A 50,126-nucleotide genomic window follows, 5' to 3' on the forward strand; every position below is an offset into this window, starting at 1 on the left:
CCGACGCAAGGTCTTGGTCAGTCTTGGCCTAATGCAAGGGATGTCAGTCTAAACCCGCACTATCACGCCTATCGCTTCTTGTCGCACGGGATTACCTATATCCAAATCAACGACAGCGTGGGCAACACAATCGGCGCGGTGGCCGACGCAGGCGGCCAATTCATCGTGCTTCCCATCGGTCATGAAGAGTCTGTAGCCACGCCTCAAGAGGCAGCAACGACCAGCAATGTGGCGGCGCCAGCGGGCGCATCCTCGGTCGTCTACAACGACGGCAGCAGCACAGTGACAGCCACACCCATGACCGATGGGACAACGACACTGATCGTATCGATGGATTCGATCTGCACCGACCCAGCAGCCTGCGGCTCGCATAGCCCTTGACGATAGGCTGCTTCCTGAATATGAAAGCCCGGTTTTATCCGGGCTTTTTTTCTAAAGATCCCACATCAACCAGCTGATCTGTCGCCCACCCGGAATCTCGCGTATGCGTGCATAGCCTTCAAAAGCTGCCGCTCTGTCTCGAATGGCCTTGATGCCCATGCCCGTAGTCGTTCGCACGAGGCGAGGTAATAAGTCGTCCCATCGCACATGAGGCAATCGAACAAGGTTGCTCCGGCATACGATGCTGACGACGACCCAGCGTCGACCATCTGCGTCACCGCAACGAACGCGGACGCAGACATCGCTGACATCCCGCTTGCGGCATCCCTCTGCCACCGCTTCACACATCGTTCGATAGATGGCCAGATGCACCGTCGAGGAAAGAGAGCTGACCGGCCCCTTGAATTCGCACCAGTAACGAACGCCTGCATGATCCAACAAGCGTGCCACCGTGCCTTCACGCAATGCAGCGGCCAGTCCGCGTTCACGCCAGACAACGGGATGCAAACTGTCGGAGATACCAAACAGTTGATCCTGTGCGGCCAACGCTACGCGCTGATACCCACCATCGTCGATCGCCGGCTGTAAATGGCGCAGCCGTCCTAGCATCATGGTAAAGCCACCGCGCACTGTTTCCCGCGCCTGCTCCAACGCCTGGGCCGCCATGCGTAGCTGCAGTTCACCAAGATGCACGTTGCGCTGTGCGATCGCCAGTGCAGTGCGCACCTCCTGGCGTTCCCGTTCGGCCTTGCGATCGAGCGCCTCCACGCGCGCTCCCACCAAAAGCATGGTCGAGATGGCAAAGGCGAGAATGACCTCAGCCTGGATAGTCGCGTGGTCGTATTTCTCGGGCATCAGCCAAACCAACGCGAGGCTTGCTACCGTCCCACCTAATGCAGCACCTTGCCAACCGTGACGGAGCGCCAACCAGACTACCGGCATGAACATGAGCACCTGCGCGAGATTGCGCAGATGGGGCTGCGCCAAGCCCACCCAAACTAGAACCGCCAAAATCGGCCCCGTGAAACAAGCGCTCTCCAAAGTGGAGCGACTTTCAGACACTCTCACGACCAGCGTTCGCCAACCGTATTGCCGCACGGCCTCCCTGATGGCCAAAACGGAGGGCGCGACCGTCAAAATGCCCAAAAGATAGCCAAGCACCCACTGCGCGGTGAGATGGTCGTAGTGCATGGGCTGCACGCCCGGCGAATACACCACGGTGGCAAATTGGATTTGATTTAGAACCGTCAACGCAATAGAGACTATGAGCGTGCAGGCCAGCAACATGCCCACGTTCAACTCGCCCAAGTGATTGAACAGATATTTCCGCTGACGAAAGACGTAGACGATCGGCCCACTCAACAAGATGCCCGGAATCAGCTCCAATGCCGACCAGATGACACCGAACGATGTGGCGCACTCGATGGCGATCGGCGCTTGAGTCAGCACTTCCGCAACCGCCATGGCTGGCCAATATCGGTACGGCATCAGCATCAAGATCCCCACACGCAGGCCACAGGCCAAAAGAAAGTGCGGTATGAAAAGATGCTGAAACAGCCATATCGCCGCACCATACGCTGCGACGACCACCAAGTGCTTCCACCAATCCCTTCTCACCCCTAAACGGCTTTCCGCCATCTTCCCCACTCCCCAGTGGTTGTGACGCGTGGAAGTAAATATTCAACGAGCCTTACACGGCAGACCTGACGCGTGGATATAAACGCTACGACGATCCGTGGTTTGTTGTGAAACCCAGGTGAAGCCCTCTCTTGCACCTTGGTCATTGGAAATTCTAGCGCGACTGAACCCGTCAGTGATTTTGTGAAGACCCAAGTGTGACGTGGGTTGTGAAGGCAGGCCTCACACGCAAAGACCCGTCGCTATGGACGGGTCTTTGCATAAGCGCACTTGGTTCGATGGCCGCCGAGTGCGAATGTGGAGAGGTAAATCTAGTTAAGCCTCAACGTTCGCAGTAGCAAGGCGACTCCTGTACGCCGGTTCGGTTTCCACGTAAAGGCCCGACCATGGCTCCAGCACATATCCTTCTACAGGCTCTGCGGAGACGCGGCGGATCTCGGGGTCTTGATCGGCGTTCGCGGGCGTCAGGTCAAGAATCATCGGGTTCATAAGAAACACTCCTCGATTTTCGTCGCGGAAGTCCAGGCTAACGTCAGCGTTGTTCGCATCCGGTTAAAGGGTTTGCACGCATCTGCAAACGGGAAATTTATGAAATCCGCTGTGATAGCCCGCATCTTGGAAAAGATGCTGGTACGCGCAATACACGTCGTCACAAGTCACTTATGAAAAGGACGATAAAGGGCATGCGCGAACAGGGAAACTGAACGCCATGCCCTTGTGGTTCTCTGCAATGAGAATCCATTTGAAGATTTTGTGACAGCGCGTTCCTTGCAAACACCTGCATGACAATGCCGTGTAAATACGCCCTGACGCGGTGCTTACAAATTTAGATGTCTAAATCCAAGTACGGATTGCATCTGGGCTATTCGACATTGCATGGCGTTTTGCGCGTATGAAGTTCTTCGGTGCCCCTGTTGCCCAACACCTTCTACAAATGCTCCGCTTGCACATACTCCAACGGCACCGGCTTCACCTTCGCCGCCCAGATCACGCCCGCTACCAGCAACGCCACGCCAAGCATGGTCTGCCCATTCGGCAACTTTCCGCGCAACACAAAGGCATAGCTCAACGCCGCCAGCGTTTCGAACACGATCAGTTGCCCGGCAATCGCGGTGGGTAGACGCTGGCTGGCTTCGTTCCAGCACGTTGTACCCAGCCAGGAGGCGAGCAAGCCGATCGCCGCCATCAACGCGATGAAAATCCAGGGACGTGGTCCGAACGGCATGGCGAAATGACTGCCGCTGACGCCCATGAACAACCACAGCAACGCATACCCGATCAGTGCCAGCGGCAAAGTGGCAACGCCCTGTGCAGTGGCCCACGTACGAGGGTTGCGTCCGGGATGATGACGCAACCAGTCAGCATTGCGCAGTGGGTACCAGGTCCAGCACGCCATGGCACAAAACGCGAGCAAGGCGCCGATGGCATAACGTGCGAGATCCGCATGCGCCTGCGCGCGCAATGCAACCCATTCGGCATGGTTCACGCAGGCGATGCCGGCGACGATCATCAGCAATGATGGTGCCAGGCGAGCCCATGGCAAGCGGCCATCGCGGCGTGCATTGCGCAAGTTGGCGGCGATCGCAATGACCACTGGCAACGTGCCGATGATCATGGTCGGCAAGGGTGCGCCAGCACGCTGAATTGCACTGGCCAGACACACGTAATAGAGCAAGTTACCGACGGCGGCGAGCTTCAACGCCTCCAGCCAGTCGGCACGGCTGAGCCGGCGTAGCGCGTTGCGATCCAGCCAGGCCAGCGGTAGCGCAATCAGGCCAAAAGCGAGGTAGCGCCCGACCGATTGCAGCGCAGCCGGGTATTCCGGCACCAGCAGAGGGCCGACGAAAACCAGGCCCCACATCAGGCCGGCGACAAGTGCGTAAAGCGTTCCTATCCACATGGTTGGAGTATCGGCGCAATCCGTACTGGAGGTCTTGTACGAGATTGCTATCGCTCCAAGCGGCGTTGGTAGCGTGCGGGAGTGACACCGTAGCGGCGTGCGAAGGCACGGGTGAGATGCGCTTGATCGGTCAACCCCGTGGCAGCGGCCACTTGGGCCGGCGCTTCACCGGCAGCAAGCAAGCGTTTGGCAGCGGACAGGCGGAAGGCCATCAGCATTTGCTGCGGGGTAGCGTGATGGCGTGCTTGGAACTGGCGCAGAAAGTGGAACGGACTGAGTCCGGCCACTGCCGCGAGTTCATCCAGCGTGACGCGTTCGGCCAGGTGCGCTCGCAGGTAGTCGATCACCGGCGCGAAACGCGACGCAGCCTCGGGGCGTGCCGTACGACGCACACGTGCATGACGGCGAAATTCGCTGAGCAACTGTAACAACATACTGTCGAACGCCAGTGGCTCGCGTGCGTGCCACAAGGCATCGAGGAGCACGGTGATGCGCCGCGCACTCACCGTATCCGCCTGCACCGCATCGCCGAACCACCAACCGGGCTCGCCGGTGATTTCATCTACCGCGGCCTGCTCGATGTAGACCATGCGATAACGCCAGCCACCCTCGGTTTCCGCACGACCAGTGTGCAGCTCGTCCGGATTCATCAGCACCAGCGAATCCGGGGGAGCAAGGTGGTCCGCACCGCGGTAGCGAAAGCGCTCTACGCCAGATTCGATGGCCCCCAGCCCAAAGCCATCATGCACGTGCGGTTCGAAGGCGTGACGCACAATATGCGCGCGGTACAGCTCGACGCCAGCACGATGCGACGCGCAGCGGAATTCGGCGATGTCCGCGGGATGGTCGAATAGCTGGGGAACGCCTTGCATGGGCACATGATGGCACAGGAAACAGCGTCACCTTGACTGCTCAGGCAACCCTCTCGATCAGCTACCGCTTGCAGCCTCGTAACCGCTCCGCCTGTACATGACAGCGTTCTGTTTCAACTGCGCCACGCAATCCAATCCCCAGGCTTGAGTATTTCTATATCGACGTGCCGTTGGCGAGCGAAACTGCGCAACTCGTCCACGGCATGGATGTCCTCCGCGTAACCTTCCGCGCCAACCACACCGTAGTGGATGGGCACGACGAGGCGCGCGCCCACTACAACAGATGCCGCTATGGCCTGCTCCGCGGTCATCACGGCAGGCACGTCGGTCACTGGTTTGCGCCAGCTGAACTTCGCTCCATTGATCGGCAGGAAAGCAGCATCGAACGGACCGTACTGACGGCCGATATGCCACCACGCGCCATGCCATAGCGTATCGCCGCAATGAATGATCCGGCGCCCGCCTGCCGTGACGATCCACGACACTTGCGGGTCACCATAGCCATCGACGGCCGGTACAGCGGTGGCAGTGAAGTCGCCAAGCAGCATCGGCTCATACATCGCTGCCGCACGCATCTTCACGCCCGCCACATTGGGAATGCCGGTTTGCGATGCATAGACCAACGTGCCGCTGTCGCCCAGCGCCTGGCGTATCGCCTCCGGATCGCAATGGTCTGGATGCCGATGCGTGACCAGCACGAAGCGATCACCGGATGCGCCACCTACCGGAATCATCGGATCTTTGAGGGCGTCGCCCCAGACGTCCTTGCTGACCAGCGGATCGAGGAAAAGCGAGCCGCTGGGAAGCTGCAGCCGAACACCAGCCCAGGCGAGTTTTTGCGCCCTCAGCGACGGCGCAAGTGCTGGTGTTGGCGCTTGCGCTGCCAGCATGCCGGCTCTGGGCGCAAGCATCGCGCCGGCGGCTATCGCCAACGTGGAACGGAGGAAATCGCGTCGCGTTTTTGTCCGCGCGGAATGCGTAACGCTGGGACGATGCTCATGGAATGTGTTCACTGATATGTATCCTCAATCTGATCGGCGCGACTCTAGTCGCCGCGTGAGGCTTGACATAGAGCGTCGATGCACAGCGAAATGTGCGTCCTATGCACAGCTCGATATCTCTCCCGCCACTGGAAGCGCTGGCCGCGATGCTCGCGGCTGCGCGTCTGGGTTCGTTTTCGGCAGCTGCTGTCGATCTCGGCATCACGCACGGCTCGGTGAGCCGCCGCGTGTATGCGGTGGAGTCGTGGCTAGGCACGCCCGTATTTGTGCGCCATGGTCGCGGCGTGCGCCTGACACCAGCCGGCGAGCATTTTTCGCGGCAGGTCGAATCGGCACTCGCCAAGATCGCTGACGTGGCGGTCGATCTGCGCGCCGCGCGCGCAACACCATCCCGACTGCGCCTAAGTGTGTTGCCTTCTTTTGCACGCCTGTGGCTGATGCCGCGCCTCGCCGAACTGCAACGTGCGTGCCCCGGGCTCATGCTCCAGGTGCTGCCCGAGCATCGCATCGCCAACTTGGACGGCAGCGACGCCGATCTCGCCATCCGTTTCGGCGGCGGCCGCTGGCCCGGCACCGAGGCGCAGTTGTTGATGAAGGAGCGTTTATTCGCTGTAGCAGCGCCAAAACTTGCCAAAACGCTGCGTGACCAGCCTCTCGCCGCCATCCTGGGCGAAGCGCTACTGCACGATTCGGATACCCAGCATTGGCGCTCATGGTGCGAGCAAGCGGGTGTCGCCTATCGGCCGCGCGGTGGTGAGCGACGCTTTGACGACTACGATCTCGTGCTGGCCACGGCCGAAGCGGGCCTCGGTGTCGCGATCGCGCGTTGGCCACTGGCCAAGACTGCGCTGGATTCAGGGCGGCTCGTTCGCGTAGCCGGCCCCGAATTCACCGGAAAGAAAGCCCACTATGTGGTCACGCGCAATGGCGAAACACGCCTGGCAGTACATCAACTGATGAGTGTGCTGATGGCCATGGCTGCGACGTAAACCCACACTTCACGCACCGTCATTGAGAATTTTCTTGAAGTAGGTCAAAAAAGCGTATACGTACCGGATTTCGACCTAGAGCAGCCCGCTGGTGCGCGCGTAGTCGAACAACTGCTGATCGTTGCCGAGACCGAGCTTGGCCATGGCGCTGTGCTTCTGCCAGCTGATGGTCTTCACGCTGCGATGGGTGATGCGCGCAACTTCCGAAACGCTCAGGCCTTGCGCAAGCAGGCGTACCACTTCCGCTTCGCGCACGGACAATGATTGCCCCCGCTTGCCGCCTGCCGACGATGACTCGTTTGCATGGGTGCTGCTGTCCAGCATCTGCTCGCGAAGCTGCTGGCCGATATAAGTACGGCCGGCGCGAACGGTGCGCAAGGCGACGAAAAGCTCGTCGACCATGGAGGCCTTCTCCACCACCGCTTCCACGCCCTCCCGGTACATGGCGCGAAAGATCGCGAGGTTGCGCAGTGTGGTCAGAACCACGATGCGCAGCTTCGAAAAACGACGACGCAATTCGCGCAACAACATCACACCGTCTAGCGCGGCGGTGTCTTCCGGCATCTGGAAGTCGATGATGACTACATCGCACGGCGTATGTGCAAGCAGCTTGAGAAGTTCGCTGCCGCTGGAGGCTTCGCCGACCAGTTCATACCCTTCGCCGCTGTGCTGCAATACGGTGCGCAGGCCGATCCGCACCACTTCATGGCCATCCGCTATTACAACCCGCACGCTCTTTCCCGCCTACCCAGTTTTTCGTGTGAGTGGCCATCTCCCCTTCCGGACATGGCCGCATAAAAGCGGTAAGGAACTTTCGCCTGCATTCAATAAATCGGCGCACGCTGGAGTCTTCCCTGTACTGCGTGCTTGTTGCGCCGATCTCATTCGCACGCAACAGTGCTGCTATCTGATGATTTTTGCCAGCAGCGGCCGTGTTGTCATTTAGTATGACGATAGCCCAGGACAGGAATGACAAACAAGGGGCGAGCGCCGCGTGAAGTTCTTGTCGTCGGCAACAAGTGTTACCGAGCACGGCTTCTTCCATACACGCAACATCAGTGCGTGCGTTGGCGAACAAGCTCGATGCAGCAGTACGTTCGAATCATGCTGAACGTCTAACAGACTTGCCTAATGCTCTTTGCGGCGACATGAGAGATGCATAAAGAAACACGCCATTAACGCGCGAACAAAAAAGCCCGGCTTGCGCCGGGCTTTTCATGCAACGCGTTATCGCGCTTGATTAGTCTTCGCCACCATAGTAGCGCGTGGTGTAAACCACGGTGCGCGTCGTAACGACCGGCGGCGCGCTTTCATATACGACCGTCGGCTGACGATAGACCACTGTCGGCGCCGGCGCGTAGTAAGCCGGCGGCGGTGCTACTGCATTCTCGACCAGACCAGCCACGGCACCAGCGACTACCGCGCCTGCGATCCAGCGCCCACCGCTCCAATAACCACCGCGGTGATGCCAATCGTCATGGTCATGCCAGCCACGGTCATGGTGCCAGCCGCCGCGATCCCAATCGCCGCGTCCCCAACCATCGTGATCGTGTGCCGATGCGGCCAGCGGCGTGGCCACTACCGCTGCAACGGCCAAACCCATCAACATTCGACTGACTGCTACGCACTTGCTCATGACGCACCTCCGTTGGTGTCGGCCCAGATGCTCTGCTCGACGCGCTTAATACGCACTGAAGGTTTTCTTCTCTCTTATGCGACATGGTTCCAACCGCTGACTTGCGTCACACTGCATGATGCAGTGGTGATGGGCGCGTGACGTGCTGCTCTCTTTGCGAAACGGTTCGCTCTTGTTTCGCGCCATTTAGCAATGGCTAATGCATCATGTGGGTGGCGTTCAGCCGTGTCGCCATTCAATGACAGCCATGGAATACAGGGGTGAACGTAATGTTAGATTTAGTGACCGATTGGGGGATTCAAGTATGAGCAAGTTGGTAGTCAAGACGCTTTGCGCGGCGATTACGGTGGCAGCTGTCGCCGGACTGACGGGTTGCGGCCATTCGGCCAATGCCGATCCGGCGCTGGAAGCGCAACAGCAGCAGCAACAGCAGCAGCCCGCGGGTCCGGAGTATGCGCAGGTGGTCAGCGTGACGCCGGTGCACTCTTCGGTGAACAACCCCCATCAGGTCTGCCAGGACGTGGTGGTCAATCACACCACGCCGCCGTCGGACCAGCACAACATTGCGGGCACGGCGATTGGCGCGGTTGCGGGTGGCCTGCTGGGACACATGGTCGGCCATGGCAAGGGCAACACCCTGGCGACGGTGGCTGGCGCAGCGGCGGGTGGTTACGCGGGTAACCGCATCGAGAACGCCCACCACCAGAGCCAGGTGACATCCTCCACCGAGCACGAGTGCAAGACGGTGAACGACACGTCCGACCGCGTCATTGGTTACGACGTGCAGTACGTGTACAACGGTGTGACCCGCACCACGCGCATGGACCACGATCCGGGCAATCGCGTGCAGGTGCAGGAAGGCGTGACTTCGGTGTCAGACGCTCGCTGACATCAGGCGTTACATAAATGAAGAAAGGCGGCGATCGGCAGATCGCCGCCTTTTTTCTTGGCCGCCCCCTCCAGTTGTTGCCTTTGCCATCTGTCCATTTGGGCCAAGTCCAGGGCCCTCCGGATAATTGACGGCGCTGTATATGCCCAGAACATTCGCCAGACACTGCACCATCAGCTACCAAACGGCGAGCGACCATAAAAAAACCTCCCGCGAGCACGGGAGGTTCTGGAACTGCATCGCAGATCAGTGCTTCTGGTTGTAAATGCGCTTGCTGTTGTGGTTCTCGGATCGATTGAGGTTGCGCTGTTCCTGCTTGGTCAGATGACCATTGTGCTTGGCCTCATCCACCGACTCGCGACGAGCAATGTTGGCATCGTGCGCTTCATCGCGCGCAGCCTGCTTCTGCGTCATGGTGCCGTTCTTCAAACCATTGTTGATGCGATCCTGCTGGTTTTCCAGGCGATTATTCACCTCGTTGACACGCGGATGGTTGGGCACATCGGTTTGCGCGAGCACGGTACCGGACGCCATCGCTGCACCGATGACGAAACCGATCATGACGAACTTCGACTTTGCATTCATGGCAAATTCCCTTGAATCAGTTAGCGGACGTTCTTTGGAATTAACCGCCTTGCCGTTCTTTCAACGGAAGCAAGGCGACATATATGCGTCGAGTGGGGTCATCTGTTCTTCGGTCATGCCGATGGTGTCTCCAGCAGCGTCCTGCGCCATCGCGTGCCCCCTCACCTCCCGCAATCGCCATAAACGAGCGCCTGCAAGAGGCGTTGACGCACCTTCCATCCTCAATCAAAACGATTCAGCCGGCGCATAACTTCGAAGCATCAGCCTTTCGATCAGCTGACGGACGCGCACGTATTGGTGCAATGCGCCATCACTTCCTTGGCTATTGCTATCTATACGCAGCAGGAAAAATTGGTGCCCCCGATACGATTCGAACGTACGACCTTCCCCTTAGGAGGGGGACGCTCTATCCAACTGAGCTACGGGGGCGAAAAGGGCCTTGCGCATCGCGAAACGGTGGATGCGCAAGCGCGAAGTATAGGCGATGCGCCACCTTGGCAAGCAAGTCGGGCCAGCCAGCGCAGCTTTTACGATGACGCACCAAGCTTCGTGTGCACGGTAGCTAGCGTTAAGACGAAGTTCCGGCACGTGCCCTGGATAGCCCCGACCCTCTGAACACGCCTGTCAGGACGTGCCTGTTAGAATAGGCGTTTCCCCTCATCCAAGGCGCGCAGACGCCACGTTTCACGGAGCCACGCATGTCCCACGAAATCCTCAAGGCGCTTGGCCTTACCGGCGAGCAGTCGGGTACGTATCTCGGCAATGGCGAGTGGTCCAAGACCACCAGCGCCGGCACGCTGCAGCCCTTGAACCCGGCCACCAACGAGGTGATCGGCACGGTGTACGCCACCAGCGCTGCCGACTACGACATCATCGTCAAGCGCGCACAGGAAGCGTTCAAAGTTTGGCGCACCACTCCAGCCCCCCGCCGCGGTGAAGCCGTGCGTTTGTGTGGCGAAGCACTGCGCAAGCACAAGGATGCGCTGGGTTCTTTGGTCGCGTTGGAAATGGGCAAGATCAAGCCCGAAGGCGACGGCGAAGTGCAAGAGATGATCGACATCGCCGACTTCGCAGTGGGCCAGAGCCGCATGCTGTACGGCTACACCATGCATTCGGAACGCCCCGGCCATCGCATGTACGAGCAGTACCAGCCGCTCGGCCTGGTCGGCATCATCAGCGCATTCAACTTCCCCGTGGCTGTGTGGGCATGGAATGCGATGCTTGCGACGATCTGCGGCGACATCTGCATCTGGAAGCCGTCACCGAAAACGCCACTGTCGGCGATCGCAACGATGAAGATCTGCAACGAAGCGTTGAAGGCTGGCGGCTTCCCGGATCTGTTCTTCCTGTTCAACGACGCCGGCACGGAACTCTCGCAGGCGTTCGTCGACGATCATCGCATTCCGCTGATCAGCTTCACCGGTTCCACCAAGGTGGGTCGCATGGTCGGCGAGCGCGTCGCCAAGCGCATGGGCCGCTCGCTGCTGGAACTGGGTGGCAACAACGCGATCATCGTGGACGAAAGCGCGGACCTGAAGCTGGCGATTCCCGCCATTGTGTTCGGCGCCGTCGGCACTGCGGGCCAGCGCTGCACCACTACGCGTCGCCTGTTCGTGCATGAATCGATCATCGGCGACGTCACCGACAAGCTAATCGCCGCGTACAAGCAGGTGGAGGGCAAGATCGGCGATCCCACGCTGGCGACCACGCTGATGGGCCCGCTCAACAGCAAGGAAGCGGTAACGGCTTACCTCTCCGCAATCGAAAAGGCCAAGGCCAGCGGTGGTGCGGTGCGCACCGGCGGTGAGGCTTTGGCTGATCGCAAGGGCAACTTCGTGTTGCCGGCCATCGTTACAGGCCTGAAGAACAGCGATGAAGTGGTACAGACGGAAACCTTCGCGCCGATTCTCTACGTGATGCCCTTCAAGACGGTCGACGAAGCCATCGAACTGCAGAACAGCGTGCCGCAGGGTTTGTCCTCGTCCATCTTCACGCAGAATCTGAAGGCGGCCGAGCAGTATCTGTCGGCGGCCGGTTCGGATTGCGGCATTGCCAACGTGAACATCGGTACTTCCGGTGCGGAAATCGGTGGCGCGTTCGGTGGCGAGAAGGAAACCGGCGGTGGCCGCGAATCCGGCTCGGATGCGTGGAAGGTGTATATGCGTCGGCAGACCAACACGATCAATTATTCGGATGCGCTGCCGTTGGCACAGGGGATCAAGTTCGACCTGTAAAACGCGTCTCGCGTTGTCACGCCCTCCCCCTCCGGGGGGAGGGCTGGAGTGAAGGGCCAACCTCGCGTGACTGGCGGCAACTACCTCACCGTCATTCCGGCGAAGGCCGGAATCCAGTTTCAATACGTCGTGCGAAGCGCTCAAAATCAACAATGTGTCCTTCGGACGCATCTTTGAACTGGATTCCGGCCTTCGCCGGAATGACGGTGAGGCAAAGATAGACATAGCCTCAAGAGCGTGGATTTCCGCTATCAACCCCTAAAGAGGCATTCATGACCTCGCCAGCAACGCCCTCCCCCTTCAACTTCCACGGCTACCGCATCGTCATCACTGGCGGCAGCAAGGGCATCGGCCGCAGCATGGCGCTGGCCTTCGCAGCATCCGGTGCTGCCGTGTCCATTTGCGCACGCGGACAAACTGCGCTGGACGAAACAGCCGAAGCGATCGCCAGCTACGGCGCTTCCGTGCACAAGCAATCCTGCGACCTGGCCGATGCAGCAGCCATCAATGCCTACATCGAAGACGCCGCGAAAACACTCGGCGGTATCGACGTATTGATCAACAACGCCAGCGGCTACGGCTTCGAAGACAAAGAAGACGACTGGCTAGCAGGCTTCAACATCGACATGATGGCACCCGTGCGCACCTCGCACGCCGCGTTGCCGTATCTATCCACGTCCGCACACGCCAGCATCCTGCACGTCAGCTCCATCGCCGCACTGTATCCACGCCCGAATACGCCACCTTACGGCGCGATGAAAGCGGCACTTTGCCACTACACCACGTCCCAAGCTCTGGCACTCGCTCCGAAGCGCATTCGCGTCAATGCCATCGCGCCGGGCTCCATCGAATTCGAAGGTGGCCTGTGGGATCGCTGCAAACATGAAGACCCAGCACGCTACGCCGCCGTGTTGTCGCAAATTCCGTTTGGCCGCTACGGCACACCGGAAGATGTAGCTCACGCCGCTCTGTTCCTCGCCTCACCATGGGCCGGCTGGATTACGGGAGAAATCCTGTGCGTCGGTGGCGGCCAACAACTGAGCAAATAACAGCCATGAACGATTTGCGCAGCACCGAACGTTTCAGCGACCGCGTTGCGGATTATGTTCGCTATCGCCCAACCTATCCCACAGTCATGATCGACTGGCTGCGCACAGCGCATGGCGTCACACCCGACTGGCGCGTTGCCGACGTCGGCGCAGGCACGGGTATTTCCAGCAAGATGTTTCTCGATGCTGGCCACCACGTGATTGCGGTGGAACCCAATGCAGCGATGCGTGCCGCCGCGGTGGAATGGCTGGGAAACAATTCCAAATTCCAAGCGGTGGATGGCAAAGCCGATGCCACTACGCTGGACGATGGCAGCATCGACCTCATCTCCGTAGCCCAGGCATTCCATTGGTTCGATCCGGAAAACGCGCACCGCGAATTCCACCGCATCCTTCGTCCCGGTGGATTGGCCGCCATCTACTGGAACTCGCGCCGACTCACCGGTACACCGTTCCTTGAAGGCTACGAGGCCCTGCTGCAAACCTACGGCACCGATTACACCAGCGTCTCTGAGCGTTATGGCGACGAACCGCGCATGCGCGACTGGTTCGGCAAGGGTTGGCGCGGCACTGCCAGCTTTGACCATCGCCAGTTGCTGGATTTCGATGCGCTGCGTGGGCGGCTGATGTCTTCTTCTTATGCACCGCAAATCGGCCACCCCAAACATGAGCCGATGATCGAAGCGTTGCACAAGCTTTTCGATGCCTGTGCAGTAGAAGGTCGAGTAAGCTTCGACTACGACACCCGCGTTTACGTTGGCGAGGTTCTTTGATGTATCAGTGGTTGCGCCCGTTGCTGTTCAAGATGGATGCCGAAAAGGCACACGGTCTTACGCTCTATGGCCTGGACGTTGCCTGGCGCAGCGAACTGATGCGCTTCGTCGCCAATCCGCCCGAGGATTTGCCCGTCGAAGCGTTCGGCCTGCATTTTCCCAATCCGGTCGGCTTGGCCGCCGGGTTGGACAAGAACGCAGACCATCTCGATGCATTAGGCGCATTGGGCTTTGGCTTTATCGAAGTAGGCACGGTGACGCCGCGCCCGCAGCTCGGCAACGACCGCCCGCGTCTGTTCCGCTTGCCGCAGCACGAAGCCATCATCAATCGCATGGGCTTCAACAACCAGGGCGTCGATGCGCTGGTGCGCAACGTGCAGGCATCCAGCTATCGTGGTGTGCTTGGCATCAACATCGGCAAGAACAAGGACACGCCCAACGAAAAGGCGGTGGATGATTACCTGTTCTGCCTGGAGCGCGTCTATGCGCATGCCAGCTACATCACCGTCAATATTTCCTCGCCCAACACCAAGGGCCTCCGCGATCTGCAGGAAGAAGCCACGCTTCGCCGTTTCATCGAAACCTTGCGTGAGGCACAGGAACGGCTCGGCTCACAGCAAGGCAAGCGCAAGCCAATGCTGCTGAAAATCGCACCCGATTTGAGCGAAGCCGAGCTGGATAGCATTGCCGAGGTGCTGCTTGCTGCCAACGTGGACGGCGTGATCTGCACCAATACCACCATCGATCACTCATCCATTGCCGGCGATCCGCTCGGCAACGAGGCCGGCGGGCTTTCCGGCCGGCCGCTGCGTACGCGCGCTACGGAAGTGATCAGGGGTATGCATCAACGCCTGGGTGATCGTGTCGCGATCGTTGGCGTGGGCGGTATCCTTGAAGGCGACGATGCAATGGAAAAGCTCAACGCCGGTGCCAAACTGGTGCAGATCTATTCCGGCCTGATCTATCGCGGCCCCGAACTGGTCGCCGAATGCGTCAACGAAATCCGTCGTCAACAGGAAAACCGCGATGGCCGTTGAGCGCGTCGATATGGGCGGCTACACGCTAATCGAGAACGCACCGCTACTGACTCGCAACACTTTGCGCGTCAACGCACGCGCCAAGTTGCTAGCTGAAGTGCGCGATGCATCAAAGCTGCCGGAACTGCTGGATTTTCCCGCCCTCCGCACTGGCCAACTGCTGGTGCTGGGTGAAGGCAGCAACATTCTGCTCACCGGCGATATCGACGGTACCGTGCTGGCGATGGAAACGCGCGGCGTGCATGTGGAGCAGGATGGCGAGATTGCTCGTATCGCCGTAGCTGCCGGCGAACGCTGGGATGATTTCGTGCGCTGGACGCTAGGCCAAGGCTTCGCCGGCCTGGAAAACCTCATTCTTATTCCCGGTACAGTCGGCGCCGCGCCGATCCAGAATATTGGCGCTTACGGCACCGAAGTAGCCGAATTTATCGAAAGCGTGGAAGCGTGGGACCGTATTGAGCGACGCGTAGTCACGCTGGATCGCACCGCCTGCGCCTTCGCTTACCGCGATTCGCTGTTCAAACACGAACCGGATCGCTTCATAGTCACGGCCGTGCGCTTCGCCCTGCCCCGCCAGCACGCACTGCGCATGGATTACGCCGGCATCCGCGAAGAACTGGAACGCATTGGCGTAAGCAACCCGGCACCATTCCACGTAGCCGAAGCAGTCGTACATCTGCGCACGCGCAAGCTGCCAGATCCTGCCGTGATCGGTAACGCCGGCAGTTTTTTCAAAAACCCCATCGTCGATGCAGCTCAGGGCGAAACGCTAAAGCGCGCATTCCCCGAACTGGTCGCATGGCCCGGCAAAGATACACGCTGGAAACTCTCCGCTGCATGGCTAATCGAAACCGCCGGTTTCAAAGGCATGCGCAAAGGCGATGCCGGTATTTCCAACCGGCACGCGCTTGTCTTGGTGAATCACGGCAAAGCCAGCGGGCAGGAATTGTGGGCGTTTGCACAGCACGTGATCGAAGGTGTGCATGCACGCTTCGGAGTGCAGTTGGAACCGGAGCCGATGGTGATCGGTCCGCGCTGAACCATGCAAGCAGCTTCTACGTCCCCGATTGCTGGGATTGCGTCCCAGCCTACGCTCAGTCAGCCGACACCAGCCTTGCGCATCACTTTCCCGACGACTTCCACGCATACTTTTATACGCAACGCAAAAGTCACCGCGAAGTAGGCAACACCATAGGTCGACAGCACGAACAGCGCGGCGACGATGGGACCGTGATCAGGCAAGTAATGCTCGACTACGCACGCAGCCAAAGCTGCGAGGCTTGCCGCCGCCCATAGCTTGGCCATCATCGATACCGTCACGCCGGTTGGCCCGAGTTTCTGATTCATCTTACGGCGTAGCAGATGAAATTCGATCCATCCCGCCACACCCGCGGATGCGGTCAAACCCACTGCACCCCATTGCATGGGAATGCCCAACGCTTTGGGAATGAGCAAGGCGCTAGCCAGACCAAATACAGCGGTAAACGTGAGCCGCACCAAGGCAAAGCGCAGTGGCGTGCGCGTGTCGCGCATGGCGTAGTAAGTGGACGAATATAGGCGGCCGAACGTGGAAGCCAGCAGCCCCACGCCGGAGCCAGCGAGGATCGCCCATACGTACTGCGAATCCTTACTGGTGAACGCGCCGGATTGATACAACGCCGCGACGATCACATTGCCCAGCGCAAAGAATGCCATCGCCGAAGGCACGATGAAGAACGCAATGCGCTCCAGTCCGTTGTTCAAGCGTGCGGAGAGCTTTGCAGCGACTTCTTCATCCACATGATCGCCAGCCATACGCGAGAGCGTAGGCAGTTCCGATGCAGAAACCGCCATGCCAAATAGGCTTACAGGCAACAAATTGATCGACGCGGCGGTCGTCATGCCAGCCACCGCGCCACTGCCCAGCAGCGTGGAAATGGCCTGGTCGACGAAAGCGCTGATCTGCACCACCCCACGCCCTACCGCCACACCCAAGAAACTACCGCCGACCTGCTTCACATGCGGGCTTTGCGTATCGAAACGCAAGCGCAAATTCGGCACGAGTTTCAGTACCGGTCCAAGCTGCACCAGAAATTGCAGCAGACAGCCAAGCACCGTGCCCCACGCCAGGTACACGATCAGCCGATTCGCATCCAGATGATGGAAGACCAGCATCGTCATGATCATGGAGAGATTCCAGATCACCGGCGCCGCGTATGACAGGAAGAACTTATGGTGGCTGTTGAGAATGCCAAGACACCATGCAGACCACACGAGAATGCCGGTGCCAGGGAAAAGAATACGCACGATCAGAATGGTGAGTTCACGCTTCTCACCGGTGTAGCCCGGCGCAATCGCCCATAGCAGATAGGGCGTAGCCAGCACACCCAACGCCACAATAATCGAGATGATCAAAGCAAGAACGGCGAAGATCGCACCGGCCAGGCGATCCGCCTCTTCCTGCTTATGCTGAGCAAGCAGGCGAGCGTAGACGGGAATGAAGGAGGCCGACAGCACACCCTCCCCAAACAGGTTCTGCAAAAAGTTCGGCACACGCAACGCCGCGCTGAAGATATCCGCGGCGTCCGACAGGCCGAAGTAATGCGAGAACACTCGCTGGCGCACCAGGCCGAACAGGCGGCTGCAAAGAATGCCTGCGCCAACCAGCAGGGCGTGGCCGCGGCCTGCGTCTTTTGTCATGGCTGTTTGGGAATAGGAAAACACGAAGAGTAACAAATGCAGCGAACGGCTCCCTCCCCTGCTTGGCAGGGGAGGGCTGCGGTGGGATTGCATGAGCTTGCCGCGAGGTTGGCTTCACCCCACCTCCTCCGGCCTGCCGGAGGAGAAGAGAGCGTATGTTCCCCTACTGCACGTAGGGGAGGGAGCGGATCGCGGCAAGAAGAAACTGCTTCATCATCAACGCGGCTGCCCGTGTTCATCGACTACCAGGTAATGCCGCTCCCCACGCTGCGCATCGAAGTAAACGGCGGTGAGCTGGCCCGTATTCGGATCGACGAATCGCTCGCCCGTATCTTTCCAGCTGGGATCCGGTCCACCACGCAGCAACGGCTTGTAGCGCCAGCGTTCGATCGCCAGCCCCACTACCAGCAGCAAGCCGCCGAAGATCAGCTGCGGCAGCAAAGCCACCATCACACCGGTTAGGACGGCGATGCCCGCACCGACCAGCATCACGCCGCCAAGCACGTACAGCACGACAGGTAACACGCGCATTGCTCAGGTCGGAGGATCAAGCACTACGGCAGTGCCGTAGGCCACGATCTCGCTCATGGTCTGGCCGATTTCGGCCGAATCGAAGCGCATCATCACCACCGCGTTCGCGCCCATCAGCTTGGCGTTGGCGACCAGGCGGTCCAGCGCGTGGCGGCGGGCTTCCTCCAACATGGCCGTGTATTCATGAATCTCGCCGCCGACCAGCGAGCGCAGACCCGCCATGACGTTGCCGCCGATGCCGCGGCTGCGCACTACCACACCGAACACCTGCCCCTTCACCTGGACCACCTGATGGCCGGGAACATTCTCGGTCGTCACCACCAACATAGCCTCGCTCCTTTTTTCGGGGAAAAACTTGCGATGTGCGCACGATACCCTGTCTTTACCTGGTGCGCGCGTGTCTCTTCTGGCACTTCGGCAAATATGCGGCAATGTGGCAACATTCCATGATCTACCGTTGTCCTCAACAAGGATCCCGTACATGACGTCGAGCCCGTTCAAGACATTGGCATGGAGCATATTGCTGGGTGTGGGTCTGGTGAGCGCCAGCATCCCGGCCCGCGCCGACGCGCCCGCGACGTCCAAAGCCGTCGCCAACGATAACAACGTGCTGCACGCCACCCTCGACAACGGCATGCGTGTGGTGATCGTGCGCGAAACGCTGTCGCCGATGGTTACCACGCAGATCACCTATCTAGCTGGCGGCTATCAGACGCCGGATGGTTTCCCCGGTACGGCGCATGCGCTGGAACATATGATGTTCCGCGACAGCAAGGGCATGACCGGCGCCCAGCTCAACGAAATGACCGGCAAGATGGGTGCGGACAACAACGCCTTCACCACCAACGACGCCACGCAGTATTACTTTGTGGCGCCATCGAATTATCTCGACCTGCTGTTGCGCATCGAATCGACGCGCATGAACGGCGCGCTGCTCACCCAGCAGGAGTGGGAACGCGAGCGTGGCGCGATCGAGCAGGAAGTATCGCGCGATATTTCCGAACCGGAATTTCTGGCCTTCCAGAAGGCTGAGCGCATTCTGTATGCGGGCACCGGTTATCAAGACGATCCTCTGGGCACGCGCTCGTCGTTCGGCAAGACCACGGCCACGGACCTACAGAAGTTCTACCAGGATTGGTATACGCCCAACAACGCGCTGCTGGTGATCGTGGGCGATGTAGATCCGCAGCAGACGCTGGCGAAAGTGCGAGAGCTGTTTGACAAGATTCCAAAGCGCACGTCACCTGAGCGCGTGGCCCTGAAGCTGCAGCCCGTAAAACCGGAGACCATTGCCTCCACCACGCCACGCGGCACAGGCTCCGTGCAATTCATGTATCGCATGCCAGGCATGATGGACAAGGACAACGCCGCTGCGCAGGTACTGCTGGATGTACTCACCAATGCGCGCAGTTCATTGTCGGCCCTTGCGGTGCAAGGCAAGGTGCTCAGCACTAATGCGCAACTGCAGCCTTTCAGCTATGGCGGCGTTGGTGTGATCGAAGTGAGCTTTCCCAAAGGTGGCGACGCCAAGAAAGCGCAAGGGGATCTGGAAAGCGTCATCGATGACTTGCTGAAGAACGGCGCACCTGCCGACCTGGTCGAAGCGTCGAAACGTTCGGAAATCGCACAGGCCGAATTCAACAAGAACAGCGCAGTGACGCTCGCCAGCGCGTGGTCGCAGTCCATCGCCTGGATGGGCCTGAATTCACCTGAGGAAGCCGAGGAGCAGATCCGCAACGTCAGCGTGGACGACGTGAACCGTATAGCGCGGCAATATCTGAAGTCGAGCGAGCGCGTGACCGTGGTGCTCACGCCCGACGAGAACGGCAAGCGTCCGCCGGATAGCAGCGGCTTTGGCGGTTCCGAATCCTTCAACAGCAACGATCGTCTGGATGGACCGCTGCCCGATTGGGCCACTGAAAAACTCAGCAAGCTTGAGATGCCGCGCTGGACGCTGGCGCCGGTGGAAATGAAGCTGGATAACGGCATCCGCCTGATCGTGCAACCGGCCAGCATCAGCAAGACCGTCACGGTGATGGGCCACATCGACAACAATCCCAAGTTGCAGGAGCCGTCCGGCAAGGACGGCGTGTCACGCCTCCTCGGCTCGCTGTTCGATTACGGCAGCGCCACACTGGATCGCGATGCATTCCACAAGGCGCTGGACGACATCTCCGCCACCGAAAACGGTGGCACCGATTTCGGCGTGGCCGCGCTCAGCAACCAGTTTGATCGCGCCGTGCAACTGCTGGCCGACAACGAACTGCACCCTGCCCTGCCCAAGGAAGGCTTCGATGTGCAGCAGGAAACGTTGGCACGCGCGCTTGCGGGCGAAATGCAATCGCCGCAGTACAAGATGATGAAGGCACTGCGCGCCGGTTTGCTGCCTGCCGGCGATCCGGATCTGCGCCTGCCCACGCCCGACTCCATCGGGTCGCTAAGCTTGCAGGACGTCAAGGATTATCACGCGAAGACCTATCGCCCCGATCTCACCACCATCGTGGTCGTTGGCGATGTGACGCCCGAACAAGCCAAGGCCACCGTGCAACGCTACTTTGGCCAATGGAAAGCAGAAGGCCCGAAGCCTGATGTGATCTCCAAATCGGTACCCGTGAACCCCACCGGCTACGTGGTGATCGACAACCCGTATGCCTCGCAGGATCAAGTGCTGACGGGCCAGATGCTCGCGCTCACCATGCACAACCCGGACCGCTATGCCTTGCAGTTGGGCAACAACGTCCTCGGTGGCAATGGTTTCGCTTCGCGCTTGATGACCGACATTCGTGTGAAGCACGGTTACGCGTACGGTGCAGGTTCCGGCATGCACTTCGACCGTTCGCGCTCGATCTTCTTCATCCAATACGGTAGCGATCCAGACAAGGTCGCGCCCGTCAATGCGTTGATCCGCCAGAACCTGGTCGACATGCAGACCACGCCGATCAAGCAGAGCGAGCTCGACAACGCGCGCCAGTATGAGATCCGCTCCATTCCCGTGGGCGTCTCAAGCATCAGCAGCATCGCGCGTTCACTGCTCGATTGGGCGTGGCACGGCGAACCATTGAATCAGCCGATGGTGGCAGCCAAGCACTACTTCACGTTGACGCCTGCGCAAGTGCAAGCGGCGTTCAAGAAGTATCTGAAGCCGGAGAGCCTGATGCAGGTGGTGCAGGGGCCGCCGCCGGCGAAGCATTGATACATGTCCATCCCGCTCCCTTGTGCGGAGCGGGATGGACGAGAAAAACATGATCGAATTCCGTGTAAATACACGGATTTACGCACATCTTTGCGCGACGTATACTCCATTTCGTGCTATGGAGGCGTAGGTCATGCATGCCGCCAAAGTTTTCAAAATGTGCAATCCGCAGGCCTCCCGCACGCCAGCTGACCTGGCGCACGAACGCCCAGAAACGTGTGGGCGCCTGCGGAATCACCGGGACACACCACTCGCTCCTCCAATTCTCAGACAAGCATGATCGGAGAACATCATGCGACCTGTCGTCTCGATCATCGTGCCGATATTCAATCGCCCGCACTTTCTGCGCGCTGCGGTCGAGTCGGTCTTCGCACAGACCTTTGGGGATTGGGAGCTGATTCTTGCCGATGATGGCTCCGGCAGCGAAACGGTCGCGTACATGCACCAGCTGCAACAGCAACAACCACGTGTCAGGCTGCTGCGACTCCCGCACCGCGGTAACGTCGCGGCCGTGCGCAACGCTGGGTTGCGTGAGGCGTCCGGCGAATACATCGCTTTTCTGGATACCGATGACGTGTGGGTTCCTACCAAGTTGGAAGCACAGATCGCTTCCCTGCGTGCGAAGAGCGACCGCAAGTGGAGCTACACCGGATTCCGCCTGGTCGACGCATCACTGACCCCCCTGCCCAGGGCACCGCAATTCAGTGCGGCGGATGGCTGGATCATCGATGCCCTGTTGCGTGCAGAGACCACGATCGCACAGTCGAGCGTAGTGGTCCGCCGGGACTTCTTCGATGAGGTAGGCCCGTATGACGAGTCGATGCGATGGTGCAGTGACTACGAGCTTGCGGCGCGCTTCGCGCTACGTGGCGCAGCCGACTGTATCGATCAGCCGCTCGTTATGATCCGACGCCATACAGAGCACTGCTGTGACGATGTGAGTGCCTGCCACGACGTCGTCGTCGCGCTCAAGACGATCCGTCGATACGCCATGGGTGCCCACACCCGGGGGATCTTGCACAGGCGGATCGCCATGGCTTCCGCGTTCCTCGCGAGGAGTCAGGCAGTGTATGGATTCAAGCTATCCGCTCTTGCCACCGTGCTTGGGAGCGCGCACTACTCGTGGCGTTACAGTCAGTGGTGGTTGATCGCGGCGGAAGCGACCGCGCGGGCACTGATTCCAACATCCGCGCAGAACGTCCTGCGCCGGGCGCGTTACGCGCTCAGGCCCCGGCATTCCTGAGCCCCTCATGTCAACAGTACTCGCTCTTTGGCGCTTGCTCGATCATCGTCAGCGGTGGCGGCTGGTCGGGTTGCAACTGCTGTCGGTGGTGATGGCTTTCTGCACGGTCGGTGGCATCGCCTCCGTCGTTCCTTTCTTCACCGCGCTCGCCAATCCGTACATCATCCAACACAACGCGATCCTGCAAGAGATTTTCCGGCGCCTGCAGTTCAGCAGCGAGACTTCGTTCCTGATTGCTTTAGGAGTGGCCTTTGCCGCGATGGTTCTGCTGTCGAATGTCGTGAATCTGTTCGGGCAGCTGGCGATCAATCGGTTTGCTTACCGGGTCGGCGATATGCTCTACGTTCGCCTGTTCCATGGATACCTGCTACGCGACTACGCATTCCATCTGCGCAACAACAGCTCGGTGCTCGCCACCAAGGTACTGCACGAGACCGCGCGCGTGACGTCGGGGCTTCTGCAGCAAGGACTCCTCCTTGTAACGAATGCCATAACGGTGCTCTGCGTCGTCGCCTCTATCGTGTTGCTCAATGCCCCGGTCGCCGTGGCCGTATTTGCGGGGCTGGGCGTGATCTATGCGGTAATCTACGCCTTTGCCCGCGAGCAGTTGCTGCGCAACGGAGAGGCCGCAGGCCGTTATGGCGCCGAGCGGGTCACCACAGTCAATGAGAGTCTGGGCGCCATCAAGGAAATCCTTCTGATGCAAGGTCGCGAGCTGTTCGTGCAGCGATTCGCCCGACAATGCAGAGCGTACTCGCGTGCGTTATTCAGCATCTTTGCTGTCTCGCAGAGTCCGCGATATATCCTCGAATGCGTGACTGTTATTTGCCTCGTTGGTGTCGCCCTGTATTTTCGCAGCCGCGCCGGTGCCGCCGGCCCGTGGGTAGCCCAATTGAGCTTCGTCGGATTTGCCGCATATCGACTGCTACCGTTGCTGCACCAGGCATTTACCGCGGTAGTGAAGATTCGTGCCGACCACCCCGCATTCGTCAGCATCAACCTCGACATGCCCCGCTTTCCGCCTGAGGAGATGCTACCTCCCAGCGAAGCGGAACGAGCGATGTGGCACGGCAGGCCACGCGAGGAAATCCGCTTGCGCGAGGTGTGCTTTCACTATGCAGCCGATCGCCCCGCGGCGATCTTGAACGTCTCGCTCGCTATTCCCGCAGGCTCGGTCGTAGGTTTCATAGGGAGCAACGGTTCCGGCAAGACGACCCTGCTCGATCTGGTCAGTGGATTGCTCGCACCGCAATCGGGATGCATCGAGGTTGACGGAGTGACGCTCGACAACACGAATTGGAACGCGTGGCGCTCCACCATCGCCTATGTCCCACAGCAGGCATTCCTGCTCGATGCGACGTTTGCGGAGAATATCGCGCTGGGTGTCCCCACTGAGCAGATCGAGATCGCACGTGTGGAAACAGCGGTACGGCAGGCGTGCCTGGAGGAGTGCGTGGCAGCCTTTCCCAACGGCCTTCAAGAGCGGCTCGGCGAGCGCGGTAGCCGTTTGAGCGGTGGGCAGCGACAACGGCTAGCCATTGCGCGAGCGCTGTATCGCGATGCTTCAGTGTTGATCATGGATGAAGCGACGAGCGCGCTGGACATTGCCGCCGAAAGCGAGATCGTCGAGATGCTCAACACGTTGAGAGGTGATCGCACCATAATCGTCGTCGCGCATAGAACCCAGTCGTTGCGCTACTGCGATCTGATCTTCGAGCTAGAGGGCGGCAGGATCGCTCGAGACGGAACGTATGGCCAGATCTTGGCGACGCCCAGGGTGTTGGCCTAAGAACGGATTCACGCACGCTGACGCTTTTCCAGATCCGGCAAAAACACCGCCAGCACGCCAATCAACGGCAGATACGCGCACAGCGAATACACGTAGTCGATACCGTGCGCATCCGCCACGCGGCCGAGCACTGCAGCACCGATGCCGCCCATGCCGAACGCAAAACCAAAGAACAATCCGGAGATCATGCCCACGCGCCCCGGAATCAGTTCCTGCGCGTAAACCAGAATGGCCGAGAACGCCGAAGACAAAATCAAACCGATCAGCACGGACAACACGCTCGTCCAGAACAGGTTGGCGTGCGGCAACGCCAGCGTGAACGGTGCGACGCCGAGAATCGAAATCCAGATCACCCACTTGCGCCCTACCCGATCGCCCACCGGCCCGCCTATCAGCGAACCCGCTGCAACGGCGAACAGGAAAATAAACAGATGCATCTGCGCCGCCTGCACGGAAACGCCAAAGGTGTGGATCAAATAGAAAGTGAAGTAGCTACTGATGCTGGCGAGGTAGAAATATTTGGAGAAAATCAGCAACCCCAGCACCAGCAGACACAGGTACACCTTGCCGCGACTCAACGCTTCACCGGCGACATGACGCACCATCTTGCTGCGGCTGACGTGATGCAGTTGATACCAGCGTCCCACCTGCATCAGCACGACCATCGCCAACAAGGCAGCCAGCGAAAACCACGCCACGCTACCGCGCCCGTGCGGCACGATGATCCAGGCTGCCAGCAGCGGTCCAAGCGATGACCCGGTATTGCCACCCACCTGGAACAGCGACTGCGCCAAGCCGTGCTGGCCGCCCGATGCCAAGCGCGCCACGCGCGAGGATTCCGGGTGGAACACGGAAGAACCGGTACCGACCAGCGCAGCGGCCAGCAACAGCACCTGGAAATTCGGCGCCGTAGCCAACAGCAGCAAACCGCAAAGCGTGAAGCCCATGCCCACGGGTAAGGAATAAGGCATCGGCTTGCGATCGGTCACCGTGCCAATCAGCGGCTGCAGCAGCGAAGCGGTGATCTGATAGGTAAGCGTGATCAGGCCCACCTGCCCGAAACTGAGCTGGAAATCGTTCTTCAGCAGCGGATAGATCGCAAGAATCAACGACTGGATCATGTCGTTGAGCAGGTGCGAAAAGCTGATTGCGCCAAGGATGCCGTAATCCGTGCGCGGTGCGGTCGATGGCAGGGAAACCGATTCGGCAGAGTTCTGCATGATTTGGGGGATTGGGGACGGCGAAATTGCCGGTTGCAGGACGCCACCTTAAAGTAGCCTCCTTCGGCCCGCATACACTATCGGGTCAACTTCTGTCGAAATTGGGCCAGACGCAAGGCACGGCATGCGAAACACCCGGGTCATTGGCTACGAAGACATACCGCGCGACGTCGTCGCCACCGGCAACGACTACGCCGCCGGTCACGTCTTGCCGGGTCACGCCCACAAGCGTGGTCAGTGCCTGTACGCCATCACCGGTGTGCTCACCGTCAACACCAGCGAGGGCAGTTGGGTCGTGCCGCCGACGCGTGCTTTGTGGATTCCCCCAGGTGTGACGCATGCGGTGCACATGGGTGGCTTTACGAGCACGCGCAGCGCCTATGTGCTGCCTGAAGTCGCGAAGAAAGCAGGACTTCCCGCACGCTGCACGGTCATCAGTGTGTCGCCCCTGCTGCATGCCCTGCTATCGGAAGCCGTGGATCTTCCGGCCGAATACGCACTCGGCGGACGCGACGATCACTTGATGCAACTGCTCGTAGCAGAAATCGCCCGCATGCCGTCCCTGCCCCTCAGCACGCCGCTACCGCAGGAGCCACGACTCGCCAACCTGTGCCGCGCACTGCTCCAATCACCTTCATTGGACATGGACATCGATACGATGGCGCGGAAGGCTGATATGAGCCGCCGCAGCTTTACACGCCTGTTCCGCGAGCAAACCGGCATGAGCTTCAGCGACTGGCGACAACAGGCCTGCCTGCTCGCCGCGCTGGCACGGCTCGGCCGTGGGCAGCCGGTGACGCGCGTCGCGATGGAGCTCGGCTATAGCAGTACCAGCGCCTTTACCGCCGCATTTCGGCGTACGCTGGGGGCTGCACCCAGTCACTACCTGGCAACCAAAGACCTGTCATGACAGGTCGTTTCTGCGACTGATGTCATAACCATGTCAACGCGCAGCTACACCATGTCAGCACCGTGGCACACTCGACCCAATGACGCCGCCACGGACAATCACCGGAATGATGCATTGATGAGCAAACGCAACGACCAAGACGCCATGTCAGCCGCCAGCGCCACTGCACCCGAAATCGAAGCTGCTCCCGTCGTCGATCTCAATGACAAGGGACACTACATTCACCGAGAACTGTCGCAACTGCAGTTCAACAACAGGGTGCTGGAGCAGGCGCTGGATGAGCGCACGCCGTTGCTTGAACGCTTGAAGTTCCTGCTGATCTTCTCCAGCAACATGGACGAGTTCTTCGAGATCCGCGTGGCCGGCCTCAAGAGCCAGCTTGCCTTCGGTCACGAGATCGTCGGGCCCGACGGCATTCCGCCCAAGCAGGCGTTGACGGAAATCAGCGATATCGCGCACCGCCAAATCGCGCGCCAATACGCCATCCTCAACGAGCGTCTGCTGCCGGAACTTGATCGGTACGGCATCCGCATCGTGCGCCGCGAGAACTGGTCGCCAGCGCAAAAACGCTGGGTGCAGCGCTACTTCCGCCAGGAAGTAGCGCCGATGATGACGCCGATCGGCCTCGACCCCACTCATCCGTTCCCGCTGCTGGTCAACAAGAGCCTCAACTTCATCGTCGAACTGGAAGGCGTAGATGCCTTCGGCCGTGATTCGGGCCTGGCCATTTTGCCAGCGCCGCGCGTGCTTCCGCGCATCATGCGCTTGCCGGAAGACGTGTGCGAAGGCGGCGAAAACTACGTGCTGCTGTCGTCGATCATTCATGCCCATGCGGAGGAACTGTTCCCCGGGATGGAGGTGCTCGGCTGCTACCAATTCCGTCTTACGCGCAACGCCGATCTCACCATCGATCCGGAAGAAATGGACGACCTCGCCCGCGCACTGCGCGGCGAATTGTTCTCGCGCCGCTTCGGCGACGCGGTGCGACTGGAAGTGGCGGACAACTGCCCGAAGAAACTCACCGATTACTTGCTCAAGCAGTTCGGCCTGACCGAGGCGGAACTGTACGAGGTAAACGGCCCGGTGAACCTGACGCGCATGTTCGGCATCATCAATCGCAGCGACAGTCCGCATCTGCAATATCCGCCCTTCGTGCCTGCCATTCCCAAGGCATTGAAGAAAGCGGAAGACCTGTTCCAGGTGATCAACAAGCAAGATGTGTTGCTGCTGCATCCTTTCGAGTCCTTTGCACCGGTGGTCGACCTGGTGCGCCAAGCGGCGAAAGATCCGGCCGTACTGACCATCGAGCAGACGCTGTACCGCACTGGCGCCACCTCCGAAATCGTCGACGCACTCGTGGAAGCCGCACGCGCCGGCAAGGAAGTGATCGCGGTGGTGGAACTGCGCGCGCGTTTCGATGAGGAATCCAACCTCAGCCTGGCCCAGCGTCTGCAGCAAGCCGGCGCAGTGGTGATCTACGGCGTGGTCGACGTGAAGACCCACGCCAAGATGATGCTGATCCAGCGTCGCGAGGGCCAGAAACTGCAGCGCTACGCGCACTTGGGCACCGGCAACTACCACAGCGGCAACGCGCGCCTGTATACCGACTACAGCCTGCTCACTTCTGATGCAGCGCTGTGCGAAGACGTGCACAAACTCTTCAGCCAACTCACCGGCATGGGCAAGCTCCTGAAGATGAAGAAGCTGCTGCATGCGCCGTTCACGCTGAAGAAATCGCTGCTCGAGATGATTGCGAGCGAAACGGCGCACGCCCAAGCTGGCAAGCCGGCGCACATGATCATCAAGATCAACGCACTTACCGATGCGAAGATGATCCGTGCGCTGTACAAAGCCAGCATCGCCGGCGTGAAAGTGGATTTGCTGGTCCGCGGCATGTGCTGTCTGCGTCCAGGCATTCCTGGCGTTTCGAACAACATCCGCGTGTGCTCGATCGTTGGTCGCTTCCTCGAACACAGTCGCGTGTATTGGTTTGCCAATGACGGCGACGAACGCATGTATCTGGCCAGCGCCGACATGATGGAACGCAACCTGGATCGCCGGGTCGAAACCGGCTTCCCGATCGAGGACAAGAAACTGCGCCTGCGCATCCGCAAGGAGCTGGATCTCTACCTCACTGACAACACCACCGCGTGGCAATTGCACACGGACGGCAATTACTCACGCCTGCAACCGAACGACGGGCAACCGGCACACGACGCGCAGCAGCAGTTGTTGGAGAAGTATTGCGGCGCGGGCGCGCCTGCTGCGCCTTGATTGCTGCCCTGCTTTTTTATTCCCTCTCCCCTCGGGGAGAGGGTTGGGGTGAGGGGTCAAGGCTTGCCTGAAGCCTCAAAAAAGCGACGCTACGACTGACCAGCATCGCAAGATTGCCCCCTCACCCTAGCCCTCTCCCCAGAGGGGAGAGGGAACGAAAATCAGTGTGTAGTCGCATCACGCGTGTACGTGCCGCTTCACCCACTCCACGTAACGATCCACAAACCCCTGCAAGAACTTCTTCGTGCTGTCGACACCGACATTGCCCTCGTCGTCGATCAGGCCATCGCTGAATTTCACGAATACCTCAGGCTGCCCCATCAGCGGTACATCCAGATAGGCAAGGATATTGCGCAGGTGCTGCTGCGCCATCGCCGTGCCCGTGCCACCCACGGAAATCCCGATCACCGCTCCCGGTTTATTGGCAAACGCGCTGCTGCCATAGGGGCGCGAGGCAATATCGATGGCATTCTTCAGCACACCCGGAATCGAGCGGTTGTATTCAGGCGTGACGAATAACAAGGCATTCGCAGCCTTGATCTGCGCCTTGAGCTGTTGGCAGACCGGTGGGTAGTCACCGTCGAAATCCTGGTTGTAGAGCGGCAAGTTGTCGATGCGTATGTGCTCGAACGACAGTTCCTCCGGCGCCAGCTTCTCCACCGCCTTCGCCAGTTTGCGGTTGAACGAATCCCTGCGCAGGCTGCCGACCAATACCGCCACCTTGATTGCCGTCATGTCTTTCTCCTGAGGGAAAGTTCGGTAAGTGCGCTTACGGGCATCGGGCAACATGCGCCAACGGTGTGCTATCCAGCGTGAAATGGTGCGAATAGACATATGCCGAAGCGCTGGCACGTGTCATGCATAACAGGGAGACGGGCGTTTTGCTACGCGACAACGCGCCCACAATGGCGGTAACGTTCTTTCAGGGATTGTCCGCGATAGTCAGGGGAGTAGCAGGCCACCAGAAAGCCTGCCAGCCGCGGAGCAACCCATCCAACTAATAAGAAGCGGAAGCGTAGGACCACTTCAAGGATCGGGGGAATTGAGGTGTCGGGGGAGGCTGTGTGCAAACCAGGCCTGTTGCAAAGGTGGCTTTTGGCCGTCTTGCTGTTCTTTTGCGCGCTGCCATCCCCGGTCCAGGCTAGTGGGAGCACCCCGCTGAAGGGGGCTTGGCGCGAAGTGACGCGGAACGACACGCCTGCGTCAGCCTTGGATGCATTCCGACAAGGCGTGTTCAAACCTTTCAATCCTTCGTTGCTGCAGCGGTTTCCGCGCAATGACCTTGGCAGTTGGGTGGTATTGCAGCCGAATGCGGCCGGCGCGGAAGAAGAGCGCGTCCTGTCGATTTATCCCGCCCCACCGGGGTCGGTCACGCTCTATGACGGCCAGAACCATGGCCGCACGCTTGCCATGGACAATGTCGATGGCGCCCTCCATGGCCATGGGCGACTGGCATTTCATCTTCCCGGCGGCCAGGGAACGCCGCGACCGATGCTGCTGAAATTCGAACCCAGCGGCACCCTTGCCGCGCCCGAACACTTCGAACTGCAAAGCCTCGACGACTATCTGCGCGAAGACGCCAACTGGCTGGCCTTTGCCACGGCATGCTTTGCCGTCATGGTGGCGATGGCGCTGATGGCGCTGTGCTTTGCCATCATGCTGCGTGACGTGACCTTTGCCTGGTACACCGGCTACATGCTTTGCTACGTAGTGGTGCAAGGCGTGCAGACCGGCTTTCTATTCCATCCGCTTGGCCTGGGCTGGCTGGCCGGATCGGAAGTGCTGGTGGGCGCGTCGGCAGTAGCGCTGTCGGTATCGTTCGCCGCGCTCTTCATCAGCCGCTTCTGCGACGTCCAGCGTTACGCACCGGCGTTACGCGTGCCTGTGGTGGCATTGGGTTTTGCCATGCCGCTGATCGTGCTGATGCGTTGCACCGGCATTTCCGAGTTGGTGATGATGGCGCAGACACTGGTCAATCCGGTGCTGATCCTGGGCGCACTGCTGTTGCTGCTGACGGCGCTGGTTACGGGCGCAAGAGGTTCGCGGCAGGCATGGTTTTTCCTCGCCGGCTGGACGCCGCTGCTCGTGCTGACCGCATTGACCAGCGCACAAGATACTGGCGCACTGCCGAGTCTCGACTGGCTCAATGACGCCAGCATCGGCATGGGCGCGTTCGAGGCGATCGTGCTGTCGCTGGGCTTGGCCGACCGCGCGCTCACCATGCGGCATGATCGCGACAGCGTGCGCGTGCTGGCCGATCGCGATGCACTCACCAATATCCTCAACCGGCGTGCCTGGTCTGAAGCCGCTACCCTGTTGCTCACTGATGTAGGCAAGTCGGATCGACTCATCGCGCTGTTGTTTTTGGATCTGGATCATTTCAAGGTGCTGAATGATTTGCAGGGCCATGCGGCCGGCGACCGCGCGCTGGTGACCGTAGCCCAGGTACTGAGCAGCGAACTTCGCCCCACCGATCTGCTAGGCCGTTATGGCGGTGAAGAATTCGTCGCCATGCTGCACGACGTGAACCAGGAGCAGGCCATGCAAGTCGCTACGCGCCTATGCCGACGCGTGCATCGTTTGGAAATTCCTGTCGACCAGCAAGATTTGCGGCTGAGCGTGAGCATTGGCCTGGCGATGCGCAGCATGGGCGATACACTCGAATCGATGATCGAGCGTGCGGATCAGGCGATGTATTTCGTGAAGCTCAATGGCCGCAATCATGCGCATGCGTATGAGCGGCGTGCGGAGATGTATGCCAATCGCAATCCGCCCAGACCAGGGAACAGTTAACCACATGGCCGTCATTCCCGCGAAAGCGGGAATGACGGCCATGAGGGTTACGATCCTTCATCAATACATAAGCTTACTTACGATCAGCAAGCTTCTTCGCCGCTGCGACGACTTCTACATCCCCCGGTAGCACCAGGAACGCAGCGCCCGCCAGTGGCGTATAGGTATCCGCGCCCACCACGCGTTCCAGCGGTGTACTGCCGCAACCGCCTTCCACGATGGCAGTGATCACGCCCTCGCCCACACCGGCGCTCTTGCGACCTTCGTCCAGAACGAGAATGTGCTTGGCGTTCTTCGCCTGCTTGGCAATGAAGGCATCGTTGAGCGGAGCAAGCCAACGCAGATCGACCACACGTACTTTCCAGCCCAGTTCTTTTTCGATGGTACGCGCCGAACGCAGGGCCATCGGTACACCGTTGCCGAAGGTGAAAATCACCAGATCGTTGGCCTCATCGTTGTAGACGCGGCCCTCGCCCAACGTCATCGCTTCGCCGGTTGCGGGATAAGTGAACTGCCACTGGCCGTCACCGGCTTCATAGAGATCCTTGGCCATGTACAGCGCGATCGGCTCCAGGTACGCGCACACGCGGCCATCCACTTTCGCCAGCGCCATCATCGTGCGCAGCATGGTGGCGGCATCGTCGCCGCGACTGGGACAACCGACGACGAGACCGGGAATATCGCGCAATGCAGCGATCGAGTTGTCATTGTGGAAGTGACCGCCAAACCCGCGCTGATAGCCGAGCGAGGCCACGCGCATCACCAGCGGATTGCGGTATTGGCCGTTGGAGAAGAACTGCAGCGATGCCGCTTCGCCGCGAATCTGGTCGCAGGCATTGTGAAAATACGCCAGATACTGGATTTCCGGAATCGGCAGCATCCCCATGTTGGCATAGCCTTGCGCAAGCCCGAGGATGACTGTTTCGTCGAGCAAGGTGTTGAACACACGATTGCCCTTGAAGGTTTTGTTCAAACCCTTGGTGACGGTGTACACGCCGCCCTTCTGCGCCACGTCCTCGCCGAACAGCAGCGATTCGGGATACTTCGCCATCAGGTCGTGCAAGGCCTGGTTGATCTGGATGGCCAGATGGCGCGGCGGCTGCTTCTCCGGCAACTTCTCTTCACCGCCGAACACGGCAACGCGTTTGTCCTGATAGTCGGTGCGTTCGGCTTCGGCTTTCACCTGACCCGGTGTGTACGGCGCGAGTGGTGTCATCACTTCGTCCAGGCTTTGCAGCCTGGGGCGGCGATCTGCATCTTCCGCCGCGGCAAAGCAACGCTTGCGCAGGGTTTCGTTCAAGGTGAGAAGTTCGTCCTTCGAATAGAGCCCCGATTCCAAGGCGATCGCAGCGGAACGCAGCAACGGATCGGACGCTTCCACCGCCACCAGTTCTTCGATGCTGCGCCACTCGATTTCGAAATCGGTGCCGGCATGGCCCATGATGCGCGTGGTCTTCAAATGCAGGAACGTGGGCCGACGCGTTTCGCGGCAATGATCCACCGCGCGCTGCACCTGCTCGTAACCGCTGGCCAAGTCCAGGCCATCAGCAAAGAAGTAATCCAGATCATTGCGATGCTGGAAGTTGTTCGCCACCCAACCGCTGGGCGTTTTCACCGAAATGCCGATGCCGTTGTCTTCGCAGACGAACAGCACGGGCGCAGGCAGCTTCTGATAGGCCGTCCATGCTGCAGCGTTGAACGCCGTTTGCGCGGTCGCGTGATTGCTCGAAGCATCGCCGAACGAGCAAATGGCGATGGAATCGTTGGGAATCGGCAAGGTATGTCCGATACGGCGCGCCTGCTCGATGGCGACGGCCGTGCCCAAGGCTTTGGGCAGATGCGAAGCAATGGTGGAAGTCTGCGGCAACACCCACAACGGTTTGCTGCCCCACACCTTGTGACGGCCGCCGGAAGCGGGATCTTCCTTGCTGGCGGCAAACGACAGCGCCGAATCCATCACTGGATCCATGCCCGGCAATTTGCGGAAGCGCTCGGCCATGAAACCGCCCGAGCGGTAATGCAGGAAGGCCGGATCGGTATGACGCGTCAGTCGCGCCACCATGGCATTGCCTTCGTGGCCGGAACTGCCGATGGTGTAGAACACTTTGTTTTGCACGCGCAGCACACGCGCCATCAGATCGAGATGGCGTGAAATCAGCTGCGATTCCAGCAGCTCACGGAAACCGCGTGCATCCAGCGCACTGCCCGGCAGCACGGATTCGTGGTCGCGCGGTTTGGCGCGCACGTCGCCCTGCCAAAGCTGCACGAACTCGGTGAAGTTCTGATCGACGATCTCGGCGCGGTTGAAGCCCTTGTGGCGGGCGGCGATGGGAGTGGCAGACATGATGGTGAAGTTCTCTAGGGTGATCGGTTTGGCGCGCTATGTTTTATAAAGCACGCAGCAGGTCGGCACGCGCAAAGTCTTTGGTGCGACCGAAGCTTTCAAAGATGCGGATTTGTTCGTCGCGTGCAGGAATCGGCACTTCGATGCCCGCGACGCTCACGTGCACGACGTGATTCAAGCGCACAGCTTGCCAGCCGTGCTCACCGTGCAGTTCAAGACCGCCCATGACTTCGAGCGGCATACCGGGAAATTGAAAACGGGCGAAGCACGAACGAAAGCGCTCAGCGCCGGCAGGCGTGTAGGACGTATCCAAGCGCGATGGCCATAACGCGATCAGACGCTGTGCATCCGCAACGCTGGTCAGCAGATCCAGATCGGCCGCCTCTACCGCCGCGCCGGCTAGCGCGGCAGCAGCGCTTCCGATCACCGCCCATTCGTCGCGGCAATGTGTGTGCAGCTGCGGCACGCTGGCCGCAATCACTTCGCACAAGGCCGGACTGAGCTGCATCATGGGCAAAGTCATTCCGGTTTTTGAGAGCGATGACCGCAGCATGCCGACTCGGCGCCATGGTCATTCGATGTGCTCGCGCTCTGCTGTATCGGCGGACACTTGACCGATCCATATGAGCAAAATACGCAGCAATCACCGGGCTTGGGTCGAAGCAACGCCTTGCAGTTCGGGCAATCGTAGAAAAACAGACAAGCATCGACGGGCATGGTTTCTTCTTGCGAGAAACCGCAATGCGGACAGGTGATGACGGATTGCAAAATAGGCTCGCTCACAGTCATGCCTCTCGATTCAACGCATCCCTCGTTTGAGCAACCACTCTTCGCGCGTTTGACCCCAGACTTCCACGGTGACGTCCTGATAGGGCTCCGGCAAGCGGGAATGACGCAGGAATCGGGAACCCAGGCGCTTGGCCAGTGCGATCGACGGGAGGTTGTCCGAGTTGATGGAATGGATGATGTCCGTCCATCCAAGATGCTCGAAACTCCAGTCGATGGCCGCTACTGCACCTTCGTACGCATAGCCTTTGCCCCAGGCTCCGCGCGCCAAGCCCCAACCGACTTCCTTGCCCGGCCAGCCTTCCGGCTGCCAGGGGCCAAGACGGCCGACCCAGTGGCCGGTGGCTTTTTCGATCACCGAAAACATCGAATAACCCTGAATCATCCAGGCACCCGCCAAGGTCAGAAAACCGCGCCACGCGACAGGACGCGATTGCATGCCGCCGATGAAATGCGCAGCCTCTGCATCGGCCATGTTCGCGGCGTAGGCGTCGAAATCCTCGCGGATGGGCGGACGCAGGATCAGGCGTTCGGTTTCGATGATGCGGATATCGTGGATCGACACGGTGCAGTCCTGGTTTTCGTCTCACCTGGAACCTGGCCCCTCTCCCCTCGGGAGAGGGGTTAGGGTGAGGGTACGATCAATGCGCGATAACCACGGCTTGTGCGAAAGGTCGGTATCGCGCTTCGCCCGAACCCTCACCCGCCTCTCGGCACCCTCTCCCAAAGGGAGAGGGGACTCACTAAGCCAGATCGCGCTAGAACGCGTTGATGCCAGTCAACTCGCGGCCAACCACCAGCTGATGCACCGTCTCCGTGCCTTCGTACGTAATCACCGATTCCAGATTCAGCGCATGACGAATCGCCGAATGCTCCACGGTGATGCCGGCGCCGCCGAGCATGTCGCGACAATCGCGCGCGATGTCGATCGCCATGCGCACGTTGTTCCACTTCGCCAGCGATACCTGGGTGGGCTCCATCTTGCCGGCATCCTTCAGGCGCCCAAGTTGCAGCGACAGCAGCTGCGCCATGGTGATGCGGCGGGCCATGTCGGCCAGCTTCAACTGGATCGCCTGATTCGATGCCAGCGGGCGGCCGAACAGCACGCGTTCTTGCGTGTAATCCAGCACTTCCTTCAAGCACGCCTGCGCGGCGCCGATCGGGCCCCAGGTGATGCCGTAACGCGCCTGCGTGAGGCAGCCCAGCGGGCCCTTAAGGCCCTTCACATTCGGCAACCGCTGCGCATCGGGCACGCGCACGTTGTCGAGGAACAGCGCGGAGGTGACCGAGGCGCGCAGGCTCATTTTCTTGTGCACTTCCTGCGCGGTGAAGCCCTTGGTATCGGCAGGAACGATGAAGCCCTGGATGCCGTCATCGGTCTGCGCCCACACGATGGCGATGTGCGCGAGATTGCCGTTGGTGATCCACATCTTCGCGCCATTGATGACCCAGTCGCCGCCGTCTTTCTTGGCGTGAGTCTTCATATTGGCTGGGTCAGAGCCGCCGTGCGGTTCAGTCAGGCCGAAGCAGCCGATGATTTCGCCCGCCGCCATTTTCGGCAGGTATTGCATCTTCTGCTCTTCGTTGCCGTAGGCGTAGATCGGATACATGCACAGCGAGCTCTGCACGGAAGCGAAGCTGCGCAGACCGGAATCGCCACGCTCCAGCTCCTGGCAGATCAAGCCGTAGCTCACGCCGTTCATGCCCGCGCAGCCGTATTTCTCTGGAATGGTGGCGCCTAGCAGGCCGAGATTGGCGATTTCCGGGACCAGTTCCGCCGGGAAACGGCCCTGGTCGAAGCAATCGCCGATGATGGGCAGCACTTTTTCGTCAACGAAACGGCCCACCGTGTCCTGCACCATGCGCTCCTCGTCGGTGAGCAGGGAACGGACGTCATAGAGGTCGAGTGGATTCAAGCGGGCTGCCATAGGAGTTCCAGGAACAGTCGGGGAAGCCCTACATTGTAGCGGGGGCGCCTGAAGGCGGTCATGCCGGGGTGCAACAGGGGCCGTCGACCCGGCGGCAAACAGCGTTCCTCCTAGGGCGCCGTCTCTCAGCTAGGCATGTCGTGGTGGTGGGTATTGCCTGCGGCGCTTCCGGGCCCTTTAGGCTCCGAAAGCTCCGAAAGCGCCGCAGGCAATCCCACAACAACCGCTGATGGTGTTTTCGGTGTCGACATCGACGAAGAGCCCGTCGATGAAATTCCGCTCCTTGCGCATAGGTGCTCCTGTGTCTGGACGGGCGCCATGCTAAGCACCCTGTAATTCAATTGCTCGTACAAACGCATGCGCTTAGTTCTGTTTGATGCGTGGTCAAAAGTAGTAGGCGATGTTTATGTAGACCCGGCCTTTCCAACGGTTGATGCCGCCAGCAGCCAAGCTTTATGCGCAGTTGCTGCCGCCGATGTACGGATCGTTGCGTCCCTCCAGCCATTCGACGTAGACCGAGCGAGAACGATGCCGGTGATCCAGCGTTGCACATCGTGGATTTGCGGATTGGACTTCGTAGAAATCAGCTCGGATCGTGCAACGAAAATTCCTTAGGATTTGTCATTCCCGCCCGGTATCCTGCATGCGGCACATGCAGGAAATCTCAGGTTCCGACTATGGGGACGAGGGAACCCTGCATCTGCTCATGGGCGCCGCGTTCTACCCAGTTGCTTCACACCGGAATTTGCATGGTCAAAGGTATTCTTCTCGGCTTCGCCAGCTTCGCGGCCTACGCGATCAGCGATGCCTTCGTGAAGTCACTGCACGGCTCGGTGCCGCCTTATGAATCGGTGTTCTTTGGGGCCGTGTTCGGGCTCTTTGCCCTGCCCTTCATCATGAGCAAGAACAAGGGAGATCGCTGGCGTGATGTGATCACGGCGCAGCGCCCTTCTTTGTGGTGGGTGCGCGCAGTAGCCGGCGCCTTCGGCAGCATCGCTTCCGTGACGGCGTTCACGCTGCTGCCGATGGCCGAAGTGTTCACGATGATTTTCCTGATGCCGATCTTTGTAACCATCCTCTCGGTGATCTTCTTGAAGGAGCACGTTGGCTGGCGCCGCTGGTCGGCGGTGGTCGTGGGCTTCGCCGGTGTGCTGGTGGTGTTGCGGCCCGGCTTTCGCGCGTTGGGCGTGGGCGACATCGCTGGATTGATATGCGGCCTGTTTGCCGCAGCATCCGTAGTGGCGCTGCGCATGGCCGGCCCGCATGAAAAGCGCATCAGTCTTTATGGTGCCGGCGTAGCCGGCCCGCTGATCATTGCTGGCCTGCTGATGCTGCCGCACTTTCGCTGGCCCAACTTGCACGAATGGTTTCTGCTCGCCGGTTACGGCCTGCTTGCCGCATTGGCCGGTGTGCTGTTGATGTACGCCACTTTGATCGCGCCAGCCAACCGCGTGGCGCCTACGCAATACAGCCAGATGCTATGGGCCATCGGTCTCGGCTATTGGCTGTTCGGCGACAAGCTCGACTGGCCGATGCTGATCGGCATTGTGATGATTCTGGGCGCCGGCCTGTTCACGCTGGTACGCGAAGAAAAAGTGACGCCATGGTGGAGGCGCCAGAAGATCGTGCTAGGCGATTAGGGTTGTAGATCGGGTTAGCGCAGCGTAATCCAACAAAGCCCCATCGAAGCGGCCAACATTGTTGGGTTACGCTGCGCTAACTCAACCTACGCAGCTAAGTTCAAGCTAAGCGGCCATGCGTAATTTCACCCTTAGCCCACACGCATGCGCTATCACTAGGTGGATGCCATCAACAGACCCAAAAACTCTTTTGTGCCAACGTGTTAATACGCTGAGGATTGGCAGGTTCGTGCCGATACATGTCAACCATGTGCGCGACGGTCCGTTAAAGCAGATTCCGACCGTCGCGTTGACGGCCATCAATCGCCTAAATTGCGGGCGGTGCATTTCGATAACTGAAAGCGCTCTTGTAAACTCGGGAGCGGGTATTTGGAGATGGTTATGAGTGCGGATAGCCCGCGAACAGCCGGATACTCTCGTCGCAACCGCGGCGTATGGATCGCAGTGGCGATCGTGGTGGCGGTCATCGCCATAGTGGTATTCCACCTCGTCAACACGAAACCGGCCAGGGTCGGCTCCCCTACTCAGGTCGTGAGCGTGGCCGCCGCGCATCAGGGTGACATGCCGGAGATCATCAACTCGCTCGGCACGGTCACGCCCCTGGCCACCGTCACAGTTCTGCCACAGTTGAGCGGGTACCTCACCGAAGTGGGCTACCAGGAAGGCCAGGATGTAAAGAAAGGCCAGTTCCTGGCTCAGATCGATCCGCGCCAGTACCAGATCAGCAAGCAGCAGGCCGAAGCGCAACTGGCGAAGGACCAGGCCACGCTCGATCAGGCGCGCACCGATCTGGGTCGCTACACGCAGCTCTACCAGAAGAAATCGATCGCCGAACAGACGTACATGGACCAGAAATTTCTGGTCGAGCAAACCGAAGCCGCGGTGAAGGCGGACAAGGCCAACATCGCGCAGTTCGATCTCGATCTCGCTTATTGCCGTATCACTGCGCCAGTGGACGGACGAGTCGGCTTGCGCCTGGTTGATCCAGGCAATTACGTCACGGCGTCTAGTTCAACCGGCATCGTGGTGATCACCACGATGAAACCCACCACCGTGCAATTCACCGTACCGCAGAATTCGCTGGGCAAAGTGCTGGACCGCACCAACGGCGGCGCGAAACTGCCCGTCACGGTCTACAGCAGCGACAACACCAAACAGCTCGCCACCGGCACGCTGTTTGCCATCAGCAACCAGATGACCACCAGCACCGGCACGGTGACGCTGCGTGCGAATTTCCCCAACGAGGACGAAAAGCTTTATCCGAACGAATTCGTCAATGTGCAATTGCTGGTGGATACGCTGCACAACGCTGTGCTGGTACCGACACCGGCCGTGCAAACAGGCGCACCGGGCGACTACGTATTTCTCGTGAATGCCGACGATTCGGTCTCGGTGCACAAGGTGACACTAGGGCCAAGCGATGGCCAATACACCGCCATTCTCTCCGGCCTCTCCCCAGACCAGACGGTCGTCACGGACGGCACGGATCGCTTGAGCGACGGCGCAAAGATCCGCGTTGCGCAAGCGCGGCCCGCAAGCGCAGGCAGTGCGGGCGCACCCGCGCCGTCTTCATCGGCCGGTGCATCGCATGGCAACGCAAGAAGAAAGCACAGCGCCGGTTCGGATGCCGGCTCCGCCTCCTCCGCGTCGTGACGAGCAGCGTGTGAACCAATGAATATCTCCCGCCTGTTCGTACTCAGGCCCGTGGCGACATCGCTGCTGATGATCGCGCTGGTGCTGGTGGGTTTGGTGGCGATGCGTTTTCTGCCCGTGTCGTCCTTGCCCAGCGTCGATTACCCGACCATCCAGGTGCAAACCTTCTACCCGGGCGCGAGCCCGGAAGTGATGGCCACCACGGTGACCGCACCGCTGGAAGTGCAGCTTGGGCAAATTCCCGGCCTCCAACAGATGACGTCGAGCAGCTCCGCCGGCGCATCGATCATCACCTTGCAGTTCAATCTGTCGCTCAATCTCGACATCGCCGAACAGAACGTGCAGGAGGCGCTCAACGCGGCCAACAGTTTGCTGCCCAGCGGTCTGCCTGCACCACCGACCTACGCGAAGGTGAATCCGGCCGATCAACCGATTCTCACGCTGGCCGTCACGTCGAAATCGATGTCGCTGACGCAGCTGCAGGACGTGGCGAACAACCGTCTTGGCACCAAGATTTCTGAAGTATCAGGCGTCGGCCTGGTGACGCCGTCCGGCGGCAACGTGCCGGCCGTGCGCGTGGAAGCCGATCCGCAGAAGCTCGCTTCCTACGGCCTCAACATCGACGATCTGCGCTCGCTGCTGGGCAACGTCAATGTGAGCCAGCCGAAGGGTAACTTCGACGGTCCTGATCTCGACTACACCATCAATGGCAACGACCAGATCCAGGATCCGAAGGATTATCTAGATACGGTGGTTTCCTACCAGAACGGTGCCCCCGTATATCTGCGCGATGTCGCACGCGTTACGCAGTCGGCGCAGAACGTCGAACAAGGCGCGTGGTACAACCAGACCCCCGCGATCATCTTGAACGTACAACGCCAGCCTGGCGCGAACGTGATCGCGACGGTTGACCAGATCAAGCTCATCCTGCCGCAACTGGAATCCACCCTGCCCGCCGGCATGCACGTGGAAATCGTCAACGACAGCACGGGTGTGATCCGTGCGTCGGTTGCCGATGCCGCGTTCGAGCTGATCCTGGCGGTGCTACTGGTGGTGCTGGTGATCTTCGTATTCCTGCGCAACCTGCCAGCCACCATCATCCCCAGCATTTCCGTGCCGGTGTCGTTGATCGGCACGCTGGCAATGATGTACGAGCTCAATTACTCCATCGACAACCTTTCGCTGATGGCATTGATCATTGCCACCGGCTTCGTGGTGGACGACTCGATCGTGATGATCGAGAACATCGTGCGCTATCTGGAGGAAGGCGAAACACCGCTGAATGCGGCGCTGATAGGTGCCGGGCAGATTGGCTTCACCATTCTGTCGTTGACCATTTCATTGATCGCAGTACTGATTCCCTTGCTCTTCATGGGCGGCGTGATCGGGCGGCTATTCAGTGAGTTCGCAGTCACGCTGGCCGTGACTATCGTGATCTCCGGTATCGTGTCGCTCACGCTGGTGCCGATGCTGTGCGCGCGCATTCTGCGGGCGCAGGCCGAGCGCCATCCCAGCCGCTTCGAGCGGATCAGTGAAGGCCTGTTCAACAAGCTGTTGCACTCGTACGAACGCGGCTTACGTTTCGTGATGGAGCATCAGACGGCCACCCTGGCGACCTTCGTGGTGACGCTGGCAATCACCGGGATTTTGTATGTAGTGATTCCGAAGGGCCTGTTCCCGGTGCAGGACGTCGGCGTACTGCAAGGCATCAGCATTGCAGACAACTCCGTCTCCTACAGCACGATGGTGGATCGCCAGGCGCAGCTTGCCGAGGCGATTCTCAAGGACCAGGACGTCATCAATCTCACTTCGTATGTCGGCATCGACGGCACCAACACCACGCTCAACAACGGTCGCTTCCTCATCAACCTGAAGGCGCGCGACGATCGTTCCGAAACCGCCGCCGAGATCGCGCGGCGCATTCAGGACGAAGTGGCGCACGTGCCAGGCATCAAGTTGTATCTGCAGCCGGAACAGGACCTCACGCTCGATACGACCATCTCGCCAAACCAGTACCAGTTCGTGCTGCGCGGCCCCAGCCAACAAGCCTTCCAGCAATACGTGCCGGCGCTGATCGAGCGCATGAAGCAGATCACCTCGATCACCGATGTCACCAGCGACTTGAACAACGAAGGTCTCAGCGTCAATGTCAATGTGAATCGCCAGTTGGCGGCGCGTTTCGGCATTACGCCCGCAACCATCGATAACGCCCTGTACGACGCGCTGGGGCAGCGCATCGTGTCGACCATCTTCAATCAGTCGAATCAGTATCGTGTGATCCTGGTCGCCAAGCCGGAAAAGTTGCCGACGCTGGAATCGCTAGGTGATCTGTACCTACCCAGCCAGACGGCAAGCAACGGCCAGGTACCGCTGAAGGCCATCGCCAAAATCGAGGTGGCCAAGTCGCCGCTGGTGATCAGCCATCTTGCACAGTTTCCATCGGTGACCATCTCTTTCAATCTGGCCAGCGGTGCGTCGCTGAGCAAAGCCGTCACCGAAGTGAATCAGGCCGAGCAGGCGGTGCACCTGCCGCCTTCGATCACCTCGTCGTTCCAGGGCGCGACGCAAGCGTTCCAGGATTCGTTATCCAGCGAGGTATACCTGCTGATCGCGGCGCTGGTAGCGGTCTATATCGTGCTCGGCGTGCTGTATGAAAGCTTCATCCATCCAGTCACGATTCTGTCGACGCTGCCTTCGGCGGGTATCGGCGCACTGCTGGCGCTGATGGTCGCCGGTGCGGATCTGGACATCATCGGCATCATCGGCATCGTGCTCCTGATCGGCATCGTGAAGAAAAACGCGATCATGATCGTGGACTTCGCGCTCGAGGCCGAGCGCGATCACGGCAAGCCGCCCGCAGAGGCGATCTTCGAAGCTTCGTTGCTACGCTTCCGTCCGATCCTGATGACAACGCTGGCGGCGATGCTGGGTGCGCTGCCGATGTTGCTCGGCACCGGCACCGGTTCGGAACTGCGCCGGCCGCTGGGTCTGGCGATCATCGGCGGTCTTACGTTGAGTCAGTTGCTGACGCTGTTCACCACGCCGGTGATCTATCTGTTCTTCGATCGGCTGGCGCAGCGGTTCCAGCGCAAGCCGTCGCTGGCGGCTGGGGATAGCGCGCCGTGACCTGGCGAGAAGCCCACTGCTTTCTTACGTTAGGACGTCCATTTGACCAGATGGGGAATCTTGTCCTGCCGTCATTCCCGCGAAAGCGGGAATCCATTTTGCTCTTTGTGGCATCCCTCAGATGGATTCCCGCTTTCGCGGGAATGACGGCCAGGGGAGTTTCTAGCAAGAGTGTGATGCGGGCGCCGTCATGAACATCTCCGCCCTCTTCATCCGCCGCCCTGTCGCCACCACCCTGCTGGCGATCGCCATTCTGCTTTCTGGCGCATTGGCCTATTTCCGCTTGCCGGTGGCGCCGCTTCCCAACATCACCTATCCGGTGATCGTCGTGCAGGCGAGTATGGCGGGTGCGAGTCCGGAGATCATGGCATCCACCGTGGCCGAACCGCTGGAAAAACGCCTCGGCGCGATCGCCGACGTCACCGAACTCACATCGACCAGCTTCGTCGGGTCAGCGCAGATCGTGGTGCAGTTCGGCCTCAACCGCGACATCAACGGCGCTGCGCGCGACGTGCAAGCGGCGATCCAGGCAGCGCGCGCCGACCTGCCGAGCACGTTGCGCAGCAACCCAAGCTATCGCGAATTCAACCCGGCCGATTCGCCAATCATGGTGCTGGCGCTCACGTCCGACACGCTCACGCGCACGCAGCTTTACGACTCCGCCAATTCGGTGATCCAGCAGCAGTTGTCGCAAGTCGACGGTGTGGGCCAGATCACGCTGGGCGGCAGTGCCCTGCCCTCGGTGCGCGTCGAGCTGGAACCGAACAAGTTGAGCAGCTACGGCATCGGCCTGGAAGATGTGCGCGCATCCATCAGCGCCGCCAACGCGAACAGCGCCAAGGGACACATCGACCAGGACGGCCTGCGCTACGAGGTCACCTCCAACGACCAGATCAACAAAGCCGCGCCGTATCGCGATCTGATCATCGCCTACCGCAATGGCTCACCTGTGCAATTGCGCGATGTCGCGGACGTCGAAGATTCGGCCGAAAATCTCCGCAACATGGGTCTGTACAACGGCAAGCCAGCGGTGCTGGTGATCGTGTATCCCATGCCCGGCAGCAACATCGTCAAGACGGTGGCGCAGATCCGCGGCGTGCTGCCAGCGATCGAAGCCACCCTGCCCAGCAGCATCAAGGTCGGCGTGGCGATCGACCGCTCGGTATCGGTCAACGCGGCCGTGGGTGATACGGAACGCTCGCTGTTCATCGCCGTGCTGCTGGTGATCGGTGTGGTGTTTATATTCCTGCAATCGCCGCGGGCCACGTTGATTCCGTCGGTGGCATTGCCGCTTTCGATCGTTGGCACGTTCGGGCCGATGTACCTGATGGGCTACAGCATCGACAATCTCTCGCTGATGGCGCTCACCATCGGCACCGGCTTCGTGGTGGACGACGCCGTGGTGGTGCTGGAGAACATCGTGCGCCACGTTGAAGCAGGCATGGATGTGCGCGAGGCGGCGCTCAAAGGCAGCGGCGAGGTCGGCTTCACGGTGATCTCGATGAGTCTGTCGCTGATCGCGGTATTCCTGCCGATCCTGCTGATGCCAGGCATCATCGGCCTGCTGTTCCACGAATTCGCCGTAACGCTGTCGATCGCTATCCTGCTTTCGATGGTCATTTCGCTCACCGTCACGCCCACCATGGCCGCGTATCTGTTGCGCCCAGGCGCTGCGATCCATTCCAGGGCGCGTTGGGCGGTGTGGTACGAGGGGCAGTTCGAACGCTTCAAGCAAGCGTATTCGCGTTCTCTATCAGCGGTGCTTGATCGTGCCTGGGTAGTTGGTCTAACGCTGATCGGCCTGATGGTGCTCAACGTATTTCTGTTCAAACTGCTGCCGTCCACGTTCTTTCCGGAACAGGACAACGGCATTCTGATGGGCCAGATCATCGCCGACCAGAGCATCTCTTTCCAGGCGATGGAAAAGAAGCTCGCGCAACTGCAATCGATCGTGCAGAAGGATCCCGCCGTCGCATCGGTGGCCGGGTTCACCGGCGGCCGTGCATTGAATACCGCGAACCTGTTCGTGGAGTTGAAGCCATTGGCGCAACGCAAGCTTTCGGCAGCGCAAGTGGTCGATCGCCTGCGGCCGAAGCTCAATGCGATTTCCGGTGCGAAGCTGTTCCTGCAGGCTGCGCAAGACCTGCACATTGGTGGCCGGCAGTCCGCCTCCGAATACCAGTACACGCTGACCAGCGACGATCCCAACGCGCTGTATACCTGGATACCCAAACTGGTCACGGAGCTGGGCAAATATCGCAGCCAGCTGATCGATGTGAACTCCGATCTGCAGCAAAACGGCCTGCAGACCTTCGTGAACTTCGACCGCTCCACCATGACGCGCTATGGCTTCGTACCCAACCAGATCGACAGCGTGTTGTATGACGCCTTCGGCCAGCGCACCGTGTCCACCGTCTACAACCAGCTCAACCAGTACTACGTCGTGATGGAAGTGGCGCCGAAGTACTGGCAATACCCGCAGATGCTCGATCGCATGTATTTCAGCAAAGCGGCCGGCAATGCTTCTGGCACACAGCAGACGCAGATGTCGTCTAGCACGGTCAAGGGCGTGACGAGCTTTTCGGCGATAGGCGGCTCGGCCGGTACCTCATCGAACACCAATTCGCTCAACGCCGATGCACGCGCGAATCAGCTGACCAACGCCATTTCCAACTCCAAGGGCGGCACGTCGAGCGGCAGCGCGGACAGCACGTCGTCGGAAACCATGGTGCCGTTCCCGGCCATGCTCAGCTACACCAACAACCACACCGCTACGCAGGTGAATCACCAGGGTGGCCTGGTAGCCGGCACGATCTCGTTCAATTTGCCGCCCGGTGGCTCGCTGAGCAATGCCTTGTCCGCGGTGCAGCAAGCCATGCGCGAAATGGGCATGCCCGCATCCATTCACGGTGCTACCGCCGGCGCAGCGCAGGTATATTCGCAATCGATGTCGACCATGCCGCTGCTGATTCTTGCCGCACTCGGCGCGGTTTATATCGTGCTCGGTATTCTGTACGAAAATACGGTGCATCCGATCACGATTCTTTCCACGCTTCCTTCGGCCGGTATCGGCGCCACGCTAGCACTGTTGATCTTCGGCACGCCGTTTTCGGTGATCGCGATGATCGGCATCATCCTGTTGATCGGTATCGTGAAGAAGAACGCGATCATGATGATCGATGTAGCGATCCATCTGCAGCGCGATGAAGGCCATGATTCCGTAAAGGCCATCCACGACGCCGCCGTGGTGCGCCTGCGCCCGATCATGATGACCACCGCGGCCGCGGTACTCGGTGCGGTGCCGTTGGCCGTCGGCATCGGCCAGGGCGCGTCGCTGCGCCAGCCACTCGGCATCACTGTGATGGGCGGACTTATTCTCAGCCAGGTGTTCACCCTGTACACGACACCGGTGATCTATCTCTACCTTGATCGTCTACGCGCACGACTGGCCCGTTGGTCAGCCACGTTGCCGTGGAACCGATCGGACGTGAGTGCATGACTATGAAGACTTTGAATTTAGGATTCACCATCTCGTTGGCACTGCTGCTCGGTGGCTGCATGGTCGGCCCGGACTATCACCGTCCGCAGGTGCCCATGCCTGCGCAGTACAAGGAACTGCCTGGCTGGACCGCAGCCTCGCCTGAAGCGGATGAAGCGACGAAGGGTGATTGGTGGACCGCATTCAACGATCCATTGCTCAACCAGCTTGAGCCGATGGTGTCGGTATCCAACCAGACCGTGCAGCAGGCTTACGCCAACTATCAGCAGGCGCTCGCCGAAGTGCAGGTCGCTCGCGCGTCGCTGTTCCCTACCCTGGGCGTCACCGGTTCGGCCAACAAGCAGCGCAGCGCCAGCAGCAGCGCCCTTTCCAGCAGTTCTTCGCGACGCGCAATCAGCACATCCGGCTCGCTCGAAGGCAGCGTGAGCTGGGCGCCCGATCTGTGGGGCAAGGTGCGGCGTTCGGTCGAAGAAAGCAAAGCCAGCGCGCAAGCCAGTCAGGCTACGCTGGCTAATGCCACGCTGTCCGAACAGGTCGCGCTCGCCAATGCGGTGATCGAGCTGCGCATCACCGATGCCGATATCGACTTGCTGCAAAAGACCGTCGACAACTATGCCGAATCCTTGCGCGTGGTCGAAAACCAGGGCGCCGCGGGCACCACGCCTCCTTCCGACGTGATTACTGCACGCACGCAATGGGAGAGCGCCAAATCGAGCCTGATCGCACTCGGTATCGCGCGTGCGCAGTACGCGCATGCCATCGCCGTGCTGGTCGGCAAGAATCCGGAAGATCTGGATATTCCGCACAGCACGAGCGTGCCGACATTACCGGTGATTCCGGCCGGCATGCCCTCGACGCTGCTGCAGCGCCGCCCCGACATCGCTGTGGCGGAGCGCGAGATGGCGGCGCAGAACGCGGCCATCGGCGTTGCAATCGCGGCCTACTATCCAAATCTGACGCTGTCCGCATCTGACGGTTTCTCGCAAGCGCCGTTGGCCGGACTGCTGCACGTTGCCAATCATGTGTGGTCGCTGGGTGCGGACGTGAGTGAAACTGTGCTCGACTTCGGCGCGCGGCATGGCCAAGTGGCCGCTACCAAAGCCTCTTACGAAGCAGCGGCCGCCAACTATCGCGGCAGTGTGCTGACCGCCTTGCAAGATGTGGAGAACGATCTGTCGAACCTACGTATTCTCGCGCAGCAAGCCGAAGTGCAAGATGCTGTGGTGCGCGACGCTACGCAGGGCGCACAAATCGCACTCAACGAGTATCAGGCCGGCACGGTGGACTACACCACCGCGGCGACTGCGCAGGCTACGCAGCTAAGCGCCCAGCAGAGCGCGCTGAGCATTACGCAACAACAACTGCTCGATACGATATCGTTGATCGGCGACGTGGGCGGCGGCTGGTCGGCCGAAGCATTGAGCACGGGGCAGTCTGCTGATACCAAGGCACGATAAACGTACATCGGTCTACATCATCGTGATAAGCATCCCTCTCCGTTGCGAGAGGGATGCCCATGGACTATTTGCAGCGCAAAGCGAGCGTTTTCTTCGAATCGATGGTATAGCTGCATTTACTCACCTTATCGGACAGTTTTACGTCCAAGGTTTGTCCGTTTGCATATTTGCATCTAACCGTTACATAGCGGCCGGCGTCGTAAACATAACCCAATTGCCAGTACCCGCTGTACTTTCCGGCTTGGTCGGGCACAAGAGTGGCCAGGTCTTCGGGTGCACCATCGAACACATCCACGAAACGCAGGCTAGTGCCCTGCTTGGACGGGCAAACGTCCGACGCCAGTGTTCCGTAGACGGGAAACCATAGGAGGAATGCAAGCAGCAGATAAGAGCAGCGCTTACTCCACGACATAGAATTTGTCTCCGTTGTTCGAGTTTCCATGTGCTCCCCAGCGCAAGACTCGTTCGCCTACAGGCTTCGGACTGGGCGGGGTCACGTACTGATCATAGACCGTAACGCCATGATGCGGATCTTGACTCACATAAATGGCAGCATGCCCTTCGTACCTTCCGGAAGCGTTAAAGGTGGCAATGACAGTGCCGGGGGCAATGCTGTTGTTGTTCTTGACGGGCGCGCCCTTCGTCCAATGAGCCGTGGCGGGCAACGAGGGGCATACCCTTTTAACGTAGGAAACGCATTGCCCGCATAGATAAGGGCTCGTTGTTTTATCATCGGGAGGTACGTCCTGGAAGAGAGTGAGCCCGGAGGTCGGGGCACAGATCCACTTTCCAACCGGGGCACTGGGATTATTTCGATAATTTGCGGCTATATAGGGCATGTTTCTTCCTTGATTCCACGTACGGGAGACGAAAGGTCTTGTCCTGGCCGACATCATTGGGCGAGCCAAAGCGCCAACCGCAGCAGCCAGGCAAACAAATAATGCAAAAAAATTCTTACATCGAAAAGGCGTGATACCCCCTTCCTTTTTCCGACACCGTTTAATGCAAGCTACCAGCAAGCATCACACTGTATCGGCTCATCCATTTTCTTCATCACCTTCGATTCCGCATGCACACCGATATCCGCTCTTTCCAGCTTTCCTCCATCGTCGCCGGCCTCTGGCGTCTCACCGAGTGGCATTTGAGCGTGCAGGAACGCGTGCGTTGGATCGAACAGGCGCTGGAACTAGGCATCACGTCGTTCGATCACGCAGATATCTACGGTGATTACCGCGCTGAGGCATTGTTCGGCGAAGCATTGAAAGCCTCGCCTGATTTACGCGGACGCATGCAGTTGGTTACCAAGTGCGGCGTGCGCTTGCGTTCTTCGCAGAAGCCTTATCGCATCAATTATTACGACACTAACGCAGCGTACGTAAGAGCCGAGGTGGAACAATCGCTGCGCAATCTGCACACCGAACAATTGGATCTCGTGCTGATCCATCGCCCTGATTACCTGATGGATGCCACGGCCTTGGCAGAAACGTTCGCCACGCTCAGCCGCGAAGGCAAAGTGGCGCATTGGGGTGTGTCCAATCACAGCGTCAACCAATTTGCGCTATTGCATCAGCATCATCCATTGGTCACCAATCAGGTCGAACTGTCGCCACTGCAGATGGGGGCGCTGGATGACGGCACACTGGATCAAGCGCAGCAGCTTGGTCTGCGTCCGATGATTTGGTCACCGTTGGCGGGTGGACGGTTGTTCAGCGGTGACGACGATCAGACGCAACGCGTACGCACAGAGATGACTGCGATCGCTGCACGTTATGGCATTTCGCTCACCACGCTGGCTTTCGCATGGGTGCTACGGCATCCGTCGCTGCCTTGTCCGATTACGGGAACGAGGCGTATCGATGGTTTGCGCGATGCTGTCGCGGCGTTGAAAGTGCAGCTCGATGTCGAGGACTGGTATGCGATCTGGACGGCGAGCAAAGGGCATTCGGTGCCTTGAACCCGTAGGCTGGGATGCAATCCCAGCCTATGTATGGACTCGCCCCCTTCGTCAACCGCTTTTTTCATCCCCGAATGCCGGCTGCATCTATGTATGAGGCCTCACCAAGGTGGCAAGGTGTGC

The 50,126-nt window shown here is 59.8% G+C and carries 40 protein-coding genes and 1 tRNA gene; 20 read left to right on the forward strand and 21 right to left on the reverse strand.

The genetic code is table 11. The annotated features are described in order from the left end of the window. Positions 1-381, forward strand: a 381-nt coding sequence (locus QQJ86_RS20500; protein WP_284322838.1) for a hypothetical protein, incomplete at its 5' end; no start/stop codon positions are given. Between the two features lie 51 nt (positions 382-432). Here QQJ86_RS20500 and QQJ86_RS20505 read toward each other — a convergent pair. The 4 genes from QQJ86_RS20505 to QQJ86_RS20520 all read right to left on the reverse strand — a co-directional run bounded on the left by QQJ86_RS20505 (position 433) and on the right by QQJ86_RS20520 (position 5,804). Continuing rightward, on the reverse strand, positions 433-2,019 hold the full coding sequence (locus QQJ86_RS20505; RefSeq protein ID WP_284322839.1) for an MASE1 domain-containing protein: 1,587 nt from the start codon (positions 2,017-2,019) through the stop codon (positions 433-435). Positions 2,020-2,947: 928 nt separating this feature from the next. Next, positions 2,948-3,919, reverse strand: a complete 972-nt coding sequence (locus QQJ86_RS20510) for a DMT family transporter (protein ID WP_284322840.1) — start codon at positions 3,917-3,919, stop codon at positions 2,948-2,950. Positions 3,920-3,966: 47 nt separating this feature from the next. Further along, positions 3,967-4,791: an AraC family transcriptional regulator gene (locus QQJ86_RS20515; RefSeq protein WP_284322841.1), complete on the reverse strand. Its 825-nt coding sequence runs from the start codon at positions 4,789-4,791 to the stop codon at positions 3,967-3,969. A gap of 113 nt (positions 4,792-4,904) precedes the next feature. Next, positions 4,905-5,804, reverse strand: a complete 900-nt coding sequence (locus QQJ86_RS20520; RefSeq protein ID WP_284322842.1) for an MBL fold metallo-hydrolase — start codon at positions 5,802-5,804, stop codon at positions 4,905-4,907. 89 nt (positions 5,805-5,893) lie between these two features. Here QQJ86_RS20520 and QQJ86_RS20525 point away from each other — a divergent pair, with 89 nt between their 5' ends. Further along, positions 5,894-6,781, forward strand: a complete 888-nt coding sequence (locus tag QQJ86_RS20525) for a LysR substrate-binding domain-containing protein (protein WP_284322843.1) — start codon at positions 5,894-5,896, stop codon at positions 6,779-6,781. A 75-nt stretch (positions 6,782-6,856) separates the two neighbouring features. On the opposite strand, the gene QQJ86_RS20530 is transcribed toward QQJ86_RS20525, so the two are convergent. From QQJ86_RS20530 to QQJ86_RS22870, 3 genes are all read right to left on the reverse strand, one after another. Beyond that, positions 6,857-7,513 (reverse strand): response regulator, encoded by a 657-nt coding sequence (locus QQJ86_RS20530; protein WP_284322844.1) that lies wholly within the window; start codon positions 7,511-7,513, stop codon positions 6,857-6,859. Between the two features lie 508 nt (positions 7,514-8,021). Further along, positions 8,022-8,417 carry a hypothetical protein gene (locus QQJ86_RS20535; RefSeq protein ID WP_284322845.1) on the reverse strand — a complete coding sequence of 132 codons (396 nt, stop codon included), beginning with the start codon at positions 8,415-8,417 and terminating at the stop codon, positions 8,022-8,024. A 45-nt stretch (positions 8,418-8,462) separates the two neighbouring features. Then, on the reverse strand, positions 8,463-8,603 hold the full coding sequence (locus QQJ86_RS22870; RefSeq protein ID WP_423372907.1) for a zinc-finger domain-containing protein: 141 nt from the start codon (positions 8,601-8,603) through the stop codon (positions 8,463-8,465). 118 nt (positions 8,604-8,721) lie between these two features. Here QQJ86_RS22870 and QQJ86_RS20540 point away from each other — a divergent pair, with 118 nt between their 5' ends. Beyond that, the gene (locus QQJ86_RS20540) at positions 8,722-9,306 is read left to right on the forward strand and encodes a glycine zipper 2TM domain-containing protein (RefSeq protein ID WP_284322846.1); all 585 of its coding nucleotides are present in this window, start codon (positions 8,722-8,724) and stop codon (positions 9,304-9,306) included. 246 nt (positions 9,307-9,552) lie between these two features. Here the strand turns inward: QQJ86_RS20540 and QQJ86_RS20545 are convergent, their stop codons facing one another. Both QQJ86_RS20545 and QQJ86_RS20550 read right to left on the reverse strand, forming a co-directional pair. Next, a complete protein-coding gene (locus QQJ86_RS20545) occupies positions 9,553-9,891 on the reverse strand; it encodes a hypothetical protein (RefSeq protein WP_284322847.1) in 339 nt (112 codons plus the stop codon). Between the two features lie 352 nt (positions 9,892-10,243). Further along, positions 10,244-10,320 (reverse strand) — tRNA-Arg (locus QQJ86_RS20550). A gap of 269 nt (positions 10,321-10,589) precedes the next feature. On the opposite strand from QQJ86_RS20550, the gene amaB reads away from it, so the two are divergent. From amaB to murB, 5 genes are all read left to right on the forward strand, one after another. Then, the gene (amaB, locus tag QQJ86_RS20555) at positions 10,590-12,125 is read left to right on the forward strand and encodes an L-piperidine-6-carboxylate dehydrogenase (protein WP_284322848.1); all 1,536 of its coding nucleotides are present in this window, start codon (positions 10,590-10,592) and stop codon (positions 12,123-12,125) included. Positions 12,126-12,397: 272 nt separating this feature from the next. After that, positions 12,398-13,174 (forward strand): SDR family NAD(P)-dependent oxidoreductase, encoded by a 777-nt coding sequence (locus tag QQJ86_RS20560; RefSeq protein ID WP_284322849.1) that lies wholly within the window; start codon positions 12,398-12,400, stop codon positions 13,172-13,174. A 5-nt stretch (positions 13,175-13,179) separates the two neighbouring features. Beyond that, positions 13,180-13,947: a class I SAM-dependent methyltransferase gene (locus QQJ86_RS20565; RefSeq protein ID WP_284322850.1), complete on the forward strand. Its 768-nt coding sequence runs from the start codon at positions 13,180-13,182 to the stop codon at positions 13,945-13,947. Further along, positions 13,947-14,984 carry a quinone-dependent dihydroorotate dehydrogenase gene (locus QQJ86_RS20570; protein ID WP_284322851.1) on the forward strand — a complete coding sequence of 346 codons (1,038 nt, stop codon included), beginning with the start codon at positions 13,947-13,949 and terminating at the stop codon, positions 14,982-14,984. Before QQJ86_RS20565 ends, QQJ86_RS20570 begins: the two co-directional genes overlap by 1 nt. A gap of 10 nt (positions 14,985-14,994) precedes the next feature. After that, positions 14,995-16,023: a UDP-N-acetylmuramate dehydrogenase gene (murB, locus tag QQJ86_RS20575; protein ID WP_284322876.1), complete on the forward strand. Its 1,029-nt coding sequence runs from the start codon at positions 14,995-14,997 to the stop codon at positions 16,021-16,023. A gap of 59 nt (positions 16,024-16,082) precedes the next feature. Here murB and murJ read toward each other — a convergent pair whose 3' ends face one another. The 3 genes from murJ to QQJ86_RS20590 all read right to left on the reverse strand — a co-directional run bounded on the left by murJ (position 16,083) and on the right by QQJ86_RS20590 (position 18,521). Continuing rightward, a complete protein-coding gene (gene murJ, locus QQJ86_RS20580) occupies positions 16,083-17,663 on the reverse strand; it encodes a murein biosynthesis integral membrane protein MurJ (protein ID WP_284322852.1) in 1,581 nt (526 codons plus the stop codon). A 216-nt stretch (positions 17,664-17,879) separates the two neighbouring features. After that, positions 17,880-18,194 (reverse strand): hypothetical protein, encoded by a 315-nt coding sequence (locus QQJ86_RS20585; RefSeq protein WP_284322853.1) that lies wholly within the window; start codon positions 18,192-18,194, stop codon positions 17,880-17,882. A 3-nt stretch (positions 18,195-18,197) separates the two neighbouring features. Next, positions 18,198-18,521, reverse strand: a complete 324-nt coding sequence (locus QQJ86_RS20590) for a YbjQ family protein (RefSeq protein ID WP_284322854.1) — start codon at positions 18,519-18,521, stop codon at positions 18,198-18,200. Between the two features lie 154 nt (positions 18,522-18,675). Here QQJ86_RS20590 and QQJ86_RS20595 point away from each other — a divergent pair, with 154 nt between their 5' ends. From QQJ86_RS20595 to QQJ86_RS20605, 3 genes are all read left to right on the forward strand, one after another. After that, complete coding sequence (locus QQJ86_RS20595) at positions 18,676-21,387, forward strand: M16 family metallopeptidase (RefSeq protein WP_284322855.1); 2,712 nt, start codon at positions 18,676-18,678, stop codon at positions 21,385-21,387. 292 nt (positions 21,388-21,679) lie between these two features. Beyond that, positions 21,680-22,630: a glycosyltransferase family 2 protein gene (locus QQJ86_RS20600; RefSeq protein ID WP_284322856.1), complete on the forward strand. Its 951-nt coding sequence runs from the start codon at positions 21,680-21,682 to the stop codon at positions 22,628-22,630. 7 nt (positions 22,631-22,637) lie between these two features. Then, a complete protein-coding gene (locus tag QQJ86_RS20605) occupies positions 22,638-24,419 on the forward strand; it encodes an ABC transporter ATP-binding protein (protein WP_284322857.1) in 1,782 nt (593 codons plus the stop codon). Between the two features lie 8 nt (positions 24,420-24,427). Here QQJ86_RS20605 and QQJ86_RS20610 read toward each other — a convergent pair whose 3' ends face one another. Then, positions 24,428-25,639, reverse strand: coding sequence for an MFS transporter (locus tag QQJ86_RS20610; RefSeq protein ID WP_345782839.1), 1,212 nt, complete (start codon positions 25,637-25,639; stop codon positions 24,428-24,430). A 124-nt stretch (positions 25,640-25,763) separates the two neighbouring features. On the opposite strand from QQJ86_RS20610, the gene QQJ86_RS20615 reads away from it, so the two are divergent. Both QQJ86_RS20615 and ppk1 read left to right on the forward strand, forming a co-directional pair. Next, on the forward strand, positions 25,764-26,549 hold the full coding sequence (locus QQJ86_RS20615) for an AraC family transcriptional regulator (RefSeq protein WP_284322858.1): 786 nt from the start codon (positions 25,764-25,766) through the stop codon (positions 26,547-26,549). 144 nt (positions 26,550-26,693) lie between these two features. Beyond that, positions 26,694-28,823: a polyphosphate kinase 1 gene (gene ppk1, locus QQJ86_RS20620; protein ID WP_423372974.1), complete on the forward strand. Its 2,130-nt coding sequence runs from the start codon at positions 26,694-26,696 to the stop codon at positions 28,821-28,823. 177 nt (positions 28,824-29,000) lie between these two features. On the opposite strand, the gene QQJ86_RS20625 is transcribed toward ppk1, so the two are convergent. Next, positions 29,001-29,558, reverse strand: coding sequence for an NADPH-dependent FMN reductase (locus tag QQJ86_RS20625; protein ID WP_284322860.1), 558 nt, complete (start codon positions 29,556-29,558; stop codon positions 29,001-29,003). Positions 29,559-30,002: 444 nt separating this feature from the next. On the opposite strand from QQJ86_RS20625, the gene QQJ86_RS20630 reads away from it, so the two are divergent. After that, positions 30,003-31,616, forward strand: a complete 1,614-nt coding sequence (locus QQJ86_RS20630; protein ID WP_284322861.1) for a sensor domain-containing diguanylate cyclase — start codon at positions 30,003-30,005, stop codon at positions 31,614-31,616. Between the two features lie 73 nt (positions 31,617-31,689). Here QQJ86_RS20630 and QQJ86_RS20635 read toward each other — a convergent pair whose 3' ends face one another. The 5 genes from QQJ86_RS20635 to QQJ86_RS20655 form a co-directional block, all read right to left on the reverse strand. After that, positions 31,690-33,960 (reverse strand): thiamine pyrophosphate-dependent enzyme, encoded by a 2,271-nt coding sequence (locus QQJ86_RS20635; RefSeq protein WP_284322862.1) that lies wholly within the window; start codon positions 33,958-33,960, stop codon positions 31,690-31,692. A 43-nt stretch (positions 33,961-34,003) separates the two neighbouring features. After that, positions 34,004-34,471 carry a nucleotidyltransferase family protein gene (locus QQJ86_RS20640; RefSeq protein WP_284322863.1) on the reverse strand — a complete coding sequence of 156 codons (468 nt, stop codon included), beginning with the start codon at positions 34,469-34,471 and terminating at the stop codon, positions 34,004-34,006. Positions 34,472-34,479: 8 nt separating this feature from the next. Continuing rightward, positions 34,480-34,749 (reverse strand): GDCCVxC domain-containing (seleno)protein, encoded by a 270-nt coding sequence (locus tag QQJ86_RS20645; RefSeq protein WP_425604603.1) that lies wholly within the window; start codon positions 34,747-34,749, stop codon positions 34,480-34,482. 10 nt (positions 34,750-34,759) lie between these two features. Continuing rightward, positions 34,760-35,311 carry a GNAT family N-acetyltransferase gene (locus QQJ86_RS20650; RefSeq protein WP_284322864.1) on the reverse strand — a complete coding sequence of 184 codons (552 nt, stop codon included), beginning with the start codon at positions 35,309-35,311 and terminating at the stop codon, positions 34,760-34,762. Between the two features lie 193 nt (positions 35,312-35,504). Further along, entirely contained in the window at positions 35,505-36,674 is a 1,170-nt protein-coding gene (locus tag QQJ86_RS20655) for an acyl-CoA dehydrogenase family protein (protein ID WP_284322865.1), read from the reverse strand. Positions 36,675-37,423: 749 nt separating this feature from the next. Here QQJ86_RS20655 and QQJ86_RS20660 point away from each other — a divergent pair. The 5 genes from QQJ86_RS20660 (at position 37,424) to QQJ86_RS20680 (ending at position 48,049) form a co-directional block, all read left to right on the forward strand. Continuing rightward, positions 37,424-38,314, forward strand: coding sequence for a DMT family transporter (locus QQJ86_RS20660; protein ID WP_284322866.1), 891 nt, complete (start codon positions 37,424-37,426; stop codon positions 38,312-38,314). 381 nt (positions 38,315-38,695) lie between these two features. After that, positions 38,696-39,967: an efflux RND transporter periplasmic adaptor subunit gene (locus tag QQJ86_RS20665; RefSeq protein ID WP_284322867.1), complete on the forward strand. Its 1,272-nt coding sequence runs from the start codon at positions 38,696-38,698 to the stop codon at positions 39,965-39,967. Between the two features lie 18 nt (positions 39,968-39,985). Further along, complete coding sequence (locus QQJ86_RS20670; protein ID WP_284322868.1) at positions 39,986-43,093, forward strand: efflux RND transporter permease subunit; 3,108 nt, start codon at positions 39,986-39,988, stop codon at positions 43,091-43,093. A 190-nt stretch (positions 43,094-43,283) separates the two neighbouring features. Then, the gene (locus tag QQJ86_RS20675) at positions 43,284-46,592 is read left to right on the forward strand and encodes an efflux RND transporter permease subunit (RefSeq protein ID WP_284322869.1); all 3,309 of its coding nucleotides are present in this window, start codon (positions 43,284-43,286) and stop codon (positions 46,590-46,592) included. Beyond that, positions 46,589-48,049: an efflux transporter outer membrane subunit gene (locus QQJ86_RS20680; RefSeq protein WP_284322870.1), complete on the forward strand. Its 1,461-nt coding sequence runs from the start codon at positions 46,589-46,591 to the stop codon at positions 48,047-48,049. Before QQJ86_RS20675 ends, QQJ86_RS20680 begins: the two co-directional genes overlap by 4 nt. Positions 48,050-48,113: 64 nt before the next feature. Here QQJ86_RS20680 and QQJ86_RS20685 read toward each other — a convergent pair whose 3' ends face one another. Beyond that, positions 48,114-48,461: an STY0301 family protein gene (locus QQJ86_RS20685; protein ID WP_284322871.1), complete on the reverse strand. Its 348-nt coding sequence runs from the start codon at positions 48,459-48,461 to the stop codon at positions 48,114-48,116. Continuing rightward, complete coding sequence (locus QQJ86_RS22875) at positions 48,448-48,945, reverse strand: BPSL0067 family protein (protein ID WP_425604604.1); 498 nt, start codon at positions 48,943-48,945, stop codon at positions 48,448-48,450. The genes QQJ86_RS20685 and QQJ86_RS22875 overlap by 14 nt, the downstream gene beginning before the upstream one ends. A gap of 173 nt (positions 48,946-49,118) precedes the next feature. On the opposite strand from QQJ86_RS22875, the gene QQJ86_RS20690 reads away from it, so the two are divergent. Further along, complete coding sequence (locus QQJ86_RS20690; protein WP_284322872.1) at positions 49,119-50,003, forward strand: aldo/keto reductase; 885 nt, start codon at positions 49,119-49,121, stop codon at positions 50,001-50,003. The last annotated feature ends 123 nt before the right edge of the window (positions 50,004-50,126 follow it).

Origin of the sequence: Dyella acidisoli, assembly GCF_030160295.1 — a bacterium.
In the GTDB taxonomy this organism is placed as follows: Bacteria; Pseudomonadota; Gammaproteobacteria; order Xanthomonadales; family Rhodanobacteraceae; genus Dyella_B; species Dyella_B acidisoli.

Bases quoted from the DNA above. Each gene is read 5' to 3' on its own strand.
- QQJ86_RS20505 (WP_284322839.1), bottom strand. From the start codon at position 2,019: ATGGCGGAAAGCCGTTTAGGGGTGAGAAGGGATTGGTGGAAGCACTTG.
- QQJ86_RS20510 (WP_284322840.1), bottom strand. From the start codon at position 3,919: ATGTGGATAGGAACGCTTTACGCACTTGTCGCCGGCCTGATGTGGGGC.
- QQJ86_RS20515 (WP_284322841.1), bottom strand. From the start codon at position 4,791: ATGCAAGGCGTTCCCCAGCTATTCGACCATCCCGCGGACATCGCCGAA.
- QQJ86_RS20525 (WP_284322843.1), top strand. From the start codon at position 5,894: ATGCACAGCTCGATATCTCTCCCGCCACTGGAAGCGCTGGCCGCGATG.
- QQJ86_RS20535 (WP_284322845.1), bottom strand. From the start codon at position 8,417: ATGAGCAAGTGCGTAGCAGTCAGTCGAATGTTGATGGGTTTGGCCGTT.
- QQJ86_RS22870 (WP_423372907.1), bottom strand. From the start codon at position 8,603: ATGGCGCGAAACAAGAGCGAACCGTTTCGCAAAGAGAGCAGCACGTCA.
- QQJ86_RS20540 (WP_284322846.1), top strand. From the start codon at position 8,722: ATGAGCAAGTTGGTAGTCAAGACGCTTTGCGCGGCGATTACGGTGGCA.
- QQJ86_RS20545 (WP_284322847.1), bottom strand. From the start codon at position 9,891: ATGAATGCAAAGTCGAAGTTCGTCATGATCGGTTTCGTCATCGGTGCA.
- amaB (WP_284322848.1), top strand. From the start codon at position 10,590: ATGTCCCACGAAATCCTCAAGGCGCTTGGCCTTACCGGCGAGCAGTCG.
- QQJ86_RS20560 (WP_284322849.1), top strand. From the start codon at position 12,398: ATGACCTCGCCAGCAACGCCCTCCCCCTTCAACTTCCACGGCTACCGC.
- QQJ86_RS20565 (WP_284322850.1), top strand. From the start codon at position 13,180: ATGAACGATTTGCGCAGCACCGAACGTTTCAGCGACCGCGTTGCGGAT.
- QQJ86_RS20570 (WP_284322851.1), top strand. From the start codon at position 13,947: ATGTATCAGTGGTTGCGCCCGTTGCTGTTCAAGATGGATGCCGAAAAG.
- murB (WP_284322876.1), top strand. From the start codon at position 14,995: ATGGGCGGCTACACGCTAATCGAGAACGCACCGCTACTGACTCGCAAC.
- murJ (WP_284322852.1), bottom strand. From the start codon at position 17,663: ATGACAAAAGACGCAGGCCGCGGCCACGCCCTGCTGGTTGGCGCAGGC.
- QQJ86_RS20585 (WP_284322853.1), bottom strand. From the start codon at position 18,194: ATGCGCGTGTTACCTGTCGTGCTGTACGTGCTTGGCGGCGTGATGCTG.
- QQJ86_RS20590 (WP_284322854.1), bottom strand. From the start codon at position 18,521: ATGTTGGTGGTGACGACCGAGAATGTTCCCGGCCATCAGGTGGTCCAG.
- QQJ86_RS20595 (WP_284322855.1), top strand. From the start codon at position 18,676: ATGACGTCGAGCCCGTTCAAGACATTGGCATGGAGCATATTGCTGGGT.
- QQJ86_RS20600 (WP_284322856.1), top strand. From the start codon at position 21,680: ATGCGACCTGTCGTCTCGATCATCGTGCCGATATTCAATCGCCCGCAC.
- QQJ86_RS20605 (WP_284322857.1), top strand. From the start codon at position 22,638: ATGTCAACAGTACTCGCTCTTTGGCGCTTGCTCGATCATCGTCAGCGG.
- QQJ86_RS20610 (WP_345782839.1), bottom strand. From the start codon at position 25,639: ATGCAGAACTCTGCCGAATCGGTTTCCCTGCCATCGACCGCACCGCGC.
- QQJ86_RS20615 (WP_284322858.1), top strand. From the start codon at position 25,764: ATGCGAAACACCCGGGTCATTGGCTACGAAGACATACCGCGCGACGTC.
- ppk1 (WP_423372974.1), top strand. From the start codon at position 26,694: ATGTCAGCCGCCAGCGCCACTGCACCCGAAATCGAAGCTGCTCCCGTC.
- QQJ86_RS20625 (WP_284322860.1), bottom strand. From the start codon at position 29,558: ATGACGGCAATCAAGGTGGCGGTATTGGTCGGCAGCCTGCGCAGGGAT.
- QQJ86_RS20635 (WP_284322862.1), bottom strand. From the start codon at position 33,960: ATGTCTGCCACTCCCATCGCCGCCCGCCACAAGGGCTTCAACCGCGCC.
- QQJ86_RS20640 (WP_284322863.1), bottom strand. From the start codon at position 34,471: ATGATGCAGCTCAGTCCGGCCTTGTGCGAAGTGATTGCGGCCAGCGTG.
- QQJ86_RS20645 (WP_425604603.1), bottom strand. From the start codon at position 34,749: ATGACTGTGAGCGAGCCTATTTTGCAATCCGTCATCACCTGTCCGCAT.
- QQJ86_RS20655 (WP_284322865.1), bottom strand. From the start codon at position 36,674: ATGGCAGCCCGCTTGAATCCACTCGACCTCTATGACGTCCGTTCCCTG.
- QQJ86_RS20660 (WP_284322866.1), top strand. From the start codon at position 37,424: ATGGTCAAAGGTATTCTTCTCGGCTTCGCCAGCTTCGCGGCCTACGCG.
- QQJ86_RS20665 (WP_284322867.1), top strand. From the start codon at position 38,696: ATGAGTGCGGATAGCCCGCGAACAGCCGGATACTCTCGTCGCAACCGC.
- QQJ86_RS20670 (WP_284322868.1), top strand. From the start codon at position 39,986: ATGAATATCTCCCGCCTGTTCGTACTCAGGCCCGTGGCGACATCGCTG.
- QQJ86_RS20675 (WP_284322869.1), top strand. From the start codon at position 43,284: ATGAACATCTCCGCCCTCTTCATCCGCCGCCCTGTCGCCACCACCCTG.
- QQJ86_RS20680 (WP_284322870.1), top strand. From the start codon at position 46,589: ATGACTATGAAGACTTTGAATTTAGGATTCACCATCTCGTTGGCACTG.
- QQJ86_RS20685 (WP_284322871.1), bottom strand. From the start codon at position 48,461: ATGTCGTGGAGTAAGCGCTGCTCTTATCTGCTGCTTGCATTCCTCCTA.
- QQJ86_RS22875 (WP_425604604.1), bottom strand. From the start codon at position 48,945: ATGATGTCGGCCAGGACAAGACCTTTCGTCTCCCGTACGTGGAATCAA.
- QQJ86_RS20690 (WP_284322872.1), top strand. From the start codon at position 49,119: ATGCACACCGATATCCGCTCTTTCCAGCTTTCCTCCATCGTCGCCGGC.